Origin of the sequence: Leptolyngbya sp. AN10, assembly GCF_050565645.1 — a bacterium.
In the GTDB taxonomy this organism is placed as follows: domain Bacteria; phylum Cyanobacteriota; class Cyanobacteriia; order Leptolyngbyales; family Leptolyngbyaceae; genus Leptolyngbya.
Window position 1 is genome coordinate 1 of record NZ_JBNXVP010000042.1, and the last position, 57,671, is coordinate 57,671.

General features: G+C 46.3%; 47 protein-coding genes, 1 tRNA gene and 1 pseudogene (1 of these 49 running past the window's edge). 22 read left to right on the top strand and 27 right to left on the bottom strand.

What is annotated here, in order from left to right:
* Nucleotides 1-459 precede the first annotated feature (459 nt).
* The 5 genes from ACQ4M5_RS34130 (at nt 460) to ACQ4M5_RS34150 (ending at nt 9,118) form a co-directional block, all read left to right on the top strand.
* On the top strand, nt 460-1,104 hold the full coding sequence (locus ACQ4M5_RS34130; RefSeq protein WP_430680248.1) for a sensor histidine kinase: 645 nt from the start codon (nt 460-462) through the stop codon (nt 1,102-1,104).
* A 5-nt stretch (nt 1,105-1,109) separates the two neighbouring features.
* Nucleotides 1,110-4,682 carry an ATP-binding protein gene (locus ACQ4M5_RS34135; RefSeq protein WP_430680249.1) on the top strand — a complete coding sequence of 1,191 codons (3,573 nt, stop codon included), beginning with the start codon at nt 1,110-1,112 and terminating at the stop codon, nt 4,680-4,682.
* Nucleotides 4,683-5,106: 424 nt separating this feature from the next.
* Entirely contained in the window at nt 5,107-6,423 is a 1,317-nt protein-coding gene (locus ACQ4M5_RS34140) for a PAS domain-containing sensor histidine kinase (RefSeq protein WP_430680250.1), read from the top strand.
* Nucleotides 6,424-6,584: 161 nt separating this feature from the next.
* Entirely contained in the window at nt 6,585-7,592 is a 1,008-nt protein-coding gene (locus ACQ4M5_RS34145) for a response regulator (protein WP_430680251.1), read from the top strand.
* A gap of 518 nt (nt 7,593-8,110) precedes the next feature.
* Nucleotides 8,111-9,118, top strand: coding sequence for a CheR family methyltransferase (locus ACQ4M5_RS34150; protein ID WP_430680252.1), 1,008 nt, complete (start codon nt 8,111-8,113; stop codon nt 9,116-9,118).
* Nucleotides 9,119-9,476: 358 nt separating this feature from the next.
* Here the strand turns inward: ACQ4M5_RS34150 and ACQ4M5_RS34155 are convergent, their stop codons facing one another.
* The 3 genes from ACQ4M5_RS34155 to ACQ4M5_RS34165 all read right to left on the bottom strand — a co-directional run bounded on the left by ACQ4M5_RS34155 (nt 9,477) and on the right by ACQ4M5_RS34165 (nt 12,077).
* Complete coding sequence (locus ACQ4M5_RS34155) at nt 9,477-10,676, bottom strand: helix-turn-helix domain-containing protein (protein WP_430680253.1); 1,200 nt, start codon at nt 10,674-10,676, stop codon at nt 9,477-9,479.
* A 385-nt stretch (nt 10,677-11,061) separates the two neighbouring features.
* Nucleotides 11,062-11,475 (bottom strand): hypothetical protein, encoded by a 414-nt coding sequence (locus ACQ4M5_RS34160; RefSeq protein WP_430680254.1) that lies wholly within the window; start codon nt 11,473-11,475, stop codon nt 11,062-11,064.
* Complete coding sequence (locus ACQ4M5_RS34165) at nt 11,472-12,077, bottom strand: chemotaxis protein CheB (protein ID WP_430680255.1); 606 nt, start codon at nt 12,075-12,077, stop codon at nt 11,472-11,474. The genes ACQ4M5_RS34160 and ACQ4M5_RS34165 overlap by 4 nt, the downstream gene beginning before the upstream one ends.
* 308 nt (nt 12,078-12,385) lie before the next feature.
* Here ACQ4M5_RS34165 and ACQ4M5_RS34170 point away from each other — a divergent pair, with 308 nt between their 5' ends.
* The 4 genes from ACQ4M5_RS34170 (at nt 12,386) to ACQ4M5_RS34185 (ending at nt 15,589) form a co-directional block, all read left to right on the top strand.
* Nucleotides 12,386-12,808, top strand: a complete 423-nt coding sequence (locus ACQ4M5_RS34170) for a hypothetical protein (RefSeq protein WP_430680256.1) — start codon at nt 12,386-12,388, stop codon at nt 12,806-12,808.
* 81 nt (nt 12,809-12,889) lie between these two features.
* Complete coding sequence (locus ACQ4M5_RS34175) at nt 12,890-13,156, top strand: hypothetical protein (RefSeq protein WP_430680257.1); 267 nt, start codon at nt 12,890-12,892, stop codon at nt 13,154-13,156.
* A gap of 394 nt (nt 13,157-13,550) precedes the next feature.
* Nucleotides 13,551-14,570 (top strand): FecCD family ABC transporter permease, encoded by a 1,020-nt coding sequence (locus tag ACQ4M5_RS34180; protein ID WP_430680258.1) that lies wholly within the window; start codon nt 13,551-13,553, stop codon nt 14,568-14,570.
* Nucleotides 14,567-15,589 (top strand): FecCD family ABC transporter permease, encoded by a 1,023-nt coding sequence (locus ACQ4M5_RS34185; protein WP_430680259.1) that lies wholly within the window; start codon nt 14,567-14,569, stop codon nt 15,587-15,589. Before ACQ4M5_RS34180 ends, ACQ4M5_RS34185 begins: the two co-directional genes overlap by 4 nt.
* A 3-nt stretch (nt 15,590-15,592) precedes the next feature.
* Here the strand turns inward: ACQ4M5_RS34185 and ACQ4M5_RS34190 are convergent, their stop codons facing one another.
* The 7 genes from ACQ4M5_RS34190 to ACQ4M5_RS34220 form a co-directional block, all read right to left on the bottom strand.
* Complete coding sequence (locus tag ACQ4M5_RS34190) at nt 15,593-15,985, bottom strand: DUF1636 domain-containing protein (RefSeq protein WP_430680260.1); 393 nt, start codon at nt 15,983-15,985, stop codon at nt 15,593-15,595.
* A 6-nt stretch (nt 15,986-15,991) separates the two neighbouring features.
* Nucleotides 15,992-16,972 (bottom strand): ABC transporter substrate-binding protein, encoded by a 981-nt coding sequence (locus tag ACQ4M5_RS34195; protein WP_430680261.1) that lies wholly within the window; start codon nt 16,970-16,972, stop codon nt 15,992-15,994.
* Entirely contained in the window at nt 16,960-19,218 is a 2,259-nt protein-coding gene (locus ACQ4M5_RS34200) for a TonB-dependent siderophore receptor (protein WP_430680262.1), read from the bottom strand. Before ACQ4M5_RS34200 ends, ACQ4M5_RS34195 begins: the two co-directional genes overlap by 13 nt.
* Before the next feature lie 108 nt (nt 19,219-19,326).
* Nucleotides 19,327-20,301: a helix-turn-helix transcriptional regulator gene (locus tag ACQ4M5_RS34205; RefSeq protein WP_430680263.1), complete on the bottom strand. Its 975-nt coding sequence runs from the start codon at nt 20,299-20,301 to the stop codon at nt 19,327-19,329.
* Nucleotides 20,302-20,427: 126 nt separating this feature from the next.
* Nucleotides 20,428-21,477, bottom strand: coding sequence for an ABC transporter substrate-binding protein (locus tag ACQ4M5_RS34210; RefSeq protein ID WP_430680264.1), 1,050 nt, complete (start codon nt 21,475-21,477; stop codon nt 20,428-20,430).
* A 19-nt stretch (nt 21,478-21,496) separates the two neighbouring features.
* Nucleotides 21,497-23,992 (bottom strand): TonB-dependent siderophore receptor, encoded by a 2,496-nt coding sequence (locus ACQ4M5_RS34215; RefSeq protein ID WP_430680265.1) that lies wholly within the window; start codon nt 23,990-23,992, stop codon nt 21,497-21,499.
* A 108-nt stretch (nt 23,993-24,100) separates the two neighbouring features.
* On the bottom strand, nt 24,101-25,084 hold the full coding sequence (locus tag ACQ4M5_RS34220) for a helix-turn-helix transcriptional regulator (RefSeq protein WP_430680266.1): 984 nt from the start codon (nt 25,082-25,084) through the stop codon (nt 24,101-24,103).
* 92 nt (nt 25,085-25,176) lie between these two features.
* On the opposite strand from ACQ4M5_RS34220, the gene ACQ4M5_RS34225 reads away from it, so the two are divergent.
* The 5 genes from ACQ4M5_RS34225 (at nt 25,177) to ACQ4M5_RS34245 (ending at nt 32,202) form a co-directional block, all read left to right on the top strand.
* Nucleotides 25,177-26,955, top strand: coding sequence for an ABC transporter ATP-binding protein (locus tag ACQ4M5_RS34225; protein ID WP_430680267.1), 1,779 nt, complete (start codon nt 25,177-25,179; stop codon nt 26,953-26,955).
* Nucleotides 26,956-27,065: 110 nt separating this feature from the next.
* Nucleotides 27,066-28,088, top strand: a complete 1,023-nt coding sequence (locus ACQ4M5_RS34230; RefSeq protein ID WP_430680268.1) for a helix-turn-helix transcriptional regulator — start codon at nt 27,066-27,068, stop codon at nt 28,086-28,088.
* A gap of 155 nt (nt 28,089-28,243) precedes the next feature.
* Nucleotides 28,244-30,847, top strand: coding sequence for a TonB-dependent receptor domain-containing protein (locus ACQ4M5_RS34235; protein ID WP_430680269.1), 2,604 nt, complete (start codon nt 28,244-28,246; stop codon nt 30,845-30,847).
* Between the two features lie 36 nt (nt 30,848-30,883).
* The gene (locus tag ACQ4M5_RS34240; RefSeq protein ID WP_430680270.1) at nt 30,884-31,834 is read left to right on the top strand and encodes an ABC transporter substrate-binding protein; all 951 of its coding nucleotides are present in this window, start codon (nt 30,884-30,886) and stop codon (nt 31,832-31,834) included.
* The gene (locus ACQ4M5_RS34245; protein ID WP_430680271.1) at nt 31,831-32,202 is read left to right on the top strand and encodes a DUF1636 family protein; all 372 of its coding nucleotides are present in this window, start codon (nt 31,831-31,833) and stop codon (nt 32,200-32,202) included. The genes ACQ4M5_RS34240 and ACQ4M5_RS34245 overlap by 4 nt, the downstream gene beginning before the upstream one ends.
* 25 nt (nt 32,203-32,227) lie before the next feature.
* Here the strand turns inward: ACQ4M5_RS34245 and ACQ4M5_RS34250 are convergent, their stop codons facing one another.
* On the bottom strand, nt 32,228-32,920 hold the full coding sequence (locus ACQ4M5_RS34250; protein WP_430680272.1) for a Uma2 family endonuclease: 693 nt from the start codon (nt 32,918-32,920) through the stop codon (nt 32,228-32,230).
* Nucleotides 32,921-33,054: 134 nt separating this feature from the next.
* Between ACQ4M5_RS34250 and ACQ4M5_RS34255 the strand changes: the two genes are divergently transcribed.
* From ACQ4M5_RS34255 to ACQ4M5_RS34270, 4 genes are all read left to right on the top strand, one after another.
* The gene (locus ACQ4M5_RS34255) at nt 33,055-34,062 is read left to right on the top strand and encodes a helix-turn-helix domain-containing protein (RefSeq protein ID WP_430680273.1); all 1,008 of its coding nucleotides are present in this window, start codon (nt 33,055-33,057) and stop codon (nt 34,060-34,062) included.
* Nucleotides 34,063-34,208: 146 nt separating this feature from the next.
* Nucleotides 34,209-36,455, top strand: coding sequence for a TonB-dependent siderophore receptor (locus ACQ4M5_RS34260; RefSeq protein WP_430680274.1), 2,247 nt, complete (start codon nt 34,209-34,211; stop codon nt 36,453-36,455).
* 3 nt (nt 36,456-36,458) lie between these two features.
* On the top strand, nt 36,459-36,989 hold the full coding sequence (locus ACQ4M5_RS34265) for an ABC transporter substrate-binding protein (protein WP_430680275.1): 531 nt from the start codon (nt 36,459-36,461) through the stop codon (nt 36,987-36,989).
* Nucleotides 36,944-37,408 (top strand): ABC transporter substrate-binding protein, encoded by a 465-nt coding sequence (locus ACQ4M5_RS34270; RefSeq protein WP_430680294.1) that lies wholly within the window; start codon nt 36,944-36,946, stop codon nt 37,406-37,408. Before ACQ4M5_RS34265 ends, ACQ4M5_RS34270 begins: the two co-directional genes overlap by 46 nt.
* Here the strand turns inward: ACQ4M5_RS34270 and ACQ4M5_RS34275 are convergent.
* The 7 genes from ACQ4M5_RS34275 to ACQ4M5_RS34305 all read right to left on the bottom strand — a co-directional run bounded on the left by ACQ4M5_RS34275 (nt 37,392) and on the right by ACQ4M5_RS34305 (nt 47,953).
* Entirely contained in the window at nt 37,392-38,645 is a 1,254-nt protein-coding gene (locus ACQ4M5_RS34275; RefSeq protein ID WP_430680276.1) for an MFS transporter, read from the bottom strand. The two genes, ACQ4M5_RS34270 and ACQ4M5_RS34275, sit on opposite strands and share 17 nt — an antisense overlap.
* A 4-nt stretch (nt 38,646-38,649) precedes the next feature.
* Nucleotides 38,650-39,648, bottom strand: a complete 999-nt coding sequence (locus tag ACQ4M5_RS34280) for an ABC transporter substrate-binding protein (protein WP_430680277.1) — start codon at nt 39,646-39,648, stop codon at nt 38,650-38,652.
* A gap of 25 nt (nt 39,649-39,673) precedes the next feature.
* The gene (locus ACQ4M5_RS34285) at nt 39,674-42,226 is read right to left on the bottom strand and encodes a TonB-dependent receptor domain-containing protein (protein WP_430680278.1); all 2,553 of its coding nucleotides are present in this window, start codon (nt 42,224-42,226) and stop codon (nt 39,674-39,676) included.
* A 116-nt stretch (nt 42,227-42,342) separates the two neighbouring features.
* The gene (locus ACQ4M5_RS34290; RefSeq protein ID WP_430680279.1) at nt 42,343-43,305 is read right to left on the bottom strand and encodes a helix-turn-helix transcriptional regulator; all 963 of its coding nucleotides are present in this window, start codon (nt 43,303-43,305) and stop codon (nt 42,343-42,345) included.
* Nucleotides 43,306-43,389: 84 nt separating this feature from the next.
* A complete protein-coding gene (locus tag ACQ4M5_RS34295) occupies nt 43,390-44,295 on the bottom strand; it encodes an iron-siderophore ABC transporter substrate-binding protein (protein ID WP_430680280.1) in 906 nt (301 codons plus the stop codon).
* A 50-nt stretch (nt 44,296-44,345) separates the two neighbouring features.
* Complete coding sequence (locus ACQ4M5_RS34300; RefSeq protein WP_430680281.1) at nt 44,346-46,838, bottom strand: TonB-dependent siderophore receptor; 2,493 nt, start codon at nt 46,836-46,838, stop codon at nt 44,346-44,348.
* Between the two features lie 131 nt (nt 46,839-46,969).
* A complete protein-coding gene (locus ACQ4M5_RS34305) occupies nt 46,970-47,953 on the bottom strand; it encodes a helix-turn-helix transcriptional regulator (protein ID WP_430680282.1) in 984 nt (327 codons plus the stop codon).
* 222 nt (nt 47,954-48,175) lie between these two features.
* Between ACQ4M5_RS34305 and ACQ4M5_RS34310 the strand changes: the two genes are divergently transcribed.
* Complete coding sequence (locus ACQ4M5_RS34310) at nt 48,176-49,921, top strand: ABC transporter ATP-binding protein (protein WP_430680283.1); 1,746 nt, start codon at nt 48,176-48,178, stop codon at nt 49,919-49,921.
* Between the two features lie 200 nt (nt 49,922-50,121).
* Entirely contained in the window at nt 50,122-50,301 is a 180-nt protein-coding gene (locus ACQ4M5_RS34315; RefSeq protein ID WP_430680284.1) for a hypothetical protein, read from the top strand.
* A gap of 31 nt (nt 50,302-50,332) precedes the next feature.
* On the opposite strand, the gene ACQ4M5_RS34320 is transcribed toward ACQ4M5_RS34315, so the two are convergent.
* From ACQ4M5_RS34320 to ACQ4M5_RS34345, 6 genes are all read right to left on the bottom strand, one after another.
* Nucleotides 50,333-50,908, bottom strand: a complete 576-nt coding sequence (locus ACQ4M5_RS34320; protein ID WP_430680285.1) for a 4Fe-4S domain-containing protein — start codon at nt 50,906-50,908, stop codon at nt 50,333-50,335.
* A gap of 45 nt (nt 50,909-50,953) precedes the next feature.
* A tRNA-Lys gene (locus ACQ4M5_RS34325) sits at nt 50,954-51,025 on the bottom strand.
* 118 nt (nt 51,026-51,143) lie between these two features.
* A complete protein-coding gene (locus ACQ4M5_RS34330; protein WP_430680286.1) occupies nt 51,144-51,839 on the bottom strand; it encodes an ATP synthase F0 subunit B in 696 nt (231 codons plus the stop codon).
* Complete coding sequence (coaD, locus tag ACQ4M5_RS34335) at nt 51,749-52,300, bottom strand: pantetheine-phosphate adenylyltransferase (protein ID WP_430680287.1); 552 nt, start codon at nt 52,298-52,300, stop codon at nt 51,749-51,751. Before coaD ends, ACQ4M5_RS34330 begins: the two co-directional genes overlap by 91 nt.
* A gap of 104 nt (nt 52,301-52,404) precedes the next feature.
* On the bottom strand, nt 52,405-53,577 hold the full coding sequence (locus tag ACQ4M5_RS34340) for an aldo/keto reductase (RefSeq protein WP_430680288.1): 1,173 nt from the start codon (nt 53,575-53,577) through the stop codon (nt 52,405-52,407).
* 53 nt (nt 53,578-53,630) lie between these two features.
* The gene (locus ACQ4M5_RS34345) at nt 53,631-54,281 is read right to left on the bottom strand and encodes a hypothetical protein (RefSeq protein ID WP_430680289.1); all 651 of its coding nucleotides are present in this window, start codon (nt 54,279-54,281) and stop codon (nt 53,631-53,633) included.
* Nucleotides 54,282-54,507: 226 nt separating this feature from the next.
* Between ACQ4M5_RS34345 and ACQ4M5_RS34350 the strand changes: the two genes are divergently transcribed.
* Nucleotides 54,508-55,185 (top strand): GvpL/GvpF family gas vesicle protein, encoded by a 678-nt coding sequence (locus ACQ4M5_RS34350; protein ID WP_430680290.1) that lies wholly within the window; start codon nt 54,508-54,510, stop codon nt 55,183-55,185.
* 2 nt (nt 55,186-55,187) lie between these two features.
* Here ACQ4M5_RS34350 and ACQ4M5_RS34355 read toward each other — a convergent pair whose 3' ends face one another.
* The 3 genes from ACQ4M5_RS34355 to ACQ4M5_RS34365 all read right to left on the bottom strand — a co-directional run bounded on the left by ACQ4M5_RS34355 (nt 55,188) and on the right by ACQ4M5_RS34365 (nt 56,916).
* Entirely contained in the window at nt 55,188-55,538 is a 351-nt protein-coding gene (locus ACQ4M5_RS34355) for a zinc ribbon domain-containing protein (RefSeq protein ID WP_430680291.1), read from the bottom strand.
* A 2-nt stretch (nt 55,539-55,540) separates the two neighbouring features.
* Entirely contained in the window at nt 55,541-55,849 is a 309-nt protein-coding gene (locus tag ACQ4M5_RS34360; RefSeq protein ID WP_430680292.1) for a TIGR03792 family protein, read from the bottom strand.
* Nucleotides 55,850-55,956: 107 nt separating this feature from the next.
* A complete protein-coding gene (locus ACQ4M5_RS34365) occupies nt 55,957-56,916 on the bottom strand; it encodes an IS5 family transposase (protein ID WP_430680293.1) in 960 nt (319 codons plus the stop codon).
* Nucleotides 56,917-57,090: 174 nt separating this feature from the next.
* Between ACQ4M5_RS34365 and istA the strand changes: the two are divergent.
* Nucleotides 57,091-57,671 (top strand): annotated as a pseudogene (gene istA, locus ACQ4M5_RS34370) (IS21 family transposase) (its annotated part continues 115 nt past the right edge of the window); the annotation flags it as partial.

A 57,671-nucleotide genomic window follows, 5' to 3' on the forward strand; every position in this document is an offset into this window, starting at 1 on the left:
GGGCTAAGAACTCCGAATTGCGCTCCTAGCCCGCTTCAGCGGGGTTTCTTCCATTAGCCCGGAGATTCATTTCCGGGCGGACTGGCAACGCAGCAAAGCCGCTTTTTATACTTTTCAAACACCCTCTAAGCGAGTTGTAAAGCAGGGAGGGTTGTGAAGAAGTAGGGAGTGGGGAGAGGGGTGTTGCTCCCGTTTTGATTTCTTACTCCCTACTCCCTACCCCCCCACTCTTTCTAATGTTTACGACTCGAATAGGATCGCTATATGCACTGGGGATTGCTGCCTACAGTACTGTCTACCTGTGTGCAAGAACCCTGCGGAACTATCGGCGAGTGGTGATTGAGCACTGCAAATGTCCCGACTCCGCTAGGAGCTATCCGCGAACCGCTTCAAAAATGAGTTTCTCATGACCCTCACCCACGAACTGCAATCGCCGCTGGCAACGATTCTGGGTCACGTGTGTTACAAACTCGATCGTTTGATCCAGACACAACAGCACGGGCACTGGCGACGATCGAGCGCAACGCTACCATTGAGGCAAAACTGATCAAGGATCTGCTGGATGTTTCCAACATTCTCTCTGGAAAACTGCGCTTGAAGCCTCAACTTGTGGATCTCGCGTCTCTCGTCCGGAGTGTGACGACCACCTTTCGGGAAGCGGCGCAAGCAAAACACATTCAATTGGTCGAAACGATATCGGATGAGTTGCAGAGGGATATTTTTGCCGATGGCGATCGCTTGCGCCAAGTGATCACTAACTTGCTGGACAATGCCATCAAATTCACGCCCCAAGGCGGACAGGTCAACATCCAGTTAGAACGCCTTGATAACGAGATTCAAATCACAGTCAGCGATACCGGAATTGGGATTCATCCTGATTTTCTGCCCTACTTGTCCGATCGCTTCACGCAAGCAGAAATTCCTAGTCGTCATACTCCCGGAGGAGTCGGAATTGGACTCGCGATCGCACATCACCTGATCGAGTTACATCACGGTACGATCGAAGTAGCAAGCGTTGGTGGAAGCGGCGCAACGTTTACCATCCGGTTGCCAATCCAGAACACGGTCGAATTTAACGCCAACACCTCCACTCAGAAAGCATGAAGTTTATGCAACCCGAACGTGACCAGCAGCAACCCATCAGCAACGACAGGATTGATCGCAGGCAGAAAGCCGCTGATGCTGCCGATCTCGAAGATATGCAACGGCTGCTTGAACTCAGTGCCCAACTGGTGACGGAAGACGACATTCAAGCCATTTATCAAGAAATTGTGGCGACCGCGATCGCGCTCACCCGTGCGGATGCCGGAACCGTGCAAATTCTCGATGAAGCCACGCAGGATTTCCTGGTGCTGGCGGCTCAGGGTTTTGAGCAGGAAATGATCGATCGGTTCTATCGCATCAAGTCGGATTCCAATACGTCCTGCGGGATGGCGCTCTCCACGGGCGATCGTGTCTTTGTTGACTTCGATATGCCAAACGAAGACCCGGATGGCTCGATGCAAATGCACCTTGAGGCAGGCTATCTCACAGCACAGTCCACCCCGCTGATGTCGCGATCGGGCAAAACGATCGGCATGGTCTCAACCCACTGGCGTACCCACCATCGATCGAGCGATCGCGAACTGCGCTTTCTCGATTTACTCGCTCGCCAAGCGGCGGATCTAATTGAGCAGCGACAAGCCCAAGTTGCCTTACGTGAATCGGAAGAAAAATATCGATCGCTGTTCGACTCGATCAACGAAGGCTATGCCCTGATCGAATTGATCTATGACGAAACTGGAAGCGCAACGGATTGGCGATTTCTAGAAGTCAATCCAGCGTTTGAGAGCTTAACCGGATTCAGCGATGTCGCAGGCAAAATCGCAACCGAACTGAATCAAACGCTGAGAGCAGACTGGCTAGAAACCTTTCACCGGGTTGCCGAGACGGGTGAACCTGAGCGCTTTGAACAACAAATCGAAGATATCGATTACTGGTTTGATTTGAGTGCGTCTCGGCTCGACAACGATACTCGCCAGATCATTGTCGTGTTCAACAACATCACCGATCGCAAACGTGCAGAACAACAATTGCGCCGCGCTGCCGAGATGGATGCGTTCCAAGTCAAGCTGTCGGATGCGCTGCGATCGCTCTCCGACGCGGTTGAAGTTCAACGCACAGCGTCGCGCGTCATCGGCGAATACTTGGAGGCTGACCGCGTGTATTATGCGGACATCGAGCCGGACGACGAGCATTTTGTTATCGCCGACAACTACGTGCGCGAAAACGTGCCGCCGCTCATCGTCAGAGGACGGCTTGCCGATTTCGGCTGGGTGGGCGAGGAGATGCGTGCTGGAAGAATGGTGCGTATCGCGGACATGAACACGGAGCCGAATATGAGCGAGTCGGCGCGCGCAGGGTTTCGGGCATTGAACATAACGGCTTCGCTGGGGCTTCCGCTCATCAAAGAAGGACGTTGGGCGGCATCGTTCGCTGTGCAGTATCTACGCCCGCACGAGTGGAGCGAAGCGGAAATAAAACTGGCGCAGGAAACCGCCGAACGCACTTGGGCGGCGGTCGAACGCGCAAAAGCCGAAGCAGCCCTGCGCGAAGCGGAACTTCAGCGCGTTCGAGAACAATCTGAGCGTGAACAAGAACGTCAACGCGCCGAATCTCTGGCAGAACTCGATCGAGCTAAAACTATTTTCTTCAGCAACGTCTCTCACGAATTCCGCACCCCGTTAACGTTGCTGCTGGCTCCCCTGCAAGATGCGTTGAACGATCGTACTCTCCCTCCCGTTCATCGAGAACGCTTAGAACTGGCTCATCGCAACAGTTTACGTCTATTGAAATTGGTCAATACGCTCCTCGACTTTTCTCGCATCGAAGCCGGACGCATGGAAGCGGTTTATGAGCCGACAGATTTAGCGCAATCTACAACCGAACTCGCATCGGTGTTTCGGTCTGCGATCGAACGAGCCGGAGTACGCCTCGTGGTCGATTGTCCGTCGTTATCGCAGATCGTGTATGTCGATCGCGAGATGTGGGAAAAAATTATCCTTAACCTGCTCTCGAATGCCTTTAAGTTCACCTTCGCAGGCAAAATCACAGTCAAACTACAGTCCACTGATGATCATGCCATTGTTCAAATTCAAGATACGGGAACGGGCATTGCCCCCGAACATCTGCCGCATTTGTTTGAGCGGTTCTATCAAGTGCGAGGCGCGCGGGCACGAACCTATGAAGGATCAGGAATTGGTCTGGCGTTAGTGCATGAATTAGTGCGATTGCAGGGAGGTACGATCGAGGTCACTAGCACTGTCGGCGTGGGCACTTGTTTTACGATCGCGCTGCCGTTTGGGATCGAGCATTTACCAAGCGATCGCCTTCAAGATGAAGGCGATCGTATTCCGCCCAATCGTACTCTCGCATCCACGTCGATCGGTGCAGCCGCCTACGTGGAGGAGGCAGAGCGATGGCAACCGGGAGAGGATTTTAGATTGGAGATTGAAGATTTTAGATTAGAAGATTCCAGCAAGAATCATCCAAAATCTAAAATCCAAAATCTAAAATCCAAAATTCTTCTAGTTGATGACAATGCCGATATGCGAGAGTACCTAACGCGCATTTTGAGTGAACATGTGCAAGTAGAAGCGGTTGCAGATGGGGTAACGGCTCTAAGAGTTGCTCAAGCACAAGTCCCAGATCTGATTCTGAGCGATGTGATGATGCCGGAGCTAGATGGATTCGGGTTGCTCGAAGCACTGCGCTCAGACTCACGTACTAGGGAAATTCCGATCATTCTGCTTTCGGCTCGTGCGGGCGAAGAAGCGATCGTCGAAGGACTCGAAGCGGGAGCAGACGACTATCTGATCAAACCCTTCTCAGCACAAGAACTCGTGTCGCGTGTCAATGCTCACCTGCAAATTGCACAATTACGAACCACCGCACTGCAAGAAGCCAGAAGTACGATCCGCAGTCGGGATGAACTGCTCTCGACGGTTTCCCACGAACTCAATACGCCGCTAGTGTCGATTCTGGGTTGGACTCGGCTCTTACGATCGAATCCACCGAGTCCAGCAATTTTGACGAAAGCCTTAGATACGATCGAGCGTAACGCCACTGTGCAAGCTGCCCTCGTGCAAGATTTGCTGGATGTTTCCCGCATCACCGTCGGCAAACTGCGCCTCAATCTTCAGCCTGTCGAACTGAGATCGATCGTTGAAGGCGCGATCGCGAGCATGACTCCAACTGCCCAAGCTAAATCGATTCATCTGGTTTGGCAAACTCAACCTGATCACGATGTTGTGATGGGCGACCGAGATCGTCTCCAGCAAGTTCTCTGTAATGTGCTGACGAATGCGATTAAATTTACTCCACAGGGCGGCAGCGTGACTGTTGAACTCTCGACAATGCTTGATCAAGCTGAAATTCGAGTGATTGATACGGGAATTGGGATCGCGGCTGATTTTCTACCTCATGTCTTCGATCGCTTCCAGCAAGCGAGATCATCCGATGCGGCGAAAGGATTAGGCGTGGGGTTAGCGATCGCGCATCACATCGTTGAACTGCACTGGGGTACGATTCGAGCAGAAAGCGCGGGAGAGGGACAGGGGGCAACCTTTATCATCTGCCTGCCACTTTTCACTTCAGCAACCGATGAGCAATCTACCAAAACGGATTGCTCAACACAGTTCTAATTCACAAATTTATCAATGTGACTCTAAGAGGGTGTTTGAAAAGTATAAAAAGCGGCTTTGCTGCGTTGCCAGTCCGCCCGGAAATGAATCTCCGGGCTAATGGAAGAAACCCCGCTGAAGCGGACTGGGAGAATCATTCGGAGTTCTTAGCCCAGTTGAGTGGGCTTCCCCCGATTAGCCCGGAGATTCATTTCCGGGCGGGTGAATGCGATCAACGATTACTTTTCAAACACCCTCTAAAGATCGATGGAAAACCGATCGTAATTCACCTACAGTTTAGAAGGTTAACACCTGAATTATTCCTCAGTCGTTCTGTCCTTAAATCTAAACTCCTAATTCAGTTAGATTTGCGCTCGTTCAAAATCTTGAATGATTCAGTCCGGTCTGCCTGCATTCCCTGATTGAAACGTGACACCGCTTAACTATGGAAACGGATTTACTGAGTCAGTACATTCAAGCAGTACAGCAACGCACAAATCGGCTGTACGAAAATGCACGAGATACCGCGATCGACAGTCCTGACTTAATGATGATTTGCCTGGAAGAATTACGCTCTGCTTTAGAAGAATTACACGTCGCGGAAGAAGAACTCAGACAGCAAAATGAATCTTTATTGACGGCTCAATCTACGATCGAAGCCGAACGAGAACGATATCAAGAACTATTTGAATTTGCTCCCGATGCCTATCTTGTTACAGATTTATCCGGCACTGTGCGCGAAGCGAACCGAGCCACGATCAGATTATTCGAGCTTTCTGAACGACATTTGATCCAGAAATCTCTAATTTCGTTTGTTCACGAAGACCAACGTTCCGCCTTTCGAGAAGTTCTGAACCAACTTCCTACGATTCATCGGGTGCAAGAGTGGGAAGTGACGATGTGCAAATGCGCTAATCCGATCGATACTGCCGTGACCGTTGAAACTGTGCGGAATGCTCAAGGTAAAGCGATCGCGCTCCGCTGGCTAATTCGCGACATTACCGCCCGCAAACGCAATGAAGCTCAACTGCGCGAGACACAACTGCACAATCTCGAACTCACTGAGAGCGATCGCTTAAAAGATCAGTTCATGGCAACGATTTCGCATGAATTACGCACACCGATGAATGCGATCCTGGGCTTTTCTCATCTGCTGCTGAAACGAGTATCGTTAATGGAAGATGAAAATTTAACGCACATGGTCGATCGGATTACTCGTAATAGTCAGCATCTCTTGGGGCTGATCGAAGAACTTCTAGACTTCTCGAAGCTGAAAGCAAACAAACTGCAATTGAGAAAGACTGGATTCGATTTGATCAAGATTGCCAGCGACACCGTACAAGAATTGCGCTGTCTTGCGGATCAAAAAGGAATCTTGCTCAATCTTGACATCGCCCAGCCGTCGATCTCGATCGTCAATGATCCGGTGCGGATTCGGCAAATCATCACGAATTTGCTCTCGAATGCGATTAAATTTACGGAAACGGGGCAGGTCACACTCGGAGTCTGGGAGCTTCCAGAAGGACGGGTTTTAATTGCCGTTCAAGATACCGGAATTGGGATTGAACCTGCGGATCAAGAGCGGATTTTCCAGGAATTTTGGCAAGTGAATCAATCCTCAACTCGCAATCATGGCGGTACGGGATTAGGACTCGCGATCGTGCGTGCATTGGCGGAATTGATGCAAGGAAGTATCTCGATCGAAAGCAAAGTGAATCAAGGAACAACGTTCCGGGTCGAATTACCGCGACAAGTTCAATAGATTCTAATCGTTGCTGCTACCATTTCTCTATACTTGAATAAGTAGGGAAAGACTATCTCTGCTGAATAATTTCTGCGCTGCTTCTGAGGGTGGAAACCCTTAAAGGGAATGCCTGCAATGCTACCAGTAGGCAAGTATCATTACTGAGCAATGTTTGTAACATGAGCAACGAGCAAATTAACCATCATTTTCAGTTCCTTAGACAACAAATTTTTGCTCTGCGGGGGGAAAGCGCTGTAGACTGTGATGCCATGAGTGCAGCGCTTGAAGACCTCCAAGTGACCTACGAGCAAATGCAGACGAGTTTAGAAACGGTCGAAGTGATCCAGGAGGATCTATTTCAACAGACACAGTTTTACCAAAGTCTATTTCAGTTTTTCCCGATCGCTGCTTTAGTCACCGATGCCAATGGCTTAATTCTGGAGGCAAATCAAGAGATTGCTCGACTGTTAAATGTCCCCCACAGCTATCTAGTCGATAAACCTCTGGCTGTATTCGTGGCAGAAAACGATCGTGCCACCTTTCGGACTCGTCTGATCGAACTGTCTGAAAGTACGGATATTCAAATTTGGCAAACGCGCTTGTGTTCTCATCAGGGTGAACCTGTGCGGGTTGAGTTGCATTTCTCGATCGTTCGTAACGCAGAGGGACGAATTGAACAGTTGAGAATTGGCGTATACAACTTGAGCCAACCCCAAGAAATCCTTGCTTCTGCCCGTTCCTCGGTTGCTTCTTCACAACGTCGCGACAGTGTTCCAACCCGGCAATCGATGTCGCAGTTACCTCAGTCGCTCGATGGCTTGCGGGTGCTGGTTGTAGATGACGAAGCGGACATCTGCGAATTTGTTGCCACTGTGCTGGAGGCGCACGGCATCGGAGTCAAGACGGTGACAAGTGCGGCGGCAGCTTTAGAAGAGTTTCAACAGTTTCGTCCAGATATTTTGCTGAGTGACATTCGGATGCCGGATGAAGATGGCTATAGCTTTATTCAACGAGTTCGGGCACTCGAAGCAGAACAGGGCGGGCACGTTCCCGCTGTTGCGATGACGGCTTATCTGGATGAGGATCGCGAAAAGGCACTTTCGGCTGGATTTGAGGCGTATTTACACAAGATGGTTCAACCTAGAGAATGGATTGAAATCGTGGCTCAATTCGCCAGAAGGTTCTAGCCGAAAACAAGATTCATCGGGTTTATTGCCCTTAGCGCTAATTCCTACCGTATATACACAAATCGTTTTCGCTTCGGTTGAATCGGCTTCAGCCCCCTAAATCCCCCAAATTTGGGGGACTTTGAAGGTAGAGAGCACTTCAGAATTCTAGAAATTCTTCTTGCTCAAAGTCTCCCAGAATGGGGGATTTAGGGGGCTTTCCGAGAGTTCACAACTCAAAACGGATTGCTATATATGTATTCGCTTTACAGTAGACAAAAGTTTTTAACAGTAACTCACTAATTCATACGCAAGCAGGGGGAACAGCATGAAGTTAATATGATATTCGTGCTGAATAGTCATATAATCAGTTCCACATAAAAATACAGCCCCATCGCTCTTTAATATTCAACATCTTCGCAAGTTATGGAATTACGATCGCAGTAGATTCGTACCCTAATTTAGCAAGCTATAAAAAAATCTATTTGTATAATATCAACTGTTTTAGCTACGAGGTAAATTTAATAAAGAGGTAAGGCATGTCTGCTGAAATGTACTTCGAGAGTCGCCTTTCGCACAATATGGAGTCCTCTAGCAGTAATCAAGTTCAAAACATAAATGAAGCCATCTCAGAATTTGAAACCCTGCTAGACTACCTCAAGCACAGCCGAGCGTGTGACTTAACGTGCTATAAGCGATCGACGTTGATGCGACGATTTCGGCATCGAATGCAGCAGATTAACATCGATACTTATCAAAGCTACCTCCAATATTTACAAGGTCATTCAGAAGAACACCATGCCCTGCTGAGTGATGTTCTGATTAATTTCACTAGCTTTTTCCGCGATTTCAACGCCTGGATTTATCTCATCACCGAAGTTATTCCTAAAATTATTGCCGATAAGCAATCCGATGAACCGATTCGCGTCTGGAGTGCGGGTTGCTCTACCGGAGCCGAAATTTGTAGCTTTCTCGTCTTACTTGCAGAAGTTTTAGGGATTGAATTCTGCCAACAGCGAATCGAGTGTTACGCCACGGATGTAGACGCAGACGTGATTCAACAAGCCCAGAAAGCGACCTACAATGATTTAGAGATTCTCGGCATTCCTCCCAACCTTTTGAAGAAATACTTTCGGCAAGCCAAACAAGGATTCGTCTTCTGCCCAGAACTTTGCCGCATCATTAAATTCGATCGACATGACCTGATGAAGGATACTTCCCTACCTGCAATTGATGTGGTGATATGCCGTAATGTGTTGATATATTTCACCCTAGAAGCGCAGAAGGTCATCCTAACCCGCTTTCGTTCTGCCCTTAGAAAAACTGGCTTTCTCTTTCTAGGTCAGACAGAGCTGTTAGTCGAACACAGAGCGTTTTTTACCCCTGTCAATCTGAGCCAAAGAATCTATGCTAAAGAATTAGAGCCAAAACTAGACAGCTACTCCTCTATCACTTCTCAACGCCACAGGCAACCTACGGTTCGTCAGTTATCAACTCAAGCAGATACCTGGAAGACTATCTTAGAATCTAGTTTTCTTTGCTTATAAACTTGGACAGATAGAGAATTGATAATATGGTATCGCTCATCACAGCCTAATGTAATCATAAGACTGTCCTACAGCTAGAGAAGCTTATGCTCGATCGTACTGCATGATAAGAACCATCAGCTTGTAGAAACAATACACTAAAGTGTTTTGCATCGCTCTTGATCAGACTATGTTGGGGTTCTTCCAATCGCAGACGAAGCAGCAAACTCGACTCAATCTCGGCTCGAAGCAGTTGCTTACAATGCTCAAATGTGAACAACCAAAACGCATTTTGATTCAATGCTCCCACTAAAAAAACACAGAATACAAGTAATGATAAGGGACCTTCAGGCGCTGGGGGTCCTGCTCCTAGAACAGGCTAGTCTTTCACAATCAAATGATTCTGAGCATCGAAATCAACTTTGCCTTCTTGTTGCAAGTGTCCGAGTAAGCGAGTAACCGTCACGCGCGTTGTACAACAAGCACTTGCCAAATCTTGATGCGTTAACTTCACTTTCAGCCGCGTTCCGATCGCAGTCACTTCTCCAATTTCCGATTTCAACAACTGCAATAATTGCTCAAAGCGATCGCAGGTGCGTAAATATCCATGCACTGCTAGAAACCGTTCAGTTTGCTGGAGTCGCTGCATGATTCGGGGTAAGAGCGTTTGAGAAAGCTGCGCGGATTGATGCAGTTCTGATATGGGAATGGCAACGAGCTTTACATCAGTTAGCGCCGCTGCTTGGTAGGTCATGAGCTTCGTTAAACTCGCACCAAAGACCTGTCCCCCGGTTGCTAAACCAATCATGATTTCTTCGCCGCGCTGCGATAAAGTCGTCAGTTTCACCACGCCTTGAACGACTAGCCATAGTGTTTGTGGTTCGATCGGGGGCAGTTCTCCTCGATGATAGCGATCGACATTGTGAAACTCAGACAACTGATCTTGAAGCAGTGCAGCAACCGCTTGTTTACGTTCATCTTCGACGCGCATACGACCGCTAATATCTTCTAGCCGCCATTGCAGCAACATCGGTTCGTCTTGTTCGTTATTAATCACAGAGACGGTTAACTCAGCTTCAAACCAGTCCTGCGATCGTCGATGTAGCCGAACAGTCAGCGGGATTCGCTTGCAGGATGAATTCCTCGATCGCTCTGATTGATCCACTAAATCGAGGAGAGTACGAAATCTATCGCGATCTTCAATTGCAATACAAGTGATGAACGGTCTTCCAACTAGTGAATTGGCGTGGCGGTTCAACAATGACACTGCTGCCCGATTGGCTCCTTGAATCGTTCCAGACAGCGTGGTAATAATCGCTGCATCTGGTGCAAACTCAAACAGACTTTGATAGAGCAGTCGAGTGGTATCTGCTTGTGCTTGAGCGGTCGCAAGGGCTTCATTTTGGCGGGACAACTCTTCTGCTGCAACCTGTAATTCTTCTGAAGCAATTCCCAATTCTTTCAGCGCGATCGGGAGTACATCGCTTTTTGCGGATTGTGGCTGTGGCTGCTGATAGAGTCCTAACACTCGCCCATAGATCACTTGAATCTGCTTGTTCAACACATCCATGTTGTACATCGGTTCACGTCCTTGCTAGACCACGATCCAGCATAAAGAATTGGTTGCTCTTCCGCCATTTATCCAAATCAGGATTGACAAGGAAACAATGTGAAGCGATGCAGGTGATTTTGTATCGATCGACACGATGCAACTTTACATTCTGGAAGAACTCTACAAAACGTGAATTCGACGAATGATCTCGGTGACAATCCTTTGGGTTTGCCCCCTAATCCCCCATTCTGGGAGACTTTGAGTAAGAGAAATTCCTGAAATTCGAGAACTGTTTCACCGTTCAAAGTCCCCCAAAGTTGGGGGATTTGGGGGGCACTAGCCGCAAACAACGAAGCAGCAAACCTCGATCGAATTCACGTTAACTCACATACGCAAGTGAGACGTAGGATGCTTAACCCTCCGTAATTCCCTCCACTTGACACTTCAGAATCATTTGGCGCAATAGTTCAGCTTGGTCGTGTGCCTGCCGCATTTGGGCTTCAATCTGCTCGATTTCTGGACGAGACTGCTGCTGCGATCGTGCTTGGGTCGCTAACTGTTGAGCAATCATCAGTTGCTCTTTCAACAACCGCAACAAAATCCACAAGTGCCGCTCAATTTCTTCACTTTGAGTCTTAAGCAAACTCTCCAACACAAATCCATGTCCCACATGACACTGATAGCGAGGTACGAGTCCATCAAGCCGCCACAATGCACCACCGCACTCTGGGCAACCCAACCCCGAAGGCGAACCAGTGGTAATAAGTTGCTCGATCGAGGATTGTGCTAAGTCTACTGAATCCGGAGTCGGATCTTCGTGAGTCATTCCAGTTCCTCCTCGATCGCGCTCCCCTGCGCTAATGTCACTAACAACTGTGCGATTTCGGCTACTGGGAGAATATGATCGACTACCCCATAGTTAATCGCCGTTTGCGGCATACTCGGTACACAGGCTTGCTGTGGGTCTTGTACGATGGTAATACCTCCGCAGGCTTTAATTTCCGCAAGTCCCGCCGTCCCATCCCACAAAGCCCCTGAAAGCAGGACTCCCACCACACGATCGCGATGAAATCGAGCGGCGGTGCGAAACAAGGGATCGATCGCAGGTCTAAACCCATGTTCTTTCGCTCCCATCACCACTTGCACCCGCTCCGACCCAACGAGTAAATGATAATCTGGCGGTGCGATGTAAATGTGAGCAGGTGTGATCGGAGATTCATCGATCGCATCCAAGATTGGTAACACAGACCATGCTTGCAATGTTAGGGGTAGACCGAACCACCGACGAGCTTGAATATGCACCACGACGAGAACCGTTGCAACGAACTGTGCGGGCAGGTGCTGAACGAGTTGAACCAGAGCTTCGACTGCGCCAGCAGAGCCGCCAATCACAATCAGCAGCCGAGGTTGAGGTAGGGCTTCATTCATAAATTTGCTTAATAGAAGTTTCCAGTAACAACCCAGATAACTAAACGTAGCGGCGAGAGAGTGTAGAAAGATTCATCTATTGGTTGAGATTCTGAGTCAACAAAAATTAGAAAACAGATTGTTCAATACAGTAGTGTTTAATACATTGTGGCTTAACAAATTTATCCTTCATTAGTTCCCCATTGTCAGCGAAGTTCTTCACCTGCTGATGGAGTCACTCAGCCTACCGCCTTGCTGAAATTGAAATCATCCCAATTGGTTTGGCGATTCGATCGACTAAGTTAAAGGGCAACAATGGAGGCGCAACAATGAGTTGGTTTATTTCTCTTGAACAATTTGAAGCATTCGCAACGGCTAGACCCGAACCGCCCTATTTCCTATGGATTGTAGGCTTGCTGATTACAATTGTCTGCGCCCTTCCATTCTTCATTCTGGTAAGGCAACGCCTTGAGTATTGGTCTAAAAACGATTCTGTCAGTGCTTTGCCCGTTCGCGGCAGCATCCAGATTATTCTGCCATTTTTCGGAATGATGAGTGGAGTATACATTTTCATCGCTGCCGGACTAGAAGTGCTAGGCGTGCCCATTCTTCCCGCCCTGTTGCTTTCCTTCTTGTTGATTCTGCTGATTAGCTATCTGTCCTGGTTGTTGCTTGGCAGAGTATTAAGCCAGCAAGCTCTACGTCGCTACCTGCGTGAAAACGCAACGCTCTCATCTCATTCAAATCAATAGATCCCACCTTCTAGAGATCAATAAACAGCGATCGCAACAATCGCGATCGTACAAAACGCATTTTCTTGCCGAACTGCTGATATGGACGCTCAACGAACACTTAAAATCCGTTTATTTTTGACATCTTGGAGACAGGGAGTTTGGATACTTGGCGTTCCTGCTTGGCTATTCGGACTGGTCGAACGAGGAATTGCAGCATGGTCTGATACAGTCATTACTAATCTAGATCTTCTGCAAGTTCTGATTGCTGCATTTTTTCTGCTGGGCTGGCTACTATTAAAACCAAATTTGGGATCTACTGAAAGCGATCGCACTCCTTTCGCGTCAGCAAACGGCGATCTTCAATGAATCTGCACTGTGTGCTGCAATCCCCTAATCCATTGTAGAAATTTAGATGCTTTGAGGTCTCAGACCTGGTTGACTGACAAAACTGGAGGAGAGAAGCAAAGTGCCGTAATCTAGAGGATTACCACATCAACCCAAATTACTGCAATGGAAAATGCTCCTCCGCCAAGCACTGACTCGATCTCAGGCTCTCATCCTCAGCCTCGAAAAGCAGCTTGAACCACAAACGAGTTTTGGCAGTCAATCAGATGTTTAATCAGTACGATCGCTCCCCTGGTACTCCACTAACTCTCAATTCAGCGCAATCTCAGATTTTACGGCGGAATAATGCACTGTTGATTTTGACACATAACAAAGTACAATTAGGACTTATTCGCATTAAGAGCTTTCTTTCGCGATGACTTCAATTCTTCCTAGAGCCTTCAAACCGTCCGTTTCACCAATACTGGGACTCGGTTTAGGCGCGATCGCATTGCTAATCGTTTTAATTTACAGCGTCACCCTTGGCGCAAGAGATATTCCCCTAGCGACGATTTTGGCATCGTTCACCGCTTTCGATAACTCGTTTGATCATCTGGTGATCCAAACCGTAAGATTGCCGCGATCGCTTATCGCCATGTCTGTCGGTGCTGCTTTAGCAGTCTCAGGTGCATTAATGCAAGGCTTAACTCGTAATCCACTAGCGGAAACCGGAATTCTAGGAATTGAAGCGGGTGGAGCATTAGCGGTTGTCATTAGCTTGTTCCTGTTTGGTAGTTCCTCGTTAACGGTTTATGCGGGAGTTGCATTTTTAGGAGCCGCGATCGGAGCGTTGCTTGTTTACTCGCTTGGCACGCTCGGACGAGGGGGTGCAACGCCGCTGAATCTGACTGTCGCAGGAGCAGCGATGTCTGCTTTGATTTCTTCGATTACAACTGCAATTCTGATTGTGAGTCAGCGCACCTTTGAGGAGATTCGCTTTTGGCTTGCGGGATCATTAGCAGGGCGAGACTTTGAGTTATTTTTGCAGGTCTTACCGTTTCTTGGTACTGGATTGCTGATAGCCTTTTTACTGGGTAGGCAAATTACAACGATTAGTTTAGGGGAAGATGTCGCAACGAGTTTAGGACAGCAGACGGTTTGGATTAAGGTACTGACAGCAATGAGTGTTGTTCTACTTGCAGGAAGTTCTGTTGCGATCGCAGGTCCGATCGGTTTTGTTGGCTTAGTTGTCCCTCACATGGTCAGATTCTTCATCAAGACAGACTATCGCTGGATCTTGCCCTACTCAGCCGTATTCGGTGCAATTCTGCTCTTAGTGTCAGATATTGCTGCACGAGTGTTATTGAAGCCTCAAGAGCTTCCCGTTGGCGTAATGACTGCGATCGTTGGTGCGCCGTTCTTTGTCTATCTTGCAAAAACAAAGGTGAAAAAATGAGCGATTGGCGATCTCCTATTCTTTCGTTTCGGCTTGATCAAAGAGTGCCTGCGATCGCGGTTTTGTTAGTAGCCGTTGGATTTGCGGCGATTGTTTTAAATGTGGGACGGGGAGAATACCCGATCGCAGTTTTAGACATCATCAAAACCTTGATTGGCATTGATACGGGCAATCCTGATCATGCGTTTGTGATTCAGACACTACGACTACCCCGAACCTTAGTTGCATTTATGGTTGGGGTTGCATTAGCAATTTCAGGTACGATTTTTCAAGGTCTAACTCGTAATCCACTCGCTGATCCGAGCATTATCGGAATCAATACAGGAGCGAGTCTTGCGGCAGTTGCGGTAATTGTTCTATTTCCCTCTGCGCCTGTGTATGTGCTGCCTTTTTCTGCACTGGCAGGAGCATTGTTAATGGCGGGTTTGATTTATGGATTGGCTTGGAATCGGGGAAGCTCACCGATTTTATTGATTCTGATGGGAATTGGACTTTCTGCGATCGCAAGTGCATTTACTAGCTTACTAATTACGTTTGGTTCGATTTACGATGTGAGTCAGGCTTTAGTCTGGTTAGCAGGGAGTGTCTATGGTCGAACTTGGGAACAAGTGTTTTCGTTTCTTCCCTGGCTGCTTGTGTTGGTACCTGCTGCACTTGGACTCGCAAGGCATCTTAATGTGTTAAACCTTGGAGAAGACATTGCAAAAGGTTTAGGGAGCCGAGTCGAGTGGCAGCGTGGATTGCTGGTAATTGTGGCGACTGCATTAGCAGGATCAGCCGTTGCGACTGCGGGAACGATCGGGTTTGTCGGTTTAATCGCGCCTCATGCCGGACGGCAGATTGTAGGGAATCGACATGAAGGATTGCTACCGATCTCGGCTCTGATGGGTGGGGTGTTAGTTGTGCTGGCTGATTTTGTTGGGAGAACTTTGTTTGCACCGATCGAGCTTCCTTGTGGAGTTATTACAGCCTCGATCGGTGCGCCGTTTTTCATCTATCTGCTGGTTCGCAATCGGTAAGCTTTAATCTTCTAGATGCGGCGACTGCATGGAAGGAATACGAGCAAATACAGTTGGCTTGATGGATTCGGGCACTTTTTCCCAAGAAATTGCACCCTTACGATGTTGCATATAAAGTTGGATCGCTTCTAGTAGTGCGGCGGCAGTGTCATCTGGAGGGAGCTTCGTGATTAGATACGTTGGCTTGTCTGGGCTTGTGATCGCAGCAACACATCCATGATGACACGCCCACATACATCCAACGGGCTGAATTTCTAATTCTGATGGTGCAAATTGGTCGTGTGAGAGAAGCTGTAATTGTTCGAGTAGGCGGGTTCCGTCGCTCAACTGACCTTCTGCCAGTTCTTCTTCTGAACAATGGCAAGATTTACAAACGAACAAGATATGTTTTGACATTGCAGTTTAGAGGAGTGGTGTTTTGTCGTGTTTAAGCGATGCTTGGATTTGTCGAATGAATAGTTCAGCCGCGATCGGTCCTCGAATGCGGTAGAGTTGGAAATCAGCAAAATGAACATTACCAGATTGCACCGCAGGAATCGCTCCTAGAAGGGGGTTCGCTCTCCAATACTCTTGAGCTTGATTGATTGTACTATCTCCCGAAGGCATCACGAGAACATGATCAGATAAAATGGTAGGCAATGCCTCGATCGAAAGGTCTGTTCTGCCTGATTCTCCAGCCACGACAGAGAAACCAAGATCGCGCAGCAGTTCACACACAAAGCTATCTGATTCCAGGATAAAGACCTGTTTAGAAAAGCGCTCCCATCCTACTACTAGAATTGTTTTGCCATGAATCAAGGGAGCGAGATCTTGTTTTGTTTGTTCGATCAACTGATCATATTGATCTAGCTTCGATCGAGCTTCGATTTCACGTCCAAAGACTGGAGCAAGACTCAATAAAACAGATTGCCATCCTTTGTTTGCTGGAATCTCAAAAAACAGGGTCGGCGCAATTTTCGACAGTAAAGGCGAAGTATTTTGATAGTCTTCTCCGATGATTAAATCAGGTTTAAGGCGAAGCAGTGCTTCAAGTGAGGGGTTACTTCGATCGCCTAAATTAATCGGTTGAGTGGTGACAAACTGACCGAGATAAGGAATTTGTTCACTGGGTCGATCAAAGATCGGTTTTGCAAGCAGATCAACCTCAGCATGAGCAGCAGGCTGTAAACCCAGAGTTAACAAGATGTCGAGCAAAGGTGGACTTAGAACAGCAATGGTCTTAGGACTTGGACAAACTTCTGTGATGCCTCCATGATGTTGAATCTGAAACCGCTCACAGTCAGATTGTTTTTGAGCGACTAAATCAGAATGATGACAGGCTGAAATTACAATCAGACAAGTGATGAATACTATCAGCCAGGATCGTTTGCTCAAAATTGCCATGAAACACTTCCTTGTACCGCAAAAGGTGCACCCGGAATCACAGAGAATCTGTTTTGTGCAGCCGCGAAATATTGTGTGTTGAATAGATTTTTGAAGTTTAGCGCAGCCCGAAAGTTGTTCCTTGTGTAGTAGAGTGCAGCATCAAAGCGAGTATAGCCCGGAATCGAAAAACTATTGTCTAGATCGCCAATTCGTCGATCGTTAAAAAATAGTCCCGCTCCAAATCCTAATCCTCTGAGATTTCCGGATTGAATCGTGTAAGTTGTCCACAAGCTCGCAGTATGTCTGGGAATATTGTTTAAGCGATTTCCGACTTCAAACGTGTTGTCTTGAGTGATTTTGGCATCGATGTAAGCATAAGAAGCAAGAACGTTCCAGCCTGGTAAAATTTCTCCTCCAATGTCGAGATCAATCCCGCGTCCTCTTTGTTCACCCACCTGAATCGAAAAATCAGGATTGTTCGGATCAGTCGTGGCAACATTGCTTTTTGTAATATCATAGGCAGACAACGTTGCTGAAAGCCGATTCTCAATGATATCTGCTTTCACACCGATTTCATACTGCGTGCCGCGTTCAGGCTTGAATGGCGTATTTGTAACACTGCGACCTGCAACCGGAACAAACGATCGAGAATAACTCGCATAGAGTGAAATTGCCCTGCTCGGTTGATAGACAATTCCAAGTCTTGGAGAAAAAGCGCTATCACTATTGTCTTCGCTAAAATCTCCAAATCGCTGTTCAGACTGAACGCTATCAAACCGCCCTCCGATCAATAGCTTCAAATTGTCTGCTAGGGCAATTTGATCTTGCAGATAAAGCCCGAACGTTCTTTGATCAATGCGATCGCCTTCAAAGTAGAACTGATAGCCTCCGGTGTAAGTAATGGCATCATAGTTCGGTTCAAAGATATCCAACAATCCTCCGGTCAACGCCTGCTGTTCGGGTGAAACTTGAGAGCCATAGCGAGCTTTGTTATTTGCAAGTTCTATTCCAAATAAAAGCGTATGCGCGATCGAGCCTGTGTTAAATTTCCAGGTGAGATCATTCTGAAACGTAAACGTCTCAAAGAACTGATCCCCAAAGTACGATTCAATTTCAACAGTGCGATTGTCATCTAGCAAACCAACAATGTTTGAAGTGCCTTCTCGATCGGATTCAAAGCTGGTTGTGTAGCGAAATGCACTTCGCAACGATAAATTTTCTGCGAACTTGTGATCCAAAAATAGATAAGCTCTGGTTTCTTCGATGTTCGTTGTTGAATTTCTGGGATCGAACAGAGCGCGACTCAGCGGTAAATCTGCGGGTCGATCGCTGCCGTTGAGAACAATTAAGCCGCGATCGAAGGTGCGCCTGTCTTGAAGATAAGAAGCTTCCAAAGTCAAAGTCGTATTTGGGCTGATTCTCCAAGCCAGAGACGGAGCAACAAAATAACGCCGCGACTCGACAAAATCTCGAAAGCTCTCGCCGCTTTCATAAGCAACATTCAATCGATAGGCAAGAGAACCATCCGGAGTCAGTGGACCTGAAAAATCCAGTGTTGGACGGTAGAAGTTAAAGCTTCCTGCGGTGAATCCAATGTTGTAGAAAGGCGTAGTCAGCGGTTTTTTCGTCACAAAGTTGATCACGCCACCTGGTTCACCTGCACCGAAAAGCACCGATGCTGGACCTTTCAGCACTTCAATTCGTTCTAGATCTGCGGTTTCTTGTGCAGTGCGATTGTTAAAAGAACAGCACGCCCCAGTGTCTTCTCTCAATCCATTGCGGAACTGAGTAGCAGAGAAGCCACGAATCTGAAAATCCTGTCCCCGATTACCAAAAGACGAATTAAACGTCACGCCGCCAACATTTCTCAGTGCTTCATCGATTCGAGTTGCACCCTGATCTTCTAGGACTTGACGCGGAACAACTTGAACATTCGCAGGCACATCTCGTAGCGGAGTATCTGTTCTAGTTCCGGTTGTGGCATTCGGAACACGATAACGATTTTCTCGATCGCCTGTTACTGTAATTTCTTCTTCTTCAGGTTCTTCTCCGGTTTGAGCTTCAATCTGTGCCATCCATTCTTTTACAGTTGTAGCAGGACGATCGAGAGAAGACTTCACTTGAGCAGTTTTCGGGGTTTCTGCCTCGGTATTCTCTTCACCAAGAGCGGGCGATACCAATCCGATTCCGAAACTTCCTGAAGACAAAATCATCAAGCTACACAGTCGAGCTTTCTTAATTAATCGAGACTCTTTTCCGCTCATGGTCTATCTACCAACCATCACATTCAACAAGAATTATTCTCAACAACATACCGGGAAATGATGTGTAATAGAAAACCACGATCGTGCTAATCCGGATCTTTTTGCGCCTTAAACGGATCTTTGATTCAGCAAGTAAGATTTGGGATTGATTCCAAATTGTTTCCGAAAAGCAGCAGCAAAACGGCTCTGATTCTTGTAGCCTACAGCTTGAGCAACTTCTTTAACGTTCATAACGCGATCGCTTAATAATTGCTGTGCTGCTTCCATTCGATGTTGATGTAAATACCCAAACACTGTTGTTCCAAAAACCTGCCGAAAGCCAATTTTCAACTTATAGTCATTCAAATTAACTTGGTGTGCTAACTCAATCAGTGAGGGGGGATTTTCCAGATTGTCCTTCAGAACTTGGGCAGCTTGGCAAATTCGATCTAGGTCATCTGGCTTTAAGTCGGAATGAGTGATCGCTGTTTTTGTATTCTTAATCTGCTCTAATTTCAGTGCAATCAATTCTAAACATTTACTTTCCAGATAAATTCGCTTTGTTGCCCCTTCAAATGGACAATACAGTATTTGTTCTAATGTCGATCGCATTGCAGGCGTGATCATGTTCGTATCATCGAATCGCCTTGTCGCTGGGTCTTCTATCCATTGTCGAATCTCGATCGGTAAATCTTCTAAACTCTCCGTGACCCATCGGCTTAGTTCATCAGGAGTCTCCAGGTGAATATCAATTTTCAAGATTGGATTGTTCGCGTATGTCACCCAGTCTTCCGAATCTTCATAAGTTCCCCAAGCAATAAAATTTTCGCCAGAATGATTCCCGCTGCGATTTCCAGAGAGATTGAATCCAAACTCCCATTCTGTGCCAAAAGACTGTTGTTGAACAGTCAAATCCTCATGTAGCTGATAGTTGAAGATGCAAAGATCGATTCCGCGCAACTGAATAGACTGCATCCAACCTTGTCCAAGTTGATCAGGAACAGTCTGTATCTGCTCAGAATCGTTAGAGAGATGAGAGGCTGGAGTAGGGTTTTGTGCTTTCCAGAGAGCATCGTAGTCTGTGCGGGAAAGGATAATTGCCATGATTTAGAAGTAAATTACACAGAGGAAATCTCAGCCTAGTGCAATTTATTCTCAACTGAGTTGGGGCAATCGTCAAGTGGATAAAGCGCTGTGCGGCGGCTGCAGTTGCCTAGCAGAAAGGCTGGGTTATGGCTTCAGGGAGTGTGAAAGTAAAAGTTGAGGAAGCTCTTCTAGGATTAGAGAACTAGCAATCGGTTCACCAATTACACTAGCCCATAATGTGTAATCTACAAAGTAAACTCGTCCTTCTTTCCAGGCTGATGAGTTCCGTAATAGGGGTGTTTTAGCCCATTTTTGCTTGAGTTCTTCGAGGGGAACTTGGTAAGTCGATCGACCATCCCAAGTATTGAGCCAAGTATTGACAATCACGATATCCGCATCAAGTTGAGCAAGGGTTTCCAGGTTAAGCTGTAGTCTAGTTCCTAGTTTTCGCTCTACATCTCCGAGCGACACAGGCTGAAATCCCAAATTCTCTAGAAGCGTAACAGCATCGCCATCGTGGATCACCTCGATATAATCCATTGTTAGACTACAAGCAATACTTAGCACTTTTGGATGAGTTTTCACAAGAGGCGCTAGTTGAGCGCGAACTCTGTCTAGTTGTTGCTGTCGTGAGGTAATGACTGATGATACATCTTTTGGATAACCTAAAGCTTGAGCAACCGTTTTAAGGTTATCCCGCCAATTCTTTTCATTGTCGATTAAGATTGTTGGAGCAAGCGAGGAGAATACCGGATGTTCTTGACCTTTTAGCCCCAGGATCAAATCGGGCTTAAGTAAAATTAAAACTTCGAGAGAAGGAGAAGAACGATCGCCTAAATTCATCGGTTGACTGGTGACAAATTTACCCAGGTAAGGGATTTGATAGCTAGGATTGTCGAATTGACGCGATCGCACTAAATAAGCATCGGCATAAGCCGCAGGCTGCACATCGAGTGCTAACATCAGGCTCAACAGCTTCGGTTCAAGAACCGCAATTTTCTGAGGTGTACCGCAAATTTCAGTTTTTCCGGCTGCGTGTTCCACAATTCGACAATCCGCAGATGGCTGACTTTCTAACCGGGAAATTTGAGGGCTACCACCTTGACAAGCTGTGATCAAGATAGCTGTTAGCAAAGCCCAACTAATATATTTAGAGAAGAAAGCGATCGTGCTGCGGCAGGTTTTCAGGAACATCGTGGACTAATAACCAAAATTAGAACTGAATTGAAAACGAGCCGATTACAGTGAAGGGTGCGCCAGGGTAGATGATATCTCTACCTTGAGAAGTCTCATAGTAAGTTTTATTAAACAGATTTCGGAAATTCAGTGCTACCCTCCAGTTATCTCGCTTGTAGTAGATTGCTGAGTCTGTTCTAAAGTAGCTGGGCAGAATGCTTGTATTTTCCAAGTCAGCATTTCTATCTCCCACATAGTAAAGTCCCAACCCAAAGCCCAAACCCTTTAAGCCACCGCTTTGAAGTTCATAGCTAGTCCACAAACTTGCTGCGTGTTCGGGAACATTAATCAGCCGATTCCCTACAGGAATGTTGTTATCTTCCGAGGTGATCGCATCGGTATAGGCGTAAGATGCAATGATATTCCAACCTGGTGAAATTTCACCGCTAACATCTAGCTCGATGCCTCTGCTTTTCTGTTCACCTACCTGTATCGAGGAATCGGGATCGTTGGGGTCAGGGGTCACAACATTAGTTTTGGTAATTTGAAAGGCTGCTAGAGTTGCCGAAAGTCGGTTACTGATATCTGCTTTGATACCGACTTCATACTGTGTTCCTTCGGTTGGTTTGAAGGGTTCGCTTGTTGCAGAGCGACCGAGAAATCGATCGGGTTGAAACGATCGCGTATAGCTAGCATAGAGAGAAATCGGTTTGATCGGTTGGTAAACAATCCCAACACGGGGACTAAAAGCTGTAAGCGATTCTTCTTCGGGTGTTCCGAAGTCATCTCTACGGCGGAACGCATCAAAGCGACCCCCGACCAGAAGCTTGAGATTGTCTGCAAAAGTAATCTGATCTTGAAGGTAAACTCCTAAAGTGTCTCTACGAGTTGTGTAAGAGAAAGTTTTTTCATCAGGGATAGCAGGAAAATCAACATCGTAATTCGGATTGAAAATGTCTAGCAGGATGGGATCTTCCACATCGAATGAACTATAAGCCCAGTCATTTCTTCTTAGCTCCACTCCAATCAATGGCTGATGAACGATCGATCCCGTCTTGAACCGTCCGACTAATTCCGTTTGCAGAGTATAGATTTTTCGTGAGAAGTTGTCCCGCCCAATACTAATCGGAGCAAATTGATCATCAACTAGCCCACGACCCCCGATCGCATAAGTTCCTTCTGATCGACCGGACACAAAGGAAAACGCATTGCGAAGTTGCCAGTCTTTGCTAAATCGATGTTCCAGTCTATAGCCAACCCGGAAAGTGGTATCGTCATAAACACTTTCTGGCAGACCGATAAAGCGACTAATCGGAATGGGAGCAGGTCGATCGCCAAGAGAAGGAAGTCCACGATCGAAGAGGTAGTTACTGTTTTGGTATTCAAGATCGAACGTTAAAGTTGTGCGATCGCTAATGTTCCAAGTAACAACAGGCGCAACAAACACACGTTCTGTAAAGTTAAAATCTCGGAAGCTCTCAGAATTTTGATAAGCAACATTCAAACGATATAACAGTGAACCATCAGGCGTGAGCGGTCCAGAAATATCAAAACTGGGGCGGTAAAAACCAAAGCTGCCAGCATTAAACTCTGCTGAATAATAAGGAGTTCTAAGCGGTTGTTTTGTAATAACATTGATAATTCCTCCCGGTTCAGCCTGACCAAATAGAACCGAAGCGGGTCCCTTGAGAACTTCGATCCGATCGATGTTTGCTGTATCGACCGTGGAGAAAAAGTCATTGTCAGCCAATCCATTGCGGAAGTTTCCATCCTGAGCAAAGCCACGAATGTTAAATCCACCCGCATCCGTCCCGCCGTAGTTACCTTCCTTACGGACACCGCTAACATTCTCCAATGCCTCTTGTATCCGCGTTGTCTTCTGGTCTTCTAAGATCTGACGGGGAATCACTTGAATCGAACCGGGAATATCTCGCAGTGGAGTATCCGTTCTCGTTGCTGTACTTGCATTAGGGACGCGATAGCCACCTTGCTGCTGTCCCGTTACAACAACTTCTTCATCGGACTCATCCGGCTCCGAATTCAAGCTGTAGATAGAGTTTCCTGTCCTTAAACTAACTTCAGAGCTAGGCAGATTGTTAGTTCCTGCTACGCTCACTCGAATCTTACTCGCTTCCTGCTGCACCACGCGCACACTTGCAATATCGGCAGTTGGGTTATCCGCAACAAAGGCTTGGGATTCTGGCAACACCAAGACAGCATTCGGAATCTCTGCGATCAGGCTATTGCCCTCCGATCGAAAGGTACTAGCATCAATTTGCAGCGGTTTACCTTCTGCGGTTTGCAAAACAATTTCCAGCCCAGCCTCAGTCCGATTTAGACTGATCCCTGTCACTTGCACAGTCGCCGCTTCGATTTGGGCGACCCATTCTTTAACCGTGGTCGCGTGCCGATCGTGGGATGGGGTTGCTGCTAATCCCGACAAAGCAGATCCGTTCACTAGACTTCCTGAAAGCACAACCATTAATCCGTAAAATCGGATTTTGCTCATGCACTGCGAATTGATTCTGCTCATCTTCCACCCACCAACGAACGCTTTAATTAAGAATTACTTTCAAGAAGATATCAGGAAATAGAGAAGAATCGGCGATCGCGATTGTGCATAAGCGGATTATTTTGAGACTTAGACGGATTTTTTACCCAGTAGATAAGACTTAGGATTCATGCCAAACTGTTTGCGAAAAGCTTCTGCAAAGCGACTTTGGCTTGCGTATCCGACTGCCTGAGCCACTTCTTTAACGTTCATGCGGCGCTCGGCAAGCAACTGTCGCGCAGTCTCCATTCGATGTTGATGCAAATAACCAAACACGGTCGTCCCAAAGACCTGCCGGAATCCTCCTTTCAACTTGAAATCATTCAATCCCACCTGTCGCGCTAACTCCAGCAGTGAAGGCGGATTATCAGCATTCTCAGTCATAATTTTCTTGGCTAAGTGAATGCGATCGATATCATCTAGATTCATCGAATAGAAAGACTTTTGCCGATACTGATCCGGATCTTTAAGCTGTTCCAATTTCAAAGCAATTAACTCTAAACATTGCCCTTCTAGATAAAGCTGGCGCGTTTTTCCTTGGAATGAACAGTTTAGAATCTTTTCTAACGTCGATCGCATTGCGGGTGTAATTACGTTAAACTCATCAAACCGTTTACGATCGCAGTCTTCAATACATTGCCGAATCTCGACGGGTAGCTCTTCTAACGTGTCGCTAACAAGCCGATTTAACTCATTCGGAGCTTCTAACTCAATATCAACTTTTAAGACTGGATCGTTGGCATAAGTAGTCCAGGTTCCTTTCCCTTCATAAGCTCCCCATTCCAGAAAGCTCTCCCCAGTACACTTATTATTACGATTCCCTGATAGATTAAATCCAATTTCCCACATTGTTTCAGACACTTCATCTATGAGATGTAAATCGTGGTGTAGTTGATAATTGAAAAGCATTAGATTGATTCCCCGAAACCGAATCGATCGCACATATCCCTCCCCAAACTGCTCAGGTACAATCTCAACCCGTTCACAATAGTCTGGATGACTGGTGACTAGAGGAGCAGGGTTGCAGACTTTCCACAACTCGTCATAGTCGGCGCGGGAAATGGTAATTGCCATGATAGGTTTAGGGGATTGCAAAACGAATTTCAGTTTAATGAAACTTATTCTCAACTGAGTGAGCACAATAGTCAAGTATTTGAGGTCGTCCTATGACAACGAATCGAGCTTCAATTTGGTTTCTTCTTTGGCAGATGATTACCTATGCTCGATCGCTCTATTGGACAGATACAGCACTCTGGATATTGATTGCTGGACTTCCCGCCGTACCTGGTGTCATCATTCGCGAGTTCTTTAATACCTTGACTCAACACTCTGCATTTCCTTTCTCTTCTTGGACGTGGATTGTAATACTACTGGCAACAGGTTTGGCGCAGATTGCAGCAATTTTCACTGGGCGAATTACGAAAACACAGCATCGCTTTACGATGAATGCTTTGATTCAACGAAATCTTTTAGCAAAAGTGCTAGAGCATCCTGGTGCTGAAGCGTTAACAACTCAGGATAATACAATTTCACCGGGAGAAGTGATTAGCTTTTTTCGGGAAGATGCAACTCAGATTGAAGATACCGTCGTAGGCACGAATGAAGTTTTAGGCGAAGGAATTTTTGCGATCGGGTCGCTCATTCTCCTTCTAAGTGTGAACGCATCGATTACGCTGTTTGTGTTTTTGCCACTGGTACTGATTGCTGTCATCCTGCATCGGATGAGCGATCGCATTAAACGTTATCGTCGTGCTAGTCGTCAGGCGACTCAACAAGTGACCGGAATGGTGGGAGAGATGTTTACAGCCGTACAAGCGATTCAAGTCGCTGGAGCCGAAAATTCGATGTTAAGTCACTTTCGGCAATTGTGCGATCGTCGTCGGCAATCTATCGTTAAAGATCAACTACTCAATTCAATTCTAAGTTCTAGCTTCGATAATCTTGTGAGCTTGGGAACGGGGGCAATTCTCTTTTTTGCGGCTCAATCCATGCAGAATAGTCAAACATTGAGCGTGGGAGACTTTGCACTGTTTGTGTATTACTTAGCCTACGTTACTTACTTTCTAGGCTTTTTCGGTGAGTTTATCGCACTCTCAAAACAAAGCGAAGTTTCTTTTGAACGGATGCAAGCTTTAGTTAATTCAGAGGCAGATACGATCGTTGCTCATCATCCGCTGTATTTCCCTACGTTGACCAGGAAAAAGTCTCAGTTATCAATGATTCAAGAAGTAATTCGCGATCGCCTTGAAGAATTACAGGCGTTCAAATTGAACTATCACTATCCTGGTAGCGATCGCGGTATCACAGATATATCTCTCCATCTTCAGCGCGGTAGTTTTACTGTGATTACTGGGTCAATTGGTTCGGGTAAAACAACACTATTGCAGGTATTACTAGGACTATTACCGATGCAATCTGGAGAAATCTTTTGGAACAGTCAGAAGATTGCGAATCCTGCTCAGTTTTTTGTTCCGCCTCAGAGTGCTTACACGCCACAAGTTCCCCAATTGTTTAGTACAACGCTGCGAGAAAACATTCTGCTTGGGCTGCGAAGGAGCGATGAGGAAGTCCAAAACGCGATCGAGCTTGCAATGTTCGATCGAGATTTAGCAATGATGCCAGATGGACTCGATACCCAGATTGGCTCTAGAGGAATGAGGCTTTCTGGTGGACAAATTCAGCGAGTAGCAGCGGCTCGAATGCTGATTCGTCAACCGGAATTATTAGTATTTGATGATCTGTCAAGTGCTTTGGATGTGGAAACAGAGCAAAGGCTTTGGTCGAAACTTTTTCAGCTAAGTTCTCAAACTTGGACACCGACATTTCTTGTAGTGTCTCATCGACGGGCAGTGTTGCAACGTGCCGATCGCATTCTTCTACTCAACAATGGCAGGATCGAATTAGAGGGAGCGTTTGCAGATTTACCAGAAGCTTATAAGAGATAAAGCAAAATCTCGCGACATTCTTGACACCTTTCTTAATTAAATGAGAATATTTAGCATCTGTCTATGATGACTCTTGTGGAGGGTCTCTTAACGTCGGTGAGGCGATCGCGATGACGATAGTTCTTTCAGCGCAGGAATATGACGACCTATGGGAACAAAGCAAGCAATTGGGAACAGTTCTTGCTGACTCAGATGGACTAACTACAGGATATCAAGGACAAGTTTCTCTCATTGGTAATGTGAAGGAGTGGTTTCTACCGCTACAAGAAGGATTGCGACTGCGATTGTATGACTATGAGCTAACAAACGATTTGCGGCTGAATGAGCAGTATGGCGAAAATGCTTGGTCAACGCTCAGTTTCTTTATTGCGGGTGATGTCAGAACGACTCTTAAAGGCGTGACTGACCCGATCAACGAACTAGCAGGACGCACCTATCTAAGCTGCTGTTCAGAGGTACACGAGACTGAAGATTGGGTAGCAGGACAGCGATTGATCAGACTTTACATTGATTTTAATCCCAGTATCTTTCTAAAAAATTTTCCGCTGAATCAGATGTCGGCTTTAGTCCCTGAAATCCAGCAGGCGGCAGAAGGAAAAATCCAGCCTTACTACTATCAGGGCAGCATGACACCGATGAGCCAAGCTGTCGTTCACCAAATCTTGAATTGTCCCCATCACGGCATTATAAAACGGCTGTACTTAGAGAGCAAAACGCTCGAACTAATGATGCTTCAGTTTAGCCAGTTTCAAGAAAGCGATCGCGTTACTTCTCAGAAAACCTTTTTGAGATCAGACGATATAGATCGGATCTATCACGCTAGAGATATTCTGATTGAAAATCTCCACAATCCCCCATCATTGCTAGAACTAGCGCGTCAGGTTGCAGTAAATGATTACAAACTGAAGCAAGGATTTCGTCAAGTATTCGGCACAACGGTATTTGGCTATCTGCATGATTACCGTTTAGAAAAAGCGCGGTTTCTCTTGCAAACTTGTGAGTTGAGCATTACTGAAGTTGTTCATCAGGTTGGATTTGTCGATCGTAGCTATTTTGCATCTGCCTTTCGCAAAAAGTTTGGTCTCAATCCTAGTGAGTATGCCCGACAGCATCGCGGTAAGGCACGTAACTGAAAACTCCGTCTAGCCTTCTAAAAACTCCGTCTAGCCATCAGAAACAGCCTGTATTACCTTAGGTTCTCGATTATTCTTAGAAATGATTCTCAATTAAAACGGTTAAAAATCCGCGATCGAAGCGGTACTGATGCTAGTGTGTGGAGTGGCGATCAATGACTCGATTTTCTTTTTCAGCACCTTTATGGCTGATCGTGGCGGTATCCAGTACTCTGCTGAATGGGTGGACAGGATCAGCTTGGGCACAGACGAATTCTGAAGGACAGCCAGCGATCAAGGAGTCGCGATCGTCTGAACCTGTACAAGTGACGGGTGTAAACCTCAACTCTACGAATGCTGCGTTAGAAATTACGCTGCAAACAGCAGAAGGTAAGCCTTTGCGAGTTGATACTGCTCAGTCTTACTCAGAAGGCAATCGCTTGATTGTAGAGATTCCGAATGCAGTATTAGCTTTACCAAATACTCAGTCATTCAACGCTGAGAATCCGACGGCTGGGATTGCTGTAGTACAAGTTGTCCAGCAAAGTGCGAATCAGATTCGGGTGACAGCGATTGGGAACGAAGCACCTCCTACTGTTCAACTGAATCAAACTGCTCAAGGATTTCAACTCCGTGTGAGTACGTCTCCTGCAACATCTGATCCATCAGCAATCTCAGCAACCAACAACACTTCTGCTGAGAATGAAACTTCAACTGAAGACGACGAGGAAGAAATCGTGGTTACGGCAACTCGCACCGAGGAAAGCCAACTGAATGTACCGCGATCGATTACGGTGATTCCGCGTGAAGCCATTGATCAACAACGCAGTCTCAATCAGAGTCTTAGCAGCATTCTCGGTAAATTGGTTCCAGGCTTTGGTCCACCTTCTGATCGCGCCTTTACTGGAGCTTCGTTGCGCGGACGAGACATTTCAGTGTTGATTGATGGCGTTCCTCAAGACACAAACTCTCGTGACTTCGATCGGGATTTAAGAACAATCGATCCGTCTGCGATCGAACGCATCGAAGTAGTACGCGGTTCAACTGCAATCTACGGTGCAGAAGCAACGGGAGGTGTTGTCAACATTATTACGCGCAGAGGATCGCAGGATCGGTTAAGTACGCGCGTTGAAATTGGAACGAGTGCGGCATTGGGCAAACTCCAAGCAGAAAGTTTTGGTTTTCCATTGTCATACTCACTTTCGGGCAAACAAGGACAGTTTGATTACAACTTTTTACTTTCTCTAACAACGACTGGAGCTTCGTTTGATGCAGAAGGCGATCGCATTCCAATCGTTCAAGGCACAGATGATAGTACCGCTTTCAATGGACTAGCAAAAATTGGATTTGATATCGATCCGCAACAGCGACTGCAATTTAGCCTGAATTACTTCAACGATCGACGAGAAACGAATGTAATTTCTGATCCGATCGTGAATCGGATTCCTGGAGTTCAGAAAGCTCGTGCCCGCGAGGTTGGCAGCCTGGAATTTATTGGGGCAGATCCGCAAGGCGATCGCAACACTGTCTTGAACTTAGGCTACACGCACAGAAATGTTTTGGGTGGTGAACTGCAAACGCAACTCTTCTATCGCGACAACACAAGCCGGACTGATCCACGCGATCGCCGCAATAGACGACAAGGTATTTTTCAGGGCGAATTAGACTCGCAAAACTGGGGCAGACGGCTGCAACTCAATACCCCGATTGCGAGAACAGCAAGTGTTTTGTGGGGCTTGGACTACACCAACGAAAATACCGAGTCGTTTCGCAATTTGTTTGATGCGGCTGAGTTTGATGCAACCAATGGGCGGGTCTATCGCAAGATCGGCGAAGTAACCACGATTCCACCGTATGAACTGAGTAGTCTAGGCTTATTTGCTCAAGCTCAATGGAATGTTGGCGATCGCTTCATTCTGAGCGGCGGATTACGGCATGAACGCATTGGATTTGAGGTTGGCAACTACACCACATTGTTTGGCGATGCGGTGCAGGGCGGCAAAAAAGACTTTAGTGCAACCGTTTTTAATGTAGGTGGAGTCTACAAAGTAACCCGAAATGTTAGTCTCTTTGCTAACTTTGCTCAAGGGTTTTCGGTGCCTGATTTCGGCAGCATTTTGTTCGCGGCTCCAGACGGATTTAATGTTGGCACCGATCAGGTCTTAACTGAGCCTCAACGGGTCAATAACTATGAAATCGGCATCAAAGGGCAATGGTCTTCGGTGCAGGCATCGTTGTCTGGTTTCTATAGCACCTCTAAGTTGGGCACAAGCTTCGTGTTTAATGAAGAGACGAACTTCTATGATGTGGTGCGATCGCCAGAACGAACTTATGGCATCGAAGCCGCGATCGATGTGAAGCTGAGTAGAGCTTGGCAAATTGGTGGAACAGCAGGCTGGATCGAGGGTGAATTTGACGAAGAGGATACCGGAAACTATACTGCCCTGAGCGGCTTGCGGATTCCCCCGTTGAAGCTCACCGCTTATGTCGAGAATGAAACGCTTCCTGGTTGGCGAAATCGATTACAGGCGCAGTATGTTGGAAACCGCGATCGCGCTTTTGTTGATGGGGCTGATCCGGCTGGCGTTACCAACTATTTCACCGTTGATTACGTGAGTAGCATTCGTCTAGGGGGTGGAACATTACAACTCGGCATTGAGAATTTATTTAACGCACAATATTTTCCTGCCTATGCTCAACGTCTATCAGGGCTGGATCAAACCTTTTACACAGCAGGTCGAGGTCGCACAATTAGCGTGAGATATGCCATTTCTTTCTGAGGAACTGCAAGCGTGGATCATTGTCTGAGCAAAACTATGTTTCGCAGATTCCAGTTAGTTCTGCTATCGGTGCTGGCGCTTGTTGCAGCGATCGCTTGTCGAGGTCACTCGCTTTCTGGAATTGTCGCTTTAGAGCAGCCTGCTTCAGACTGTCGCATTGTGCAACACGCACTAGGACAAAGCTGTGTTCCCAATCATCCCCAGCGGGTTGTTGTCCTTGATCCAGGCTCGTTGGGGAATGCGTTTGCATTGGGAATTAAACCAGTGGGTGCAGCCGTGCTAGAGGGGAAATTTCCGACTTATCTTCAAGATAAATCTGCTGGAGTTACGATCGTAGGTACACCCAATCAGCCAAATTTAGAAGCAATTCTACTGCTTAAACCGGATTTAATTTTGGGTGACTCGCGCATCAGGATTTACGATCAGTTGTCCCGCATTGCGCCTACAGTGCTGACAGCAGATTGGGATGAACCAGAAGATGAAGCCCTTTGGAAGCGAGACTTGAAACTCCATGCTCTGGCGCTAGGAAAAACTGAAGTCGCTGAGAAACTGCTTCAAGCTTACCAACAAAGAACCCAAGCGCTACGAACTCGCTTGAGCGATCGACCACTTCCCCGCATTTCTGTTACTAATTTTCGCCGGGATCAAGTGCGAATCTATCTGAATGATTCTTTCTCCGGTACAATTTTGCAGGATGTTGGATTGCCTCGTCCTTCTGCTCAAGCGCAAACTGGATTCGTTAAGCGAATCTCGCTAGAGACGATTCCTAGCCTTGATGGAGATGCAATCTTTGCTGTAACCAGTCCTGCAAATTCTTCGCTGTTTCGGCAGTTTCAAGCTCATCCTCTCTGGTTTCACCTTAACGCTGTGAAGTTGGAGCGAGTCGTTGATGTGAGTGATGAAATTTGGGTCAATGGTTGGCATATTTTAGGTGCAAATCTAGTTTTAGATGATCTGTTTAAGTTCTTTTTAAGCAAGGCATCATGACGGTTCACACTTTATTTGTTTGTAAATCTTGCAGTGCTGTTTTAGATCACGAAGCAGCAGACGATCGCGCGGAAGGAAATCAATTATTTCTCAAACTACAAGAAGCCCAACAAGCAAATTCAGATTACAGTAATGTCAATATTAAAGCTGTAGGTTGTTTATGGACGTGCGATCGCCCTTGCTCTGTAACATTTGCCTGTCCTCAGAAGTATACTTACCATTTCGTTGATTTGCCCGCAGAAAACAGTGCAGCAGACTTGCTTCAATTCAGTCAGCTTTACCAAGAAAGTGAAAATGGATATATCCTGCCCGCTAAACTACCTGAAGCACTGCGATCGCGTCTGTTAGTACGAATTCCGCCTGTCTGATGGTGCGGGAAATATACAGTAAGTATTACTGATCGGGCAAATGATCGGGGTCAATGCCCTGCGATCGCAAAAACGCCTCTAGTTGCTCCCGCCGTTGCCGTTCGATCTCTGCTTCACTCAGATAGCGATCGCCCCGTTCATCAAACCACGCTAATTGCTCCTGGGGTAGATTGCCGAACTGGGTCTGAGTGCGTCCAATGCCTAATTCAATCTCTGGCATCCAGTAGGGTTCTCCGCTCTGTAACTGATACTCACCTTCAATCAGCTTGTACACTTCAAACGGTTCATGCTTGTCTCGTCGCCAAAACTCTGGATTATAAATGACGTAGTACAGCACTCCCAAACGAGCATAAATCTGCATCTTTTCGTCATACTCTCCGCCCGGTTTGTGAGAAACCATTTCTAGGGTCAGAATGGGGACAGTCCCCTTCTCTTCCCACATCACATAGCTACGGCGCGACTTGCCGCCCTTTTTACGCTCCACGCCCAGACTTAGGAACGCATCTGGAACAACTGGAATCCGAGGATTTTCTCCTGTGGTGTGATAGACCGCCATATCCACTCCGAAGTACCAATCCATCCGGGTTGCCCAAATCGAGTTGAGTAGAAACAGCAGCACATTGGGCAGTAAATTTTGGTCTTCGTTATCCACAGGGGTATCGTCAGAACAGGGGAGTTCTTCGCTCGTCGGTAGGTGTTTCAGGTCTATTTCAAGCATGGCAGTTCTCCAGCGTCCTGAATATGCCTCATTTTACTCTGCACGTACTGACTCTGCGATCGCGTATTCCAATTAAGAAAAATTTTCAATTGTGATAGGATGTGTGATTAGCTTTTGTCTGTCAATTGCCGTCAATGACTATCACTCTGTCACAGCAAGACTACTGGGAACTCGTCTGTCCTGAAATGCCACCCCTTCAACCGTCTGAAGCGCCTCGGTCGCCGGAAGTTGAGCAGATCTGGAAGTACTCAAATTCTATTGGAATAGGATATTATCGGGAGATTCAAATTCGAGAGGGCGTAGGGTTAGCGATCGCAGAAGATTACTTTCATGAGAAGTTTAAAGTCGTGACCTGCGATCGAGAACATCCCCTAGAATTGAGCTATACGCTGATCGGCACTGCCACATCGAATTTAGACTGTGCTAATGCTGGACAATACCTCTTTTGTGGAAGTGGTATGGCTCCAGGTGAAGTGATGGAAATTGAAGCAAATCAACGCAATCTGAAAGTTACGCTTCACATTGATCCTTCTATTTTTGACCAATGGATGTCGGGACTGCCGAAACAAGCTCCGACTGATATCAAGGATTGGTTGAAGCCTAGCGACCAACCTTACTACAACCAAGTTAGCCAGATGACCACCGCAATGCAGGCTACTCTTCAGCAGATTTTGCAGTGTCCATTTCAGGGATTGACGCAGCAGATGTATTTAGAAGGCAAAGTGTGGGAACTCATCGCGTTGCACCTTGCTCAGAGCATTGAGACTGATCCAGACCGTGAGACTAAACCATTGAGGTCAGATGATATTGAGCGAATTCACTATGCGAAAGAAGTGCTCATTGCTCGGTTAGATGAACCACCTTCTTTGATTGAGCTAGCGCGGTTAGCAGGTATTAATGACTGTAAGCTGAAAGTCGGATTTCGGCAGGTGTTTGGTACGACAGTCTTTGGCTACTTACAAGACTATCGAATGGAGCGATCGCGGCAATTACTAGAATCAGGAGAGTTGAGCATTACAGAAGCGGCAAAAGCAGTTGGATTGGTCAATCGCAGCCATTTCGCGATCGCGTTTCGCAAAAAATTCGGGGTCAATCCCAGAGACTATCGCCAATCTGCCCTGAATCGCCGCAGTATAAGTTAAAACTCCGTTCACCGTTCAAAAAACTTCGTTCACCGTTCATCGGAGTGATCCAATGCTCAGACTTATCCGATATGCTTTTGAGAATCCTTGCCAACTACTGAATCACTCAGCAAGGAAAGAGAAGTTGCAAATTTTGGTGTGGAGTCATGATAGTTTGTCGATCGCTCATTTTAGTGGGAATCAGTGCTTTGCTCACGATCCCTTGCATCGCCGCAGAACTTGATCAAGCAGGTCAACAGAAAGCGCCGGACATTCAGCCAAAACCTTCTCTACCTGCAAATGAGGAAACTGCTGCTGTCTCGACCCTAAAAGATTGGAAACAACCTGCAACCACAGTGCAAGAATGGACAGCACAAATTCAGGCGCAGCAATCTACTGAGGAAGAAGCTGATGAAGAAGTGGTTGTGACGGGTGAAGAATCTCGCTATCGTGTTCCTCGATCGAATACCGGAACGCGAACAGATACGCCTGTCCGGGATATTCCACAATCGATTCAAATTGTGCCGCGACAGGTGTTGCAAGACCGAGGAATCAACACAGTCGGTGATGCGCTCGAAAATGTGAGCAGTGTTGTGCAGCGAGATGCTACTGGCAGTATTTTCGGAGATTTGTTTACGATTCGGGGCTTTCTAATCCAGTCAGGGATTACGAGCAATGTTTTTCGCGATGGTTTACCTTATGTGATTCCAGGTAGACTAAACACGAATGATATTGAACAAGTTGAAGTTCTCAAAGGTCCTGCCTCGATTCTGTTTGGTGCAGGGCAGCCCGGAGGCGTGATCAATCTTGTTTCTAAAAAGCCACTCCCCAATCCTTACTACAACGCTGAAATCACGGTTGGGAGCTTTGATACGTATCGAGGTGCGATCGATTTCTCTGGTCCGTTTGATGAGCAGAAACGATCTGGTTATCGATTCAATTTGAGCTATGAGAAGTTTAATAGCTATCGGGATTTTGTCAGCGGCAACCGCCTTTCGATTTCGCCCGTTGTTTCTGCTGCACTTGGGAAAAATACAACCTTAACGGTATACGCTCAGTTGAGTTCTGAAAGTGAGACTGCGGATGAAGGAATTCCAGTGATTGGCGATCGCATTCCTGATGTTCCACGGGGTCGTTTTCTGGGAGAAGATTTTGCTGAAATTAGCAGTACTACCTTCAACGCTGGATATACTTTAGAACATAAGATCAGCAACGCTTGGACATTGCGCCAGAGCAGTCAGTATCTATTTTTTGAATTCGATCGCTACTACCCTTCTCTAGATGGAATTGATGAAGCAACGGGCGACATCAGCCGGACTGCCTACGCCACTACAGGCAAGTATCATCGATTTAACACAAGTGCTGATGTCATTGGCAAATTCTCAACAGGCAGCATTGAACATACCTTACTGTTCGGAGCCGAGTACCGCTATGGAGCAGAAAATCCAGCGTTTCAATTCTCCACGGCTTATGATCCGATCAATTTGTTCAATCCGATCTATGCTCGTCGCCCCTACGATCGAGCGTTTGAGTTTTTCCGAGATGATAACTTCTCGACTTTTGCGCTCTATCTCCAAGACCAAATTGCGCTGCTTCCAAATCTAAAATTAGTTGCAGGAGTCCGATACGATACGGCTCGGCAATTCCGCACCACTCAGGAATTAGGCTCCGATCGAGCAGAATTTGAGCAGACTGATTCGGCTTGGAGTCCGCGTGTCGGACTCATCTATCAACCGATTCCAGCAATCTCCCTCTATGCCTCTTATTCCCGCTCCTTTGCGCCTGCGTTTGGAACTCGACGCAATCTGGATGATGCCACGTTTGAACCCGAAACAGGGCGGCAGTTTGAAGTCGGCATGAAAGCGGATTTGTCGAATCGTTTGAGCTTAACGATCGCGGCTTACGACCTTCGCAAGCAAAACGTTGAAACGCCTGATCCAGGTAATCCAGATTTTACGCTGCAAACTGGTGAACAAACCAGTCGTGGTATTGAGCTTGATCTCGTTGGAAGGATTTTACCGGGTTGGAATGTGATTGCTTCTTATGCTTACACGGATGCGTTTATCAGTGCAGACAACGACTTCCCGGTTGGCAATCGACTTTCTGAAGTTCCCTACAATCAGGCAAGTTTGTTTACGACTTATGAAGTGCAACGCGGGACACTGAAAGGCTTAGGAGTTGGACTCGGTTTATTCTATGTGGGCGATCGACAAGGTGATTTAAGCAATACCTATGTCTTGCCGGGATATCTGCGGACAGATGCACTTCTATACTACAGACAGAACAACTGGAGAGCGCAATTGAACTTCCGTAACTTGTTTAATCGAGAATACTTTGTCTCAAACTTTAGCGATCGCTTTGTGACTCCAAGCGCACCGTTTAGCGTCTCAGGTAGTTTATCGATTCAGTTCTAGCCGATGAAACGCTTGATGTTCGTTATTCTGATGTTTTGTACTTTGTGGCTAACAGTCAGTTGTCATCCGTCGCCTCGGTTGATCAGCCAAACGGATTGCTATGAAGTCAAACATTCTGCTGGAACCACCTGCGTTCCTAAAACAATCAAGCGTTTAGTGACGCTGGATTCAGCTTCGTTTGAAAATGCGATCGCATTAGGATTAACTCCCGTTGGAACTGTCTTAGCAGAACAATCCACGCTCCATCTTCAAAAACAACAGAGATCGATTGTGAATGTTGGTCAATCCGGCAATCCTAGCTTAGAGGCAGTCTTAGCTCTAAAGCCCGATTTAATTATCGGGCTAAGCTATCACGACCTAATTTATGCTCAGATGTCGCAGATTGCACCGACTGTCTTACTAGAACTTGGACATAGCGGAAAGTGGAAAGAGCTTTTCCGTGACTTAGGCAACGTCCTGAATCGAAGTGCGATCGCGATCGCACTTCGATTCAGGAATATGACGATCGCTTACAGGGTTTCAAAAAGCATTTAGATGCTGAATCTCCGAAAATATCTGTTGTTAGAGTTTATTCTGATAGCATTAGTCTTTATCTGCGAGATTCTTTTGCTGGTGTGATCTTGCAAGATGCAGGATTGGATCGTCCAGAGACTCAGAATTTATCTGCTGTCGAAGGAGAACAACGATTTGGTAATCAAATTCAAGCGATCGTTAGTCTAGAATCCGTTGAACACGCGGACGGAGATATTGTATTCATTTGGACATCAGAAAATACAGTAGCAGCAGACGAAACCGCTCAGAAAAAGCTAGATGAAGTTCGTTCAAGTCCCTTGTGGCGGAACTTAAAAGCGGTTCAAAATCATCAAGTTCATCTTGTGCCGAACTATTGGATCGGCAGTGGTCCACTAGCTGCAAATGCCGTAATTGATGATTTGTTTAAGTATGTTCATTAGACTGATAAACATACGCAAAATAGCCATAAAGCCCGATCGCAATCATACTCAATGCACAAGTCGTATAGATTAAGGCAAAACCCGCTCCAGGACTTGAGCCGAAGATCCATTTTGCCAATCCTGTCGAGGAAGCCATTGCAGGTTCAACCACACGATCGCCTAACGGACCTGCAATCAGTGCTGCAACTGCCGACAAACATTGAGCCAGAAATGAATTCGCCGCAAACACCCTTCCTTGTGCTTCAGGTCTGACTTTTGCCATCCAGATCGCAGTCTCAGAGCTATCCATTAGTGGAAAGTTAAATGAAGAGCAAAACTGCGCCGGGAGCCACACTTGCGGAACTCGCCCTAATCCCACCGTCATTTTGCTCAACCCTGCACCGATCATCGAAACGAGAACACCCCGGATTGGTTGCTTAAAGCCTCCCCAAACTGTAACCGCGATCGCGCCTGTGACTCCGCCAATTCCCGCTGCTGTTCCAATCTGTCCCAACACTACGGCACTTCCATTCGTTCTTGCCAAAATCATGGGAGCATAAAGCGTTTCACCCAAGTCATGCACAAAGCAGAAAGGAAGCACTAAGATCAGCAAGTTCCGTAAGGGCACATGGGTAAATAGAAAGCGAAAGCCAAACATGAGATCGCGCAAAGTGAAGCGACTCGCTTGCTCTGAAATTGCAGGCTGAGGAATCGATCGCGGAAGCAAAGTTGCGATCGCAACTAGAAACGACAGACTATCAATGCCCAAAATTCCGCTCACTCCAATGATGGGATAAAGACTTGCTGCGATCGCGGGGGCAATAATGAGTGAACCATAGTGCAATGCTGACCCCAGACTACTTGCGCGAGTGTAGTGCTGTTCAGGAACAAGCAGACTGATCGAAGAAGAATAGGAGAGTTCTTGTAGTTGGCTGAAAACGCTTGCGATCGCAGTTATTAGATACAAGTGCCAGATTTGCAGATTTTGAGTCAGGTACAGGACTAGCAAAACTAAACTAGAGAGCGCCGTGATGCTGTCTCCTAGCAACATCAGATATTTTCGATTAAAGCGATCGACGATCACTCCCGAAACGAGATTCACGATAATTCGAGGAACTTGAAAGAAAAAACCGATCAAAGCAAGCGGAGTCGCAGAACCTGTTATCTCCCAAGTCCAAAGTTCGAGAGCGAATCCGGTCATGTAAGTTCCGATCGTCGAAACAAGCTGACCAAACCAGAGAATAATAAAAGTACGCACGATGCTATGTAGATGAATGAACGAGATATCTAAACAAGTCGTCAATGACTCCATTTGCTGCAAAGAGATTAGCACCACGCCAGACGTGATAATCAACCAAATAAACTTTTCCTTGTTTAACGACTTCTAATTGCTGCCATAACGGACTTTGCATCAATTCAGAGAGTTTACGCTTTGAGTCTCGATCTTGAGGATCAGTTGGAATGAACAACACATCTGCATCAATCACTTCGGGCAGAAGTTCCTCGGAAATAAACTCTACTCCACCTTCGATCGGAACATTTTGAGAAGCAGGACGCTGAAACCCAACATCGTCTAGAATGCTACCATTAAAAGAATTTTTCACATCAATGTGTAGCATTCCGCAACAGATGTGAAAGACAGAGACTTTCAGAGGACGGTTTCCAGTCGTATTCATTTTCAGCGCTGCTTTCAATGCTTGAATTCGCTGTTGATACTGCGCCCAGACTTGTGTTGCTTCTGTTGTTTTACCTAACGCCTGTGCAACAAAGTTAAAATGGTCGCGCCAGCTTGATGTCCCTTTCCACTCATACACAACAGTTGGAGCAATCCGAGAGATCAAAGGATAGATAGGTTCTGCGGAATAACTCATTCCCAACAAGAGATCAGGTTTGAGTTCGATGACTCGTTCAATGCTAGGTTGATCCCGTGTTCCAAGTACTTGTATCTGATCTAGCTTGTCTTTGAGATAAGCAGGCACGTCGCTGGGACTGCTATAGAACACGGTTGCGATCGGCTTTACACCTAAAGCTAGGGCACTGACTAAATCGGTAGTAGAGAGCGTTGCTAATCGTTTCGGTGTTTCGGGAACACAGGCTTTACCGAGCGCGTGATCAACTAAGCGACAGGGCGAGGATGTGATTGATTGCGCTAAGTGCCATTGAGAACTTGAATTGATCTGCGATCGCCATGAGCTACAGGCGATTAGAAAAAACGTCAAACTCATCAGGAGTAGTACTTTGAGCGATTGGCGGGAAGTCATGAAATCGGCTCCATTGAATCAGATTCTACCAGTCGATTCGATAACCGAACCGAATCGTGCGACCTCGTGCTGCTGATGCAAAGGAATCTCCAATAAAGTTCCCTAACGCCTGCGAGTAGGTTGTGAAATATTGGTTGTTCAATAAGTTCTCAACCCCGATGAAAAGCGTGCCAGATCCAATTCTAAAGCTGCTGATGTAATCCAAAACAATATAACTATTGATCGCCCCTGGCTCTGTTCCAGATCTAAAGGCTCGATCGCGACTTCCAACATACACTGCCTGAAGTCGATTGCTCCAGCTAGGAGTTGTTTGATGTTGAATGTAAGCAGTCAGCTTCAAAGGATTGACCGTTAACGAATCTAATGCTAGAAATTCGCCATCTTGATCTTGATCCGCTTCTCCTTCTGACCAGGTGATCGAACTTCCAATCTGGAGTTTGGTTGTAGGTTGCCAATCGATCGCGGCTTCAACACCATAGTTGCGCTGAGGTTGTCGAATTAACTTCAGAAATCCCGCGCTTCCGCCTTCTTCAGCAGATAAAGCTGTTCCGAGTTCAGAATTACTATAAAAACCAGCGATCGAGGCTTGCACTGTTCTCCAATTTCCCCGAATCCCAATTTCATAGTTGTTTACTTTTTGAGGTTGCGAAAGTTCAACATCTCGATCGAATCGGAAGCCTGGAGTCGCGTTTGCTGACAAAATCCGATTAATGGCAGGAATCGAAAATCCTTGAGCAAAACTTCCATAAAGGCTGATCTGAGGATTCAGTCTGTACACAACGCCAGCATTGAATACAACATCATCTGGATTCTGTTTTCCACCTCCAATTAAATCGCCAGCAGGATTAACAAAATCAGGAACGTTAATGTTAAACCGTTCATAGCGCACACCGCCACTAGCAAGCCATTTAGGGCTAAGTTCCCATTGTAACTGTGCGAATAACCCTAAGTTCTCAATTCGATGACGCGGCACGTCCGTTCGTTGTTCAATTAACCGTAACGTGCGGTTGCCACTGCTTTCAAACTCAGTCCGATCGAAGATTGGTAAAGTTCGCTCAATGTGCGAGATCGAATAATCGACTCCCCAAAGAAGGCTCGTTTGTTTAGAAAGCGGAGTATCAATCTGGACTCGCGCACCAAGCTTGTCGTCAATTTCCTCGATCGATGATAATCCTAGTAGGCTATCAACACCATCATCGAAGAACCCACTATTTAACTTGGTATAACGGTAGTAAAGTTGTGTGTTTAGCTTGCTGCCAAGTAGATTACGATGGCTGTAATCTAAAGAGAAAGAGCGATTGAGAGTCTGAGGATCTTCAACGCCGATATAAGAAGGATTTGGAATCTGAATGGTACGAGTTTTTCTACGGAATGGCGTAAAGACTTCTTGATCCGGATCAGCAACAATGTTGTAGTTATAGCGATCGCGGGTTAGATTAGCTGTCAGTTGCAATCGTTGATCAGAATCAAAGTTTATTCCTGCTTTAAAAAATCCTTGCAGTGTTTCTGCATTAGAAGAATTGTTATCTGAGGAAATGCGATCGCCAACTGCATCATAGTAGATTCCATTATCCCGCCGCGAAAGCAGCAGAGAGAGATCGAATTTCCCTTGAGTTGCCTGAATTGCATGGCTAAAGAAATTTCCGAAACTATCACCTTGAAGTTTGCCGATCGCTGCTTCAATTCCAACTTCAGTTTGAGAGGTTAATTGCTGTCCGGTCGGTCTGCGCGTAATGATGTTGATTACGCCTCCGGTTGCTCCATCACCGAATACAGCAGATGGACCTCGAACAACTTCGACTCGCTCAATAGCTTCCGGTGCAATGCTTCTCAAATCGCGATTAAAGCCATCATTACTAATGTTTGATGTTACCGGAACCCCATCAATTAGCACTTGAGGAGGACGACCCCGCAGCGTTTGACCTGCATTCCCCACCTGTTCTACAGGCGCACCCAGTCCGGGAACAAGCTTCCCTAAAATCGTGTTGAGATCTCGTCCTAAAGCGGTTTGTTGTTGAATCTGTTCGCGGCGAATAATTGTGACACTACGCGGCAAATTTTGCAGCGGTTCTTCTGTTCGGGTCGCAGTCACTACGACTTCCTCTTCCTCATCTTCGGCGGTAACACTCAAGATCAAACCACTTTGGCTTTCTTGAACTTCAGTAAGTGGCGCGATCGACTGTCCAACAATCTGAACAATCACCGTGTTCCCGGATTGTGAAACGGTGATTAATTGAATTTCAGCAGTCGGACGATCAAACTGAAAAGGCTTCCCGGTGGACAAAACAGCGTTTTGAATCTCTGCAATGCTGGTTCTACCACTCTCTCGAATTTGAGGCTTCAAAATCCTTCCGTCTGCGGTTTCTAGCACAATTTCAATTCCAGCCTCAGTGCTAACCAATCGTGCATCGGTAATTTGAGTGAAGTTCGTTTGCGCCGATCGCCATTCCGAAAGCGTCGATGCTGCACGATCGAAGTCTTTCAGATGAACGATTTCTCCTGCCTTTACAAGCTGAGGTGTGACTAATATAGCAAAGACCCCACTCCACCCCGCGATCGCTAACAACTGAAGCTTCATAACTCACACCAACGCAACCAAATAGAAATGAATGTCAATAAGATACCGAAGTGTGAGTATCAACCAAAGCATAAACGACCCTGATCCGGATTATTTTTCGACCCAAATCCGGATCTTCAGAGTTCATACTGTTTTTGATATTCTTTAGGACTCACACCGAACTGTCGCTTAAACACTGCTGCGAACTGACTCGCTTTCTTATATCCCACTTGCTGCGAAACCTCTTTAACTTTCAGAGTGGATTCAACTAACAGCGATCGCGCGAGTTCCATCCGTTCCGTTTGCAAGTACCCCAATACTGTTGTTCCGAAACAAGCCCGAAATCCTGCTTTCAACTTATAGTCATTCAATCCCACCTGTCGCGCCAAACCCAACAACGAAGGCGGCTCACACAATTGCTCAACTAAGATATCTCTTGCCCAATAGATCCGATCGATTTCATCCGGTTTCAGTTGATTTGACTCCGGTGCGAGAGCTTCACTCAGCGTTTCTAATCGCAGTGCAATTAGCTCGATCGCTTTTGCTTCTAAATAAAGTTTGCGAGTTAATCCCTGATGAGGACAATTCAGAATTTGCCTAAGCGTCGATTGCATTGTAGGTGTTGTTTTACTCAGATGCCAAAAATCTCGATCGCTCGGTTGTTGTAGCGCTGTAACTAAGTCAGATGGCAGTAATTCAAAGGTATCTCCGATCAAATGCTGAAAGAAATCTAGCTCAAAATGAATATCAAATTTGAGAACGCGATCGCCTTTTTGCCAATGGCTAGTACTGGGTTCGATCGAGTGCCCTCCGACACTAAAAAAGTTCTGACCAGGACGAACCCCTTCTGCGCGATTTGTACCCAACAAGCTAAAACTAAGCTCTAATTCTGCGTTGCCTGCCTCAGAAGAACCTGGAAAGTCAATCAGCAAGTCATCTGTCAATTGATAATCATCAATGAGAATGCTAAGTCCATCGCAAAGCTCAGTCTCGCAGCGATAAACAATTCCTTGCTGCGGATTGTTGAGGCGCAACTCGTAAGTACTTCGATCGACTGAAGAAACTGGAGAAAGATCATCCGCAGAAATGAGAAGTGTCATAGATAAAAACGAAATTGCACGTTTTGTCACTCGAAAAAATCGTTCTCATCAGCGTAAGAATAATGCAAATTATTGTCAAGTATTTTAAGATACTTCTCTATCGGCTAAATGTTTCACTAAATCCTTGAGAATTTCGTTTGCTGAAAGCACATTACCAAAAATCCAATAACCAGAATCAACCGTGTAAACTCGTCTCGCTTTTGCTACATCAAGTGTTTGCCACAATGAGCTATTTTGATAAATTTGGAAATTCTTTTCAGCACCTGGATCAAGTGCAACAAAAATTGCATCTGCCTCTAGCAAATCTATTCTCTCTAAACTGACATTGACGTAGCCATACTCTGAGTTCGGTATCTGCTGAATTTGTCGCTGAATTGCAGGAATAGTAAGTACTTTAGTATCATCTAAAACGCTAACAGCAAATGAGTTTTGATTCAGAAATTGCGTGAATTGCAGATCTGTGTAGAATCGCATTATGCAAATCTTCAGACTCCCAACTTTTGCTTTCATCATTTCAATTCTCTGCTGATAGTCACGCAGTCGTTTTTCCGCTTCAAACCTTCTATCAACAACATCCGCAACTTCCAGAAGCGTTTGCTTCCAACCTGTTTGCGAGTACTCGATCGATACAGTGGGTGCAATCTGAGAAAGCAAAGAATAGCTTTGAGGTGTGATAAACGTTCCTAAAATCAAATCAGGATGTAGCTGAACGATTTTCTCTAGGTTGGGTTGTCCATCTTTACCTAAATCCGCGATCGCACCAACTTGATCCTGCAACAGTGAAAATTTACTTGCCACACGATTTGGAATTGTAGATGCGATCGGCTGTATCCCTAACGCTACCAAAATCTCTAAACCCTCTTGATCCATCACAATCACTCGCTTCGGATGGCGAGGAATACAGCTCTCTCCGAGTTCATGCTGAACGATGCGACAGTCTGATACTGTTCGAGCTTGCACGTCGATCGCATGAGTTTGAAACAACCCCACAAGCAACACTCCTATGAGGAACAATGAAAGATGCCGCCAGGAGTAGGAGATTAGAACGTCCAAGAAACTGTCCCCCTGATTGTAAACGGAGCGCCATAGTAAACGCGCAGCGGACTTTCTGCTGTTTCAAAATAGCTGACATCAAATAAATTTTCAATGTTCAAGCCAATCCGATAGTTATCTCGACGGTAGAACAGTGAAGCATCTGTGCGAGTGTAGCTGGGAACTTCAAAAGAGTTATCTAAATCGCCTTGGCGCTGACCGACATAAAAAATGCCAAGACCGAAGCCTAATCCCCTAAGAGAGCCAGTTTGAATCTCGTAGGTTGTCCATAAACTGACTGAGTGTTCTGGGACATTGTTAAGACGGTTTCCGACAGCGATCGTATTATCCACCGTAATTCGAGCATCCGTATAAGCATAAGCTGCTGCAATCTTCCATCCTGGTAGGATTTCGCCTGCAATATCTAGTTCAACCCCACGACTTCTTTGCTCTCCGGTTTGAATTGAAAAATTTGGGTTTGCAGGATCAGTTGTTAAAACATTCGATCGAGTAATTTCATAAAGGGCTAAGGTTGTCGATAATCTGCGATCGAGCCAGTCTGCTTTTAGTCCAACCTCATACTGGGTTCCTCGCTCTGGTAGGAACAGACTGCGATCAAACGCCGTTCCTACACTTTGTAGAAAAGAACGACTGTAGCTTGCGTACAGCGAAAGTGAATCTGTTGGCTGATAGACTAATCCAACCCGTGGACTAAAAGCCTCATCTTGCTGAAACGAATCTGAGCCGCTTGCAAGCTCAATCTTTTGACTCACAATGTCAAATCGCCCGCCTAGTAAAAGCTTTAGATTAGGTGATAGCTCAATCTGATCTTGTAAATAAATGCCAAAAGCGTTGGTGATAAAAGGTTCTCTTGGAAATTCTTCCAAAAGTTCTCCTCTGGGCTGTCTGTAGATTGGATTAAAAATATCGATCGGGGCTAAAGCAAATTGTCGATTACTAGATGCGTAAACATCTCGATTAAAATCAAAGCCAAACAGTAATCGATGAGCGATATTCCCTGTCTTAAAGGTTCCAACGATATTGGTGTCAACTGTATAGTTGTCCTGAGACTGATCTTTAGTGCTAAACAATCCCCGCTCTAGAGTACGCTCATCATCTAAAAGAGCCGATGGAAATAAAGAGTTCTGGGGCGTTCTCAAGAAAGTGACTCGAAACGCATTCTGTAACTGCCAATTGTCACTCAAACGATGTTCCAGTGCATAGCCTAAACGCACCGAAGAGCGGTTATTTTTATCTAACTCGTCGTCAGGTTCACCAATAAATCGATTCCGAGGTAGCTTGCCATTAATGTTTGGCAGTACTGTTCCTCTTGCAGGCAATCCGCGTGCATTCGGCTGCTGAGAAACAGTGTATTCACCTTCAAAGGTCAATCTTGTTGCTGGGCTAATTTGCCAGGATAGAACAGGAGCAATTAGATAGTTTCGTCGATCGAAGAAATCAATAAATGTTCCAGTCGTCGAAGCCCCGGCTGTGAAACGATAGAGCAGGGTTTTAGAATCATTCAGAGGACCCGTAAAATCTAGCGAACCCCCATAGGTATCGAAATTCCCGATCGACCCTTCAACGTTGTAGCGAGGAATTGATAACGGTTTTTTAGTCACAATATTGATCGTGCCACCTGGAGCGCCTTGGCTAAATAGCGCACCTGCTGGACCTTTTAGTACCTCAATCCGTTCAATGTTGGGCACAGCAATCCGGTTAGTAATATTCGTTCCATCCCGTAAACCATTTCGGAAAATATTGCCACCCGCGAACCCAGTTGAAAATCCTCGAATTGTGAAACTTTCAAATGCAGATTGCGAGGATTCGCCTGCGGTGACTCCAGAGACTGTCCGGAGTGCTTCACTCACACCTTGCACCTGTCGATCTTGAATCAGTTCTTGCGGAACAACTTGCACCGAGAAGGGTAAATCCCGAAGCGGTGTATCGGTTCTGCTTCCAGTTGTTGCACTAGGTACTCGATAGCCCCGCTGACCTTCCCCCGTCACGACAACTTCTTCATCTGGCTCTTCTAGTTCTGGATTAAGACTGTAGGCAAAATTTCCTGCTCTCAAAGTTACTTCTTGTTTGGGTAGTGCATTATTTCCAATAACACTGACTCGAATGCGGGTTGCATCTTGCTGCACAACCTGAACAGCCGAAATATCCTCAGATGGATTTTCTACTCTGAATGCAGGTGTGTCCGGCAAAGTTAGCACAGCATTAGGAATGTCTGCGATTAGACTATTGCTCTCGGTGCGAAATTGAGTGGTATCGATCGCTAAAGGCTTTCCGTCTGCTGTGATGAGTGTAATTTCTAATCCGGTCGCAGTACGATCGACATTCACACCCGTTACTTTAATCGTCTCTGCCTCAATTTGCGCCATCCATTCTTTTACAGTGGTTGCAGGTTGATCTGGTTGAAGTTCTGCTGCCCAACTTGCTTGAGTCATGAGTACTGATGTCAAGCTTAACAACCAGAGCGCGAATGTTCGATTCATCTATTTATCCTCTACACCAAATCTTGAGAAGCCTTGACTCGATTAATCAGGAAGTTTTCTCAATTGAGATGTTCTAAATACTACGACGATCGCACAGTCTGCTACTTTGTTGAAACGGAATTTTTGTTTGCTCAAACGGAACTTTTTTGTAGTGTTTTTGGACTCACTCCGAACGTTTTGCGAAAAGCGGTACTAAAAGCACAAAGATTTCTGTATCCAACTCTACGAGCCACTTCTGTAACGCTATATTGTTGGTCTAAAAGGAGCGATCGCGCTTGCTGCATTCGAGATTGATGCAAATAGCCAAACACAGTTGTGCCAAAAACTTGCTTAAACTCGCGTTTCAACGTGCAGTCATTTAATCCAACCTGCCGCGCTAAAGCAAGCAATGAGGGAGGATTATCAATCTGCTTTAGCAGAATATCTTTTGCGTGATGAATTCGCTCAACCTCTGTAACCCGTGGCGTGGTGAATGATTCATCACTCGAACACACTTGATCCACCCACAGCGCGAGAACTTCGATCGATTTGCTTTCGAGATACATCTGCTTGACAACACCTTGAAACGGACACTCCAACATCTGCTGCAAAGCAAGCTGCATCGCGGGTGTAATCGTGCGAATTGATGAAAAGGGAATTGTTTCATCTCGCGCCAGCATTCGATGAATCTCGATCGGTAAGCGATCGATTTGATCTCCAATCAATGCTTGAAATCGCTGTGGCTCAAGATGAATATCAACTTCTACGGTTGTGGTCTGCGCGAGTCCCTCAAAGCTCCCTCCAGATGAAACTAAACCTGCAAGTAGGTGTTGACCTTGATGAATTTGGACTCCATTTGGGTATTGAAACCCGGAAGAGAGGGTAAAAACCCATTCTAGACAGTCCGTTTCTCCAGGTGGAACACAGTTGACCACTAAATTTTCGTTGAGTTGATAGCGATGAAAGGTTAAATCAATGCCATTTCGCAGTTCAATATCTCGTTTGTATCCTTTGCCCAACATAGAAGGACATTCCGCAATGCGATCGCTCTTGTCTTCTGGGTCAACTTGTCGTGCCTGCTGGCGGCTCACTTGCCAAAAGTCCTCACAAGTTGTATCAGACAGTACACTTGTCATATTGTAGGAATTTACTAAAAGGCTCACCAGAGTAAGCTACCATAAATGAGAATAAGTATCAATAGATTCAGATTCACCCTCGCTGGCGAGACCGTTCCCTTTCTGAGAAAATCCGTTTAGGAGTCAAAAAACTCCCGTTAGCAGTCAAAATCATCTTTCTGGATGCGATCGCAACACGATAGACTGTGCTGTGTTCTTTTTGGCTATTGAGCTAGTGCGACGATGCAGAACGCTCTTCAACAATACAGATTACTGCTCGCTGACTATCTCAAACCTCAGTGGAAGCGCGTTTTGGGATTAACGATCGCACTTCTCACAAGCATCGCTCTCCAAATCGTCAATCCGCAAATCTTAGGCTACTTTATCGATACCGCCGTTCAAGGTGGATCACAACAAGCCTTACTTGCTGCCACGATCGCGTTTATTGCGATCGCGCTTTTGACTCAAGGAACTGCGATCGTTGCGACTTACCTGAGTGAAATCGTCGCATGGACAGCAACGAATGCGCTTCGAGTGAATTTAGCGGAACATTGCTTACGATTAGATTTATCCTTTCACAAGGCGCATACACCCGGCGAATTGCTTGAAAGAATTGATGGAGATGTGAATCTGCTTTCTAAATTCTTTTCTGAGCTAGTGGTTCATGTTCTAGGCAACAGCATTCTTTTATTTGGAATTCTCATTGTTCTTTGTTTCGAGAATCGTTTGGCAGGAATTAGCTTAACTATTTTTGCGATCGTTGCTCTCACCGTGTTATTGGCGCAAAGAGCAATCGCGATCGCACCCTGGGGAGAGTATCGTCAAGTTAGTGCTGAGTACTATGGCACGATCGGCGAACACATTGCTGGACGGGAAGATATTCGAGCAAATGGGGCTGTTAGCTATGTGATGAATCGCTTTTATGAACTGCTGCAACGGTGGCTCCCAGTCTATCAGAAAGCGAGATTTGCCAGTACGGTACTATGGTTTACTAGCGTAGGATTGTTCACTGTTGGGAATGCGATCGCGCTCTTTCTCTCTGCCTATCTTTGGTCTAAAAATGCAATTACGATCGGAACTGCTTATCTCATCTTTCACTATACAAACCTTTTAGCTCAACCCATCGAGCGAATTCGTGAAGAGCTTGAGCAGCTACAACAAGTAGAAGCAAGTATTCAGCGGATCTATGAGTTGTTGAACACACAGACAGCGTTGAGCGATCGAGGACAAGCCGTTTTAAGTCCTGGTGCTTGTGCTGTCTCTTTTGAGCAAGTTTACTTTCGATATGAATCTGAGAACTGGACGCTGCACAATCTATCGTTTCATCTTCCAGCAGGTCAGACGCTTGGAATCATCGGGCATACAGGCAGTGGTAAAAGTACGATCGCTCGTTTACTGCTGCGACTCTATGACATTCAATCGGGTGAGATTCGATTAGGAGATTGTACGATCGCGGATCTTCCGCTTTCAGAACTGCGATCGCGAGTTGGGCTAGTGACACAAGACGTTCAACTATTCCAAGCCAGTGTGCGCGACAATCTCACCTTTTTTAACGATCGGATTTCAGATGCTTGCATTTTAGAAACACTGGAATCATTAGGTTTAGCACAATGGTTACGATCGCTGCCGGATGGACTGAACACGCAGTTAGGAGCAGATAGTACAGGGCTATCCGCAGGACAAGCACAACTCCTTGCATTAGTGCGTGTTTTCTTAAAGAATCCTAGCTTAGTGATTCTGGATGAAGCTTCTTCTCGGCTAGATCCGCAGACTGAAAAATTGATTGAAGGAGCAATTGATCAGCTTCTTGCAAATCGGACAGGGATTATTATTGCTCATCGCTTGCAGACACTTCAACGGGTGAATCAAATTTTGATTTTAGAGCAGGGGAAAATTGTGGAATATGGCGATCGTAAAACGTTAGTGAGTCAACCTGATTCGCAATTTTCACGGCTATTAAAAACGAGCGTGAATCGGAATGACTTATAATCCAACTTAACGAAATTCTTTCTCATTAAATCCTTATGGCGATCGTGCTTTCCACAGAAGAATATCAACACCTTTAGCGGAATGGAAATTCCCACATTGATTACCCTGCTCCAAATAATTCTGGAGAACAAATCAATGTCTGTCCTACCAAACTCGGTCAAGGCTATGAGCGATGGTTACAACTTGGAGGAATCAGTTTATTGATCCTTGATGTTATTTACCAAGATGATATTGATCTTGAGGATAGTGAAGGTGAAGATATTTACTCAGCAGAGTCCGAGATTGGCTTTCACCTGATGGGATTGTTGAGCGACAATTACATTGGACAAAGCGACAATTACATAGTCCAGTATCGAGATCAAGTTTTAGATCGAGATTGAGATCAAGAATGAGATCGATTTGAGACGGCAATCAACGTTGAATCGGCTCAGTTCCAGTGAGTTTGATTTCAACGGTTTGAGTGCTGCGGGTAATTTCATCGGAATGCAAAATGAGATCGCATCCGAAATGATCTCGAAATTTCTGATGATCAGCAACATCATCGCGATGAGTGAGATACAGATAACGAATTCCACCCATCGCTTCTAATCGTTTGACCAACGGCGGCGCGAATCGAGGTGAATCCACTAAGATATTACCTTCGGGACGCTGAATCAAATAACTTGCAGCCCCGAAAGAATTCTCAGTGTGATAGCCGCAGTGATACACATTTTCAGCGACTAAGATTGGAAAGCTTTCTTGAGCGAGTTTGATATCTTTCGGCTTTTCGATTGTCCCGATCGAGGAAGTCGGACACGCGAGTAAAGCCTGCATTGCTCGCAACCGTTCCGATTCTGTTTCGGGTTGGTGAAATACGATCGATTGACTGCCTTCGCGTGAAAAAACTTCCGGGGTCATCCAGCGACAAGTATCACAATCAATACAAGAACGATCAACGTAAAAATCACCGTCAATATTTTGAGCACGACGATCGGCTAAGCGAGTCATAGTAGACTCCAAAAACCGTAGCTTGATCATGGCGTTTTGATTCTATGAGTCGCCCGGGATTCGAACCCGAGACCAATCGGTTAAAAGCCGAATGCTCTACCGCTGAGCTAGCGACCCGTATTGATTTTGTTACCTCAGTTAATATAACACAGCCTATGGCAGAACTCCAAACAAAACTTCAACTTCTTGAGCGATCGCTAAAGAGATCTTCTAAACCCCTAGCGATCGCTCGAAGTTACTGGGGTTTACGGTCAATATTCGGTTTCGGCATCGGTTTCGGAGCCGTTTGCGGTTGATTAATTTGAAGTTGAGCGCGTCCATTTCGCACAATTCGCAGCATTTCGCTCATCTGAGCTTCCATATCGCGTAAGACTTTATCGGCGTATTCGTCTGCGCCGTTCTGGACATCCTCACTTTCTTCGATCGCCAATCGTCGCATTTCCTCTAAATCTTTCTGTGCCTGTCTTCGCATCTGTTCAATCTGTGCCATCGTTTGCTGCTGAATGACCTCGCACTCCTGCTGTACCGAATTGCGAATCTGCTGCGCCTCTTGCTCAGCACGTTGAATAATTCCAGTTTCATTCAAAATCTGTGCCGCTCGCCGTTCCGCTTCTTCGACCAGTTCTTGAGCGTACTGTTCTGCTTGATCTAAAATTTCTTCCCGATGTTGGGCAATCTGCATCGCTTCATGAAACGCCTCTGGCAGACTCAGGCGCACCAAATCTAGCTGATCGAGAAACTGTTCCTCGTCGATCATTGTCCGGCGGGACAGCGGAATTCTGGGGCTATCAAGGATCATTTCCTCTAGCCGATTGAGTTCCCGCTGAATATCGAGACTGCCTACTCGTTGCACGTCTCTGGGAGCGTCGTGGCGACGATCGCTTGAGTTAAATCCGTCCGGGGTGATACTGGGTGAGTCTTGGCGTAGCATCGGTAAATATCTTCGGCGACGTGGGTGGGGACCAGGTGATCGATCGAGCCGCCGAAGCGGGCGATTTCTTTGACCACACTGCTGCTGAGGAAGCTGTACTCGTTCGAGGTCGCGAGGAACACGGTCTCGATTTGAGTGGCGATCGTTTTATTGGTGTGTGCCATCTGGAGTTCCATTTCAAAGTCTGAAACTGCCCGTAAGCCGCGAATCAGGGCGGAAGCTCCCTGCATCTGAGCGTAAGTCACGGTGAGTCCTTCAAAACTGTCGGCTTCGACGTTGGGTAGATGCTGGGCGGCGATTCGGATTTGATCGAGTCGCTGCTGAACGCTGAAGAGCGGCGTTTTGTTTGGGTTCCGCAACACGGCGACGATGACACGATCGAACAAGTGAGCACCTCGTTTAATGATATCGAGATGTCCGTAGGTTATCGGGTCAAAGCTGCCGGGGTAGATGGCAATCACGAGAAAAAATCAGTGTCCGCACTGAGGGCAATAAAACGAATCTCCTTACTTTACCCTGTAGTAAAAAGTTTGAGCGTTTAAATTTTGAAGATTTTTCTTGATGGTTATTGCTGCGATAATCGTTTAACGGCTTCACCGCCCAATAGTTGATGGGTTTCGCGCAAGAGTTCGGGGATACGATCGGCGAATGGACTCTGAGATAAATAAGGACGAATCGCCTCAATGTCGATCTGATTCACTCGCGCTCCTGGAAACCAGTGATCGGCTTGTCCGAGCAGGTTGTACCGCATCTTGGCGTAGTCTACGAGGTCGTAAGCGATCGCTAAATTTCGTAACCAGAGAACGGCGTGGAGATTCAAGCGTCCCGGAGTTTCGTCAACGGTGGGTAGTCCAGTTTGCCAATTTTTTACCCAATCGGCTCCCAATCGCTCGATCGCGGCTTGCTCTAATTGATCGAGGATCGACGGCAAAATTTCATCGGCTCGATCGAGCAGTTCTAAGGTTTTCAAATGCTCATCAAAATCGCTTGGTCTAGCGGCTCCTACACTCAGCGTATGGACTTGAGGATGACTGAGACAGAATAAATTATTGAATACGATCGGGGAAAGCGGCGCACACAGATCGACTAAGCGTTTGGGCGGATCATAGAGGTTTCCACCTTTATTAGAGGGACTGATGATGAAGACACCCATATCGCGATCGTGAGCGGATTCGATCGCTTTCCAATTCTGCTGATTGATGTAGTACCAATGTAGATTGACGTAATCGAATTCGTTTGTCTCGATCGCTTTGACGATAATCTCAGTCGATCCATGCGTTGAGAAGCCAACGGATCGAACTTTTCCTTGATCTTGAAGTTTCCGCACCACTTCTAGACAGCGGAGTGCATCGCTTAATGTTTCCTCGTTGTTGATTCCATGCAGACCTAAAAGATCGACGTAATCTAATTTCAGATAGCTCAGTGATTTCTCAAATGTTTTCTGAAACGCTTTCGGGTCTGACATTGGCACAACTTTGGTTTGAGAAATCAGCTTCTCGCGGGGCAGTTTTGGCAGAATTTCACCGAGTTGCATTTCTGAAGAACCGTATCCTCTTGCTGTTTCGATGTGATGGATGCCTAAATCGAATGCCTGTCGGATCGTCGCTTCTAGATTCGCTTGATTGTCCGGTGGCACTTCACCCTGCGGAACATCTTGCCACTTGAATTGATACCGCATTCCTCCGCAAGAAAAAACGGGCATCTGAAGTTCGGTGCGTCCAAAACGTCGGTACAACATGAGCGATCGCGTAAAAAGTGAAGGTCAGACTTATCCTAACGGCTCCACTGAAGTTACCGCACGTCTGCTGATCGAGGAGGCGTACTCGGTTGCGTAATCGAAATTCGTAGATCTTGAGGGAATGCAGGCTGCATCTGTGCAAGTCGCTTTCGGGAAGATTCGACTAAGACTAAAACATCTCGACTCGAAACGTTTACCGCTGCGGGAATGTTCACAGGTTTTTTCGTTACTTGACGAGTGGGCTTTCTTCCACCTGAACCCGATCCAGAAGTTAGTAGATTTGCTTGATGGTTTAAGCGAGTTCTGACCGTGGATAGTGCGCGAGTCGATCGATAAAGTGAGCAGTAAACTTGAACTTGCTCTATGGTTGCGCTATCTGTTCCAGCAATTTCGCCTAGTCCGGGAGGAGGCGAGCAAAGCAGTTCGGGTTCGGGATAGTTCGATTTGAGGAAGCGATCGACTGAGGAAGTATAAAGTAAGACTTGTCCACCTAAAGTTCTGAGGCGTTTTGCTTCGGGCTTCTGTGTTGTTTGTTCTAATCGATCGAGTAATGTCACTTGTTCTTTGGTTAAGTTATGTGCTGCTAACCAATACGATCGAGTTACCTCATCGATTTGAGAATTCGATCGAGTACTTGCAGTGACGATCGTTGAACCTAATAATCCTGCAACCAAAGCCAATCCTGTCCAAAAAAATCGCCGCATCTTTTACTTTTCACTTACAGATCACACTGGCTGATTTTCTCTGGTTTAGTTTAATAATTCAACCCTGCTAAATTACACCCGTACACACACTTGATAGTTATGAAGTTTCTAGTAGCAATCGTAATGATTTCCAGAAAGCATCCAGATTTCCAAACTTTCGTATGAACTTCATCAGGAAGACAAGTCGATCGCATAGACTCTAAAGTGGAGCATCGTTCGAGCCGAAATGTATACCTACGCTTTCTTCAAAACGCCGACTAAACCGCTACAACTGACTGAAGGGATTGCTGGAAATTTAGCGATCGTTGAGGTCGATAGGTTGTCTGCCTTAGTAGAACCGGATTTAGAGTTTGAAGCGATCGAGAAGGATGACACTCAATTAGTCCAGGCAGTTTTGACGCATGATCGCGTGATTTGCGACTTGTTTTGGCAAGTGACAATTCTACCGCTGCGGTTTGGAACGAAATTTTTATCACACGATCGCTTAATTGCTCATTTAGAAGAGAATCGCGCTAAATATTTAGACAAGCTCAATCAACTCGAAGGCAAAGCAGAATATCGTTTGAAATTAACGCCGATCGAACTTGAGTTGCCTGCAAATCCTGAGACGAATGGCAGCCTGAAGGGACGCGATTATTTTCAGGCGAAAAAGCAGCAGTTTCAAACTCACATCGACCAGAAAGATCAACAACTGCAAGAATTCCAGGAAATCTTATCGGAAATCGAGCAGGTTTATCCTGATACAAAACTAAAACCCGGATCAGATGGAACTGAAAAACTATATTTGTTGATTAATAAACAGGAAGAAATGACGCTGTATCAACATCTGAATGAATGGCAGAATCAATACCCTCATTGGGAGTTGGGATTGGGAGAGGCATTACCGCCGTATCATTTTGTTTGATATTAGCGGCGCGATAATGCCAATCCGAAACTTAATACGATGAGCATCACTAGCGCGATCCATCCTGCATTACGACGCATCCACACGCCTGGAGAAGTTTCGTAGCGCTGTGGAGTACTCACGATCGGGATCGTGACATTGTGATACATCGTACATTCTCGCGCATCGGGTCGCTGTGGATAATTACAGGTGTCATCCGCATCATAGAGACAAGATTTGCACAGCGATTCCTCTCCGGTCGATCGATGTAACACGATACCGGGATGACCATGAGCCTTGAGCGGAGTTCGACAGCGCGGACATGCGATCGCGGTTGATGAAATCGATTGACCACAGCGAGGACAGTTCAGCATCGTTAACGGTTGCTAAATTTACGCACTTGATATTCACCTTCTTCGACGAAAGGAAAGGATTGTCCCATCGCTTCGGTGAAACGTCGATCGGTGTCTTCGAGAACAGAGGCTGGAATGCTTTTCCACGCATCTTTGGTTTCCCAATAAATCACCATGATCAGATCGGTTTCATCTTTGGGATTGAACCAGATCTCTTTACCAACATAGCCTGAATATTTTGAAAGTGTCTCTGTCCAAATTTCTGCATCTTTTTCGATGTAAGTTTCGCGCAGTTCGATCGGGACTTTGACTTTCAACCATTCGATAACCATAGGGCACCTCGAAAAATCCAATTTTTAAGAACAAGTGCTCTGTCAAAGACGAGCCACCGGGGAGTTCTATTTCTAGATCAGCTATCAGAGTTCGATCTCTGTCAGAATTAGGCAGCAATTTGGGCTTGATGACACACTAATCGCTTGAAATTGTAAGTCAGATGCTTCAGTCCCAAGTGAGCCGTTGCTGCATCCAGTCCAATCGAGCGCACAAGCTTACCGCCCATTGTCATGATCCAATTACCAAAGACGTGTTCGACTTTAGCACGAGTACTAAAACAGTCTCGATTATCGGCTTGCTGTTGTTGGGTGAGTGGATGATTGCGATAAGCGCGTTCATGGATGTGACTCTCAAACTGCAACAGTTCTAGCACGGCTTCAATGGCTTCAGACCGATAAGCACTATCCGCCCCCACTGCATCCGTTTCGTTCTCATCATCAAGGAGTTGCCCCAGCACTTGCGAATCATGCACCGAAGCATCGGTCACGGCATAGCGTCGAATCAACCCATACTCCACGTCGATGCTGATGTGACTTTTGTACCCGAAGTAGCTCTTGCCATGCTTCTTTGTCCATCGTGCCTCCAAGTCTCGCTGCTCAAACCGTTTCGGGTGTTCCGTCCATCCCGTTGGAATCTCCCCCTGCTCTGGCTGTTCGGTGTCTTTCTTGCGCTGGTGTTGCCTTGGCACTGGAATCAACGTCGCATCCACAATTTGCCCACCTTTCGCTGCATAGCCGCGACTTCGCAGATAGCTGTCAAATTGCTCAAACAATGCCTCAATCAGTCCCAACTCCCGCAACTGTTTACGGAACAGCCACACACTTGTCGCATCGGGCACCACATCCCCCAAACTCAAGCCCAAAAAGCGCATGAACGATAGGCGGTCATTCACTTGATACTCTAGCTCCTCATCGCTGATGTTGTACAACTGCTGCAAGATCAACAGCTTGAACATCAAAATCACATCATGGTTCTTGCGTCCCGCTTTACTCTTATGGCGCGACAATAATATTGGCGCAAACGACAATTGCATTGCCCATCCCAAACTTTCCAAGTTAGAGATCACCTTTTCATTTGGAAACCGGATCAGTGAGCATCGTTCAGTGCATCAAATCTGATCAAACGAGCGAGCTTCGCTGCACAAAGTGTTCACGCAAGAAAAGACACTAGGAATTGTCCCAACCGCAAATCGAGACTCCTAGTGCCTGCATCAATAAAATATCAACAGGTTCAACTGTACATGAATGCGAAACAATCGGGACATTCCCGACAAACCTCGGCAGCGAAGGCTGGGATTTCAAGACGCACCGCTCAACGCATTGAGAGTGGGACTCATCGACCCAAACGCGGGCGACCGAGAGACTGGAAGACTCGTCAAGACCCGTTGGATGGGCATTGGGAAGCGACTCTGCTTCCGATGCTAGAGCGTGAACCGCGCCTTACGCCCATCACGTTGTTTGAAGCACTGCAAGAGTTATATCCCGGACAGTATGACGACAAGGTCAGAACTGTGGAACGACGGGTGAAAGACTGGAAGGCTCAACACGGGCAACCGAAAGAAGTGATGTTCAAAATCCAGCATTCTCCGGGAGTGCTGGGACTGTCTGACTTTACACACCTCAAGGGTGTCACCGTGACCATAAAAGGGCAGCCATTTCAGCACATTTTGTATCACTACCGACTAGCGTTTAGTGGCTGGCAATATGTACAAGTGATTCAAGGCGGCGAGAGCTTTGTGGGCTTATCCCAGGGCTTACAGAACGCACTGTTTGCCTGTGGCGGAGTGCCCCAACAACATCGCACCGATAGCCTCAGTGCCGC

What these genes read in the sequence shown, in the direction of transcription:
- ACQ4M5_RS34135 (WP_430680249.1), top strand. Translation starts at nt 1,110, where the DNA reads ATGCAACCCGAACGTGACCAGCAGCAACCCATCAGCAACGACAGGATT.
- ACQ4M5_RS34140 (WP_430680250.1), top strand. Translation starts at nt 5,107, where the DNA reads ATGGAAACGGATTTACTGAGTCAGTACATTCAAGCAGTACAGCAACGC.
- ACQ4M5_RS34145 (WP_430680251.1), top strand. Translation starts at nt 6,585, where the DNA reads ATGAGCAACGAGCAAATTAACCATCATTTTCAGTTCCTTAGACAACAA.
- ACQ4M5_RS34150 (WP_430680252.1), top strand. Translation starts at nt 8,111, where the DNA reads ATGTCTGCTGAAATGTACTTCGAGAGTCGCCTTTCGCACAATATGGAG.
- ACQ4M5_RS34155 (WP_430680253.1), bottom strand. Translation starts at nt 10,676, where the DNA reads ATGTACAACATGGATGTGTTGAACAAGCAGATTCAAGTGATCTATGGG.
- ACQ4M5_RS34160 (WP_430680254.1), bottom strand. Translation starts at nt 11,475, where the DNA reads ATGACTCACGAAGATCCGACTCCGGATTCAGTAGACTTAGCACAATCC.
- ACQ4M5_RS34165 (WP_430680255.1), bottom strand. Translation starts at nt 12,077, where the DNA reads ATGAATGAAGCCCTACCTCAACCTCGGCTGCTGATTGTGATTGGCGGC.
- ACQ4M5_RS34170 (WP_430680256.1), top strand. Translation starts at nt 12,386, where the DNA reads ATGAGTTGGTTTATTTCTCTTGAACAATTTGAAGCATTCGCAACGGCT.
- ACQ4M5_RS34175 (WP_430680257.1), top strand. Translation starts at nt 12,890, where the DNA reads ATGGACGCTCAACGAACACTTAAAATCCGTTTATTTTTGACATCTTGG.
- ACQ4M5_RS34180 (WP_430680258.1), top strand. Translation starts at nt 13,551, where the DNA reads ATGACTTCAATTCTTCCTAGAGCCTTCAAACCGTCCGTTTCACCAATA.
- ACQ4M5_RS34185 (WP_430680259.1), top strand. Translation starts at nt 14,567, where the DNA reads ATGAGCGATTGGCGATCTCCTATTCTTTCGTTTCGGCTTGATCAAAGA.
- ACQ4M5_RS34190 (WP_430680260.1), bottom strand. Translation starts at nt 15,985, where the DNA reads ATGTCAAAACATATCTTGTTCGTTTGTAAATCTTGCCATTGTTCAGAA.
- ACQ4M5_RS34195 (WP_430680261.1), bottom strand. Translation starts at nt 16,972, where the DNA reads ATGGCAATTTTGAGCAAACGATCCTGGCTGATAGTATTCATCACTTGT.
- ACQ4M5_RS34200 (WP_430680262.1), bottom strand. Translation starts at nt 19,218, where the DNA reads ATGAGCGGAAAAGAGTCTCGATTAATTAAGAAAGCTCGACTGTGTAGC.
- ACQ4M5_RS34205 (WP_430680263.1), bottom strand. Translation starts at nt 20,301, where the DNA reads ATGGCAATTATCCTTTCCCGCACAGACTACGATGCTCTCTGGAAAGCA.
- ACQ4M5_RS34210 (WP_430680264.1), bottom strand. Translation starts at nt 21,477, where the DNA reads ATGTTCCTGAAAACCTGCCGCAGCACGATCGCTTTCTTCTCTAAATAT.
- ACQ4M5_RS34215 (WP_430680265.1), bottom strand. Translation starts at nt 23,992, where the DNA reads ATGAGCAGAATCAATTCGCAGTGCATGAGCAAAATCCGATTTTACGGA.
- ACQ4M5_RS34220 (WP_430680266.1), bottom strand. Translation starts at nt 25,084, where the DNA reads ATGGCAATTACCATTTCCCGCGCCGACTATGACGAGTTGTGGAAAGTC.
- ACQ4M5_RS34225 (WP_430680267.1), top strand. Translation starts at nt 25,177, where the DNA reads ATGACAACGAATCGAGCTTCAATTTGGTTTCTTCTTTGGCAGATGATT.
- ACQ4M5_RS34230 (WP_430680268.1), top strand. Translation starts at nt 27,066, where the DNA reads ATGACGATAGTTCTTTCAGCGCAGGAATATGACGACCTATGGGAACAA.
- ACQ4M5_RS34235 (WP_430680269.1), top strand. Translation starts at nt 28,244, where the DNA reads ATGACTCGATTTTCTTTTTCAGCACCTTTATGGCTGATCGTGGCGGTA.
- ACQ4M5_RS34240 (WP_430680270.1), top strand. Translation starts at nt 30,884, where the DNA reads ATGTTTCGCAGATTCCAGTTAGTTCTGCTATCGGTGCTGGCGCTTGTT.
- ACQ4M5_RS34245 (WP_430680271.1), top strand. Translation starts at nt 31,831, where the DNA reads ATGACGGTTCACACTTTATTTGTTTGTAAATCTTGCAGTGCTGTTTTA.
- ACQ4M5_RS34250 (WP_430680272.1), bottom strand. Translation starts at nt 32,920, where the DNA reads ATGCTTGAAATAGACCTGAAACACCTACCGACGAGCGAAGAACTCCCC.
- ACQ4M5_RS34255 (WP_430680273.1), top strand. Translation starts at nt 33,055, where the DNA reads ATGACTATCACTCTGTCACAGCAAGACTACTGGGAACTCGTCTGTCCT.
- ACQ4M5_RS34260 (WP_430680274.1), top strand. Translation starts at nt 34,209, where the DNA reads ATGATAGTTTGTCGATCGCTCATTTTAGTGGGAATCAGTGCTTTGCTC.
- ACQ4M5_RS34265 (WP_430680275.1), top strand. Translation starts at nt 36,459, where the DNA reads ATGAAACGCTTGATGTTCGTTATTCTGATGTTTTGTACTTTGTGGCTA.
- ACQ4M5_RS34280 (WP_430680277.1), bottom strand. Translation starts at nt 39,648, where the DNA reads ATGACTTCCCGCCAATCGCTCAAAGTACTACTCCTGATGAGTTTGACG.
- ACQ4M5_RS34285 (WP_430680278.1), bottom strand. Translation starts at nt 42,226, where the DNA reads ATGAAGCTTCAGTTGTTAGCGATCGCGGGGTGGAGTGGGGTCTTTGCT.
- ACQ4M5_RS34290 (WP_430680279.1), bottom strand. Translation starts at nt 43,305, where the DNA reads ATGACACTTCTCATTTCTGCGGATGATCTTTCTCCAGTTTCTTCAGTC.
- ACQ4M5_RS34300 (WP_430680281.1), bottom strand. Translation starts at nt 46,838, where the DNA reads ATGAATCGAACATTCGCGCTCTGGTTGTTAAGCTTGACATCAGTACTC.
- ACQ4M5_RS34305 (WP_430680282.1), bottom strand. Translation starts at nt 47,953, where the DNA reads ATGACAAGTGTACTGTCTGATACAACTTGTGAGGACTTTTGGCAAGTG.
- ACQ4M5_RS34310 (WP_430680283.1), top strand. Translation starts at nt 48,176, where the DNA reads ATGCAGAACGCTCTTCAACAATACAGATTACTGCTCGCTGACTATCTC.
- ACQ4M5_RS34320 (WP_430680285.1), bottom strand. Translation starts at nt 50,908, where the DNA reads ATGACTCGCTTAGCCGATCGTCGTGCTCAAAATATTGACGGTGATTTT.
- ACQ4M5_RS34330 (WP_430680286.1), bottom strand. Translation starts at nt 51,839, where the DNA reads ATGCTACGCCAAGACTCACCCAGTATCACCCCGGACGGATTTAACTCA.
- ACQ4M5_RS34340 (WP_430680288.1), bottom strand. Translation starts at nt 53,577, where the DNA reads ATGTTGTACCGACGTTTTGGACGCACCGAACTTCAGATGCCCGTTTTT.
- ACQ4M5_RS34345 (WP_430680289.1), bottom strand. Translation starts at nt 54,281, where the DNA reads ATGCGGCGATTTTTTTGGACAGGATTGGCTTTGGTTGCAGGATTATTA.
- ACQ4M5_RS34350 (WP_430680290.1), top strand. Translation starts at nt 54,508, where the DNA reads ATGTATACCTACGCTTTCTTCAAAACGCCGACTAAACCGCTACAACTG.
- ACQ4M5_RS34355 (WP_430680291.1), bottom strand. Translation starts at nt 55,538, where the DNA reads ATGCTGAACTGTCCTCGCTGTGGTCAATCGATTTCATCAACCGCGATC.
- ACQ4M5_RS34360 (WP_430680292.1), bottom strand. Translation starts at nt 55,849, where the DNA reads ATGGTTATCGAATGGTTGAAAGTCAAAGTCCCGATCGAACTGCGCGAA.